We start from the raw sequence: 57,671 nt of genomic DNA, 5'->3' as shown, positions 1-57,671 counted from the left end.
TTATATCTGTTTATTAAAATATTGTATCATTGAAAATACCATCGGTAAATTAACACAATTTTTTAAAACCGTACCCAATTTATAACAAAACAAAACTTAACTTAAGTGTTTGTCCTAGCCCCTTTTAAAATCTAAGAATTACCGTTTCAAGTTCTTCCGTAATGAAGAGCAGGTAGATTAGAAATTTTGTTACACCAAGTATCCGCTACGTTTTTCCTGGGAGGCTTGTATTATTTCTGTATTCAAAGTAAAATAGTATTGAGAACTTATTTGGGAGGTTATTAATATGCCCCGAAAATATCGTAAAATTGTATTATATATTATGATTGCAACTATGCTTCTAGGAACTTTATTTACTGGAGCAGCTGCCCTTTTCTAAAAATTGAAGTAAAAAAGGCTGATAGAAATCAGCCTTTTTTATATTTCTATATTTTTTCACAATCAATTAATTGAGCTCTTTCTTTTATAATTATGATTTAGTCCTATTCACTAATAACACCTTTTTCTATTGCTATAGAATTAAAATCTGTACTAGCTTTTGTAATATACACTTTTGTCCCAAGTGGCACTTTTGTAAACAGTTCTTCAACATCCTCGTTATACATACGAACACATCCACCTGTTATATACCCACCGATTGTTGAAGAATCATTCGTTCCATGTATGCCGTATATACGTCCGTCAGTTTGTTCTGCATCAAACCCTATCCATCTGGTGCCTAATGGATTTTCTTTTGAACCACCAGCAATATCCTTCTTGCGATAATATGGATTGATGGCTTTTACCACAATATTATATTCACCCTCTGGAGTTAATGTTTCTAAACTACCAGTAGCTACTTCATACACCTTTACCACCTGACCATCAGCAATGAATGCCATCTCATTCGTGGACTTATTTACAATAATGTACGGATCTCCAAGCAATGGATTTTTACCCAATGGCCAAATCGGTGAGATTACCATCATACATACAACCAGAAGCTTCATAAACATAATTTCTACCCCCGGAGTTTTTTTAATCTTAGTATTTGTTTAATAAGGGAAAAATATGTTTTATTTACTTCCTTCATTACGAAAATGCCTTTTTATTATTAAATACTGTTCAATCTCTTTAACGAAAGAAAATAATGCTGATCTAATCTCAAATTCTTCACGATCCTTTGGTAACTCCATTTCTTTTAATTCATCTTGAAGTTCATATAATCGCTCTAAATAATCGACTGGGCCAAAGCCTGGTTTCACATTTTCACTTAATTCTCTTAAATAGTCAGCAATTTTCTTCCCTTGTACCACTGTATGATCTAATGAAGAAATCAATGGCAACATTCGTTCAATTACATCAAATTGTTTTTCTCTCATACTAAAATAATGATAATACTGATCATCGTACCGTAACAAGTGATTTTCAACATTTTGTAAAGCTATATTTTTTCCTCTTTTTAATAAATTTGCGGTTTCGGTAATCTCTCGTCCATCCCAATTACTATCTCCATCTTTTAAATAAATAGTAAATTGTTGAAAAATCTTTTTATAATTCTCCTCAATTTCTCTTTGAATTTTTTCAAGTTCACCTTCAACACTTGGAATGTAAACATTCATTAATAATGCAATCCCAATACCTATAGTAATTAGAGCAAGCTCATTAAGTACAATAGGAACTGTTATTTCTCCAAATATATATATATGAAAGATGATAACAGAGCTAGTCGCTATACCTTCATGGGCTTTTAAAAATACGACAGTTGGGATAAATATTATAAGCAATAAAGCAACTGACACCGGATTATAACCTAAGATTTCAAATATAATAACTGCAAAAGCCATTCCGATAGCACATGCCAAAAAACGTTGCCAAGATATTTGAAGAGAGCTACGTTTAGTTTTCTGAACACATAATATGGTAATAATTCCCGCTGAAGCGTAAAAAATTAAGTCAAACCACTGAGCAATAGCTATTGCTGCTGCAGCACCAATAGCTGTTTTTAACGTCCTGTAACCAATTTTAAACATAATACTTCCTTCCATTCTATGTTATAATTTCTATTTTACACGAAATTTAAATAAAATAAAAAAGGAATGACGAAGTCACTCCTTGAATTATAATATTTTATTTAAAAACTCTTTTGCTCTTTCAGTTTGTGGATTTGAGAAGAATTCTTCCGGTGGAGTATCTTCGAGTAACTTACCATCCTCTAAAAAGAAAACCCTATCAGCCACTTCTCTAGCAAAACCCATTTCATGAGTAACAATAACCATTGTCATACCACTAAGGGCTAAGGATTTCATTACGTCCAAAACCTCTTTTACCATTTCAGGATCTAACGCAGAGGTTGGTTCATCAAATAGCATTACTTCTGGCTCCATTGCCAGTGCTCGTGCAATTGCCACCCTTTGTTTTTGACCACCGGATAACCTAGAAGGAAATTCATTTGCTTTTTCCTCTAATCCAACTTTCCGTAAAAGGTCAATAGCATTTTGTTTAGCAGTTACAGAATCCAACCCTTTAACTTTCATAGGTGCATACGTAATATTATCTAGCGTACTCATATGCGGAAAAAGATGAAAATGCTGAAACACCATTCCAATTTTCTGACGAACTTTCATGATGTTCGTCTTTGGATCGGTAATTTCTTGATCATCTATCCAAATTTGCCCAGCTGAAGGTACTTCAAGTAAATTCAAACAACGTAAAAACGTTGATTTCCCACTCCCAGATGGACCAATAACAGCTACGACATCTCCCTTTGAAATTTCAGTACTGATATCTTTTAAAACGTCTAGTTTGCCAAATGACTTATAGAGATTATTTACTTTAATCACTGCGGCTTAACCTCCTCTCTAGAAGTCTACCTAACAGTGTAAGTGCCATAACCATAATATAATATATTAATGCCGCAAATATTAACGGTTCAAAAGGTCTATAGAGATTAGCTTGGACAATTTGAGCTCTCCTCATAATGTCTAGTACCCCAATAGTTGAGATAATTGCCGATTCTTTCGTTAATGTGATAAATTCATTCACTAGTGCTGGCAAAATATTTTTTATTGCTTGAGGCAAAATGATATTTAAAAGCATTGGCGTGTAAGGAACACCTAATGCTTGAGCTGCTTCTTTTTGCCCTTTATCCACTGCTTGGATACCCGCACGAATGATTTCAGAAACGTACGCGGCTGAATTTAAACCGAAAGTTAAAACTGCCGCCTGAAAGGCAGAAATATCATATCCTATAACCTGTGGGGTAGCAAAGTAGATTAAAAATAATTGCAAAATTAACGGCGTCCCACGAAAAACTGATGTATAAACATCTGCTATCAATCTAAGAGGTGCAAATTTACCAATTTTCATAATTGATAAAATAGTCCCTAGTATAAATCCAAATATAAGCGATACACTTACAATTTGTAACGTGACCCATATCCCTTTAATTATATAAGGGATAGAAGGCACGATTTGGGAGATATCCAAATTCATGCCTGTCTCATTCCTCTCTTAATTAAAAATTTCTTTACTCTTCACCATAAAACCATTTCATGATTAGTCTATCCATTTCACCATTTTCAACCATTTCTTGTAAAACTTTATTAAACTCATCCTTTAATTCGCTTCCTTTTGGAAACGCAATTGCTGAACCAGCTTCATTTTCCTCAACAATTACAAATGAAGTTAACTCAGGGTTTGCTTCAATATGCCCTTTACCAACAGTATCTTCTATAATGGCAGCGTCAATTCGACCAGTCTTTATTTCTTGAATTAAGTCAGTAATTCGATTACGTTCTAATATTTCTATCCCACCAATTTCTTCAGCAATCTCATTAGCCAATTCTACTTGAATAGAACCTAATTGAACGCCAAGCTTTTTACCCTCTAAATCCTCTAAGCTTGTATAACCTTTTTCAGCATTAAAAACGATTGTTTGTTCTGCTACATAGTAAATATCAGAAAAATCCACGTTTTCAAGTCGTTCTGGTGTGGGAGTCATTCCTGCTAATACAAAATCAATACGATTGTTTGTAAGTGCCGGAACTAATCCGTTAAAATCCATATCTTGTATTTCTAATTCAAAACCTAAATGATCAGCAATATAGTTCGCTATATCAATGTCAAAGCCAATGATTTCATCACTTACAGCAGTATCAATAAATTCATAAGGTGGATAATCTGCTGAAGTACCCATTACTAACGTTACTTTCTCTTCATCAGCCTGACCACCACATGCAGTTAATACTCCAATGGACAATACACAACTCAATGCAAATGATAATATCTTTTTCATTTCTATACCCCCATATTTTTCTAAAAAAATTTATTCTTTTTTATTAATGATTATTCACCCTTTTGTATAATAACACGCTCTAAAAAAATGTCAACAGTCTTTTATTACTTTTAACTTTTTTGTTGTAATTAGTATGTGTTAATTTTAATTATTTTTTCATGAATGAGTGAATTTTATAATCCCATTAATTCAGTCGCACCATAATTTAGTTCAAACGCCTAAACTAGATATAGTATCTTAATGACTTGAGATCTGTATTTGACATTCATTTATCATAGAAGTAATTAATAATATTTTAATGCAAAAAACTTTAGGAATTCTCCTAAAGTCTTAGATTATATGTATATGGCGCGCCCACCAGGATTCGAACCCAGAATCCGAGAGCCGAAATCTCGTGTGATATCCATTTCACTATAGGCGCTTATTGTGACGCTAAATAAATATAACATCCCTTTTTTGAAATGTCAATAAGAAAAACAGGTGGAAGGAGAAGTACTCCCATCCCACCATTTTTATGCTTCTTTTTTTTCATAATCGTCAAACATACTTTCAAAACGTTCGTTTAATTGTTCTTCTGTGTATCCTTTACTGTATAATTTACCAGCAAAATTTTGTGCCCATAACGAAGAACGCTCTGAAATCTTTTTATACTTTTTTTGCTTTGCACCTTTCACTTCTTTGGATCGGCTTTCTGCATTCGACATAACATTCTCAACAATAAATAGACCTTTCCAAATATCTTCTTCAGTAAAACTTTCTACATTTTCGCTATAGTATTTAATCACTTTTTTATAAAATTCATCAAATTCCTCAAAAGAAATTTCCTCATTCATATTCAAATAAAAATGAATTTTATCATATAATTCTTGCATCATGCTGCACTCTCCTTTTTAAGAGTAGATCGCTAACTAATTCCATGAATCTACATTATTATAAGAAAAGATTATAGCATTACAAAATCACCACTTCAAGTACTTATTGATAGAATGAATTATTTTTAATAGTCTTTTACGTTATTATATTAAAGCTTATCTTTAAATAAACAGAGGCCTTCACACTTTATTGTGAAAGCCTTCTTGCTTTTTATAGAAATTCATCAAAATATTTTTCAAGCTTCTGTACCACTTCAACTGGCTCATGACCTTCAATTTCATGTCTTTCAACCATTGCTTTAACTTCTCCATTTTTTATAATTGCAAATGATGGTGAAGACGGTGCATACCCTTTAAAATAAGTTCTTGCTCTTTCTGTTGCTTCTTTATCTTGACCCGCAAACACAGTAACAAAATGATTAGGTTTCTTCTCATAATTAGCCATATAAGCTGCAGAAGGTCTAGCAATACCACCTGCACAACCACAAACGGAATTAATGTAAACTAACGAAGTTCCCTCTTTTCCTAAAATTTCATCTACCTCTTCAGGAGTCTTCAATTCAGTATAACCGGCATCAACCATTTCTTTTCTTGCACCATTAATAACATCATTATAAAAACTAAATTGCAAAAGTCTCACCTCTTTTAAAATATTAACACTATGTTTATATTGTACACTTCTTAGATCATTTTACAAAATAAAAAGCATTATTAATATTAACTATTTTATCTTCTACATACCAGAAGTATAGAATAGGACCGTAACACACCAAAAATAATGTACCTAGACATACCGACTTTTTCACTTTCATAACTTCATTAATTGAGCGACATCTAACTAGACACACATATTCAACTAGTTTTACTCTTGTGAAATCTATATTATGAAATTCAGCAAGAAAAGCTCATCAATACGATGAGCTTTTCTATATTATTGTAAAGCTGTTGTTAGTACTTCAATGTTTCTTTCCATAAGACTAAAGTAATCTTCGTTTTTATCTACATCTTCTTGTACTAATACTTCTAAATTATGAATCCATAAAGCTTCTGCTCCTATTTGGGAACGAACAGTTTCAGCGATGTTAGTTGGTATGTTTTGTTCAAACAAAATAAAATCTATACCATTTTCCTCCGCATATTCAATAACATTTTGTACCTGGCGAATAGAAGGTTCATTCGTAGGTGAAATACCAGAAATCCCTACTTGCTTTATGCCGTAACGGTCCGTCCAGTAACCATAACCAGCATGAGATACAATGATAGTATCTTTTGATATTTCTGCTACCATGTCTTTAAACTTTTGATCTAATGTTTCTAATTGTTCTGTTAAAACCTTAAAGTTTTTTTCAAACTCCTCAGCTGCATCAGGCATTAATTCAACTAGAGCATTTTTTATATTTTCAGCTAATTGAATAGAACGAATTGGATCTAACCATACATGCGGATCCTCTTCACCATGCGAATGACCGTGATCGTCGTGTCCGTGATCATCTTCTTCATGACTATGGTCGTGATCGTATCCGTGATCACCTTCTTCATGACTATGATCGTGGTCGTGGCTGTGACCTTCTTCTTCGTGACTATGATCGTGGTCGTGTCCGTGATCATCTCCTTCATGACTATGATCGTGGTCGTGGCTGTGACCTTCTTCTTCATGACTATGATCGTGGTCGTGGCCGTGATCATCTTCTTCATGACTATGATCGTGGTCGTGTCCGTGATCATCTTCTTCATGACTATGATCGTGGTCGTGTCCGTGATCATCTTCTTCATGACTATGATCGTGGTCGTGTCCGTGATCATCTTCTTCATGACTATGATCGTGGTCGTGATCATGATTAAAATCAATAAGGTCGATGCCATCTACTGCTCTTAAAATCTTGACACTTCCAGTTTTTAAAACATCTGCTACTGCATCAGCAAACCCTTCAATACCTGCTCCATTATATATATATAAATCTGCGTTTGATACATCAACCATTGTTTTGGCTGTAGGTTCAAACGTATGAGCATCTGCACCAACTGGAACTATACTTTTTACCTCTACAAACTCTCCTCCAATTTTATTGACAAAATCCATAAGTGGAAAAATTGTTGTGTAGACTTGTAAAACCTCTCCTGCAACTTCTATACTTTCTTCTGCACTTTCTTCTGGTTGCTCTTGATTTGCACCACATGCTACCAAAAATGTAGACAACACTAACATAATTGCAAATAAGCTTGATTTAATTTTCATGTCAATCCCCTTTCGTAACGATTACGTTTTATTAACAAAAAGGATTATATCGTAAATGTTACGATTTGTAAAACATTTAAACCCTCATTAATAAAACTATAGCTTCATTGCAAAGCCTATAGTCTTATTTATACTTTCATTCTCTAAAATAGAACTTAATTTTTCAGGAAAAGCGCAAGGCGCCCGCTTATCGGCGAAAAACACTTGAAGACCTGCTCGTAGCGGTCGGTTATTGACCGAAAGAGAAGGTCTGAAGTGATCGAGCCGATGGCGCCTGGAGCTAGACAGTTTCCAAGTTAGAAATTAATAAATTCTGATTAAATAAAAACCAATGGAGACAATTTCTTTGTCTCCATTGGTTTTTATTTAATCTCTTTCAGTCGTTTCTTTAAAATAGAATTAAGCTGCTTTTGGTGATCTATAATTTGTGGAACAATTACTTTAAGGATTTCATCATCTCTTTTTTCAACTGCCTCTAAAAACTGTTGTTGAATTTCGTTATGTTCTTTCAACCATGTCTCGTCGTAAAAATTATCTAGTTCTTTTCCATCTTTCTTTAATTCTTTGAACTTTTTTATCAGAGCATCTCTATCCTTCATAACATTATTCCATACTTTTACATGCTTGGGAGCATATTTTTCTGCTAGAAGCTGATAATAAAAATTAAAATGCGCTCGGATCACTCGTTGTTCAAACCCTATTTTCCCTACTTGCGAACTAGCTTCTTCGTTTACGCCTTCTTTTGCATTAACAATAGAGAATGATGTAAATGAAAATAGTATGGATGTTATCATTAATATAAAAAGCAACTTCTTTGGACATCTCATTCAAAACATTCCTTTCTTCTTTACAAATCTAACAGTTACTATCTTTCCCATATCTATATAAACCATGTAAATAAAGTTTTTATTTTACCATCATAGTTTTCTTAACAAAAAAAGTTGCATCATACTAGAAATTTCACTAGTACAACACAACTCAGTGTTTTTATCGCCGAACTTCAGTGGGGGTTCCTTTATTGCCCACTGATTGTTAGTTTAACTAATACCACAAGCATAAGAATAACTAAGCATCAACTTTCACTGATGAAAATTATTCTGTATCGGACCTTTAGGTGCAGTTTATCCCCAACCTAAACTTTTCGGTTTTGTTAAGTTTTGAGTCAGGGGTATTACTGCACCTTAAGAGTGGGTTATATCGAACTATCTGGTTGAAAAACGGACCAGTTCACGTTAGGAGAACTCGTTCTAACTTCGCTTGAACATCGGAAATTCAGATGGAGTCTCAACTCCACCTGAACGGAAGTTCCCACCTACGCTACGCTTCGAGGTGGGGGTCCATGACCCTTAAGTACAAATCAGCTTGATTAAACTATACGGATCGTTAATATACGTTTATATTTTCCTTTGATATTTTTTCTAACTTTTCTTTTACACTGGCTAAGAACCGTCCACATATCAATCCATCTAAAACACGATGATCTAACGATAAGCATAAATTGACCATATGTCTAATAGCAATGGCATCATTATCCAAAATAACTGGTCGTTTAACAATGGCTTCGATAGATAATATCGCAGCCTGGGGATGATTGATAATGGGAGCTGAAAGTATTGAACCAAACGAACCTGTATTATTAATTGTAAACGTTCCACCTTGCATATCATTGCTCGTAACTGATTTGTTTCTAACCTTGCTTGCAAGTGCATTTATCTCCCCAGCTAGTCCTTTTATTGACTTTTCATCAGCATGTTTAATAACAGGTACATATAGAGCATTATCAGTAGCAACTGCTATCGAGATATTAACATCTTTCTTTTGGATAATTTTATTTCCGCCCCATAGTGAGTTTAATTGAGGAAATTCCTTTAACGCTTCTACCACTACTTTTATAAAGAATGGTAAATACGTTAAATTATACCCTTCCTTCTGTTTAAAAGATTCTTTAATTTCATTGCGAAAATTAACGAGGTTAGTTACATCCACTTCTACCATTGTCCATGCATGCGGTGCCTCATGCTTACTTTTCACCATATTTGCTGCAATAGCTTTACGAACACCTGTAACCGGGATTTCTATATCGCCTACCACAGTAGTTGCCCGTGGCTGTATATCGATTTTATCATCATTTACTTCATTATTTGTTATTTTTTCTTGTACTGGTTCAGTTATTTCTACGTGAGATAAATTCCCACTTTCTATTATTGATTGAATATCTTTTCTAGTTATCCGCCCTCCACGGCCTGTACCCGTTACCATTAGCAAATCAATATTATGCTCACTAGCAAGACGAAGAACAGCTGGGGAGTAACGACTCTTTACACTAATATTAGTACGATCTAAATTCGTTTTTTTATCTATCGAAGTAGTTTTTGCAATAGTTTCTACTACTTTATCTCCCTCTATTTGAATAGTACAAATAACACCACCAACTTCAATTGTCTCGTCTTCTTTTGCAATTAGCTCTTTAATCGTTCCTGAAAAAGTGGAAGGAATTTCTGCATTTACTTTATCAGTCATCACTTCAGCTAAAGGATCATACTTGTTTATTTTATCTCCTTTTTTCACAAGCCATTTACTAATTGTACCTTCCGTTACACTCTCACCTAGCTGAGGCATTTTTATTTCTGAGATCACTTTGTATACCTCCCTCATTAAAACTCTGCTAAATCACGCATTGCTTTTTCAATTTTTTCAGGATTAATCATAAAGAACTTTTCCATAGTAGGTGCATATGGCATCGCTGGCACATCCGGTCCTGCTAAACGCTTGATTGGTGCATCTAAGTCAAATAAGCAGTTTTCAGCAATAATTGCCGCTACTTCACTCATAACACTACCCTCTTTATTATCTTCTGTAATAAGAAGAACTTTCCCTGTCTTACTAGCAGCTTCTATGATCGCTTCTTTGTCTAAAGGATAAACCGTTCTTAAATCTATGATATGAACTGATATTCCATCTCTAGCTAATCTTTCAGCAGCTTGTAAAGAAAAGTGAACAGCTAATCCATACGTAATGACAGTAAGATCATCACCATTTCGCTTAACATCAGCTTTTCCGATTTGGAGAGTATAATCTTCACTTGGCACTTCACCTTTTATTAATCGATATGCACGTTTATGTTCAAAAAATAATACTGGGTCATTATCACGAATAGCCGATTTCAGCAAACCTTTTACATCATACGGTGTAGATGGCATTACAATTTTTAGCCCAGGTATGCCACTAAACATTGCCTCTACAGATTGAGAATGATATAGGGCCCCATGGACCCCACCGCCATAAGGGGCTCTAATAACAAGTGGACAACTCCAATCGTTATTAGAACGATAACGAATTCTCGCTGCTTCAGAAACGATTTGATTAACTGCAGGCATAATAAAATCAGCAAATTGTATCTCTGCTATTGGTCTCATCCCGTACATCGCAGCACCTATACTTACACCAACGATAGCAGATTCTGCTAGTGGTGTATCAATTACTCTTTGCTCACCAAACTGCTTGTATAGCCCATTTGTCGCTCTAAAAACTCCACCTCGAGCACCAACATCTTCACCAAGAACAAAAACCTTATCATCTCGTTCCATTTCCTCTTTTATGGCAAGTGTAACGGCATCGATATAAGATATGATAGGCATTGATTATTCCTCCTCAGCATAAACGTATTTCAGTGCGTCTTCAGCAAGTGCATAAGGTGCATTTTCGGCATACTCAGTTGCATCATTTACCAGATTGGTAATACGTTCATTAAGTTCTACTTCTTTTTCATCTGTTAATATATTTAACTTTTTCAAATAAAGTTTAAAAGTGATGATTGCATCTTTCTTTTTTGCTTCTTCAACCTCTTCTCTAGAGCGATAAACCAGGTCATCATCATCACTAGAATGAGGTGTTAGGCGATATGTTACTGCTTCAATCAAAGTTGGCCCTTCACCTCTTCTACCACGATCAGCTGCCTCTTTTACAGCCTGATAAACTTCCAAAGGATCATTACCGTCTACAGTTACTCCTGGCATTCCATAACCAATTGCACGATCAGACACCTTTTCACATGCTAACTGTTTATGAATCGGAACCGAGATAGCGTACTTATTATTTTCACACATTAATATAACTGGTAGTTTATGAACAGCAGCAAAGTTTGCTCCTTCATGAAAATCTCCTTGATTTGAAGAACCCTCCCCAAATGTTGTGAATGTTACAAAGTCTTTCTGCTGCATTTTTCCCGCTAAAGCTATACCGACAGCATGAGGAACTTGTGTTGTAACTGGTGAAGATCCAGTTACAATTCGATTCTTCTTTTGACCAAAATGCCCTGGCATTTGTCTTCCACCTGAATTAGGATCTTCAGCTTTAGCAAAAGCCGATAACATAAGGTCACGAGCAGTCATTCCAAAAGTCAGTACGACTCCCATGTCTCGATAATAAGGTAATATGTAATCTTTTTCCTTATTTAAGGCAAAAGCTGCCCCAACTTGAGCTGCTTCCTGTCCTTGACAAGAAACAACGAACGGAATTTTTCCTGCACGGTTTAACAACCACATTCTTTCATCTATTTTCCTTGCTAATAACATCTTTTCATAAATTTCACTTACATCAGTGTCTGTTAACCCCAATTGAGTGTGGCGGTTTTCTATCATTATAAGCCTCCCTTTTTATTGAATTAATGAAATACCACCTAAAATTTATATCATTTATCCATGTATGGCTTTACCATCAACAGCTAAGGCAGCTTCACCGATTGCTTCCGAGAGAGTCGGATGGGGATGTATAGTATTTGCAACTTCCCAATGAGTGGCATCTAATACTTTAGCTAAACTAGCTTCCGAAATCATGTCTGTGACATGCGGTCCAATCATATGAACCCCTAATAAATCTTCTGTACTTTCATCAACTACAAGTTTTACGAAACCATCAGTTTTTCCAAAGACCAACGCTTTTCCAATTGCTTTAAATAAGAACTTTCCGGTTTTCACTTTATACCCTTTATCTTTAGCTTCGTTTTCTGTTAAGCCAATACTTGCAACTTCAGGAGAACTATATACACACTTTGCTATAAGATCATAATCAATAACTAAAGGGTTTTGGTTTGCTATATGCTCTACTGCTTTAATACCTTCATGTGATGCTACATGAGCTAATTGCAAACCACCAATGACATCTCCAATAGCATATATGTGGGATTCTTTTGTTTGATAAAATTCATTTGTTTTAATAACACCATTTTCAATCTCTATATCAGTGTTTTCTATTCCTATTCCTTCAATATTCGCCTGTCTACCAACAGAAACAAGTAACTTTTCAGCTGTAAACAATTTTGTTTCCCCATTACGCTGTGCTTGTACGGAAATAGTATCACTTTTTTCGATCGTTTCAAAAAGAACCTTTGCTCCTGTAACTATTTTCACGCCTTTCTTCTTTAATGCTCGTGCTGCTTCTTTTGAGATTTCGTGGTCCTCTGTCGGTAATATTCGATCAGAATACTCAAGAATGACAACTTGAACTCCGAAATCATTTAACATCGAAGCCCATTCAACTCCAATAACACCGCCTCCAACAATGATCATTGATTTAGGAAGCTCATCCATTTGTAACGCCTCATTACTTGAAAGTACATACTTACCATCGATATCAACTCCGGGCATAGACTTAGGTCTTGATCCAGTAGCTATTATTACATTTTTAGGAATAAGCATTTCATTTTCTCTACCGTCATTCAACTCCACTGAAATTGTACCTGGTGTCGGCGAAAAAATTGACGGACCTAAAATACGCCCAATACCTTCATATACATCAATTTTTCCTTTCTTCATTAGATGTTGGACACCTTTATAAAGATTATCTATAATTTTTTCCTTTCTTTGTTGAACTTTATCAAAATGTAGTGTGATATCTTTAGCTGTAACTCCGAACTCTTCAGAATGTTTCATAGTTGAATATACTTCTGCACTTCTAAGGAGTGCCTTACTCGGTATACATCCATGGTGAAGACAAGTACCACCTAGTTTTCCTTTTTCTACAACAGCTACTCTCAATCCTAATTGAGATGCTTTAATAGCTGCTACATAACCACCTGTACCTGCTCCTAATATTACTAAATCATACTCTTTCGCCACTTTTTCTACCTCTCCTTTTTTCTTTTTATTAATGTTTCAGCAGGGTATACTTTTACCAATTCCTCTCCACGAAGAATTCTTAATCCCCCTTCTACTAATGCCTGCATTTCATTTTCGCCTGGTTGAACAATAACGTTTGCAATCCAGCTGACACGATTGGATATGTCTTTTACGAATTTCCTACTAAATGCTAAACCACCTGTTAATACAATATAATCAACTTCCCCTTTTAAAACAGCACTAGCAGCACCAATTTCTTTTGCTACTTGATAACTCATAGCTTCAAAAACTAGTTTTGCTCTCTTATTACCAGCTTGTATCATACTCTCTACTTGTGTAGCATCATTTGTACCCAAGTACCCAACTAGACCACCTTGCCCAACAATTTTCTTCATGATCTCATTTACCGTATATTGTCCAGAAAAACACAAAGAAACTAATTCACCTGCTGGTATCGTTCCGGACCGCTCCGGAGAAAATGGACCTTCTCCATTCAAACCATTATTCACATCAATTACTCGTCCACCTTTATGAACTCCTACGGTAATTCCACCACCCATATGGGCAACTATTAAATTAAGGTCTTTATAATCTTTACTTAAATCTTTGGAAATCCGTTTTGCTACAGCCTTCTGATTTAAGGCATGAAAAATACTTTTTCTTTCAAAAAGAGAAAATCCTGATACCTTAGCAATACTATCCATTTCATCCACAACAACTGGATCAACAATATATGATGGAATGTTAAACAGTGAAGCTATCTCATATGCTAAAATCCCACCTAAGTTTGAAGCATGCTCTCCTGAATAACCTAAACGTAGATCTTTTAACATTTCTTCGTTAACTTCATATGTCCCACTTTCAATCGGTCGGAGCAATCCACCTCTCCCTATAACAGCATTTAATTGTGACAGATCCAACTTTTCTTTTTCTATCGTTTCTAAAATAATCTCTTTTCGGAATAAAAATTGGTCGATAGCTTTGTTAAAGGACCTTAACAAAGCTGTATCATGCCTTATGTTCTTTTCAAAAATACAACAATCATTAGTATAAACCGCTATTTTGGTAGAGGTAGATCCTGGATTTATAGCTAAAATTCGATATTCTTCTAACACATAAACTGCCTCCAAAACAATTTATTTATCTTAATTTAATGGATTTCATAATTCATTATCCCTACCAATAGATTTAGATTATGTGGCTCAAATTGATAATTATGGAATTCACACTATTTTTGAATTCCTTTACCTGTTGCACTGTTAGTTACTTAATTTTTTATGTAAATTAGTATCTCGACTTGTGGTAGACGAGGAAAGCTTTTTGTAGTGGTTTATGACTAGAAACTTCTCTACCATTAAAATGATCTACGTTTAACTTTATCAAAACTAAAGCCTCTAATTTTCTACCTAACAGAACGAACTGCCAAGGCTAGTGAATATAACTTGCTTTCCGTAGAATCTGATCTCGATGTTAACACGATTGGAACTTTTGCTCCTAAAATAACAGCACCAACTTTTGCCTTTGAAAAGTATACTAATGACTTGTATAGCACATTGCCAACATCAACAGTTGGAACCATGATGATGTCAGCCTTACCAGCAACCTCCCCCTCTATACCTTTCAGTTTGGCTGCTTGTGGCGAGATCGCATTATCTAAAGCTAACGGTCCATCAACTATACAGTTTTTTATTTGTCCTCTTGTATTCATTTTTGAAAGTAGAGCACCGTCTACTGTTGCAGACATATTAGGATTAACTGTTTCAACCGATGAAATAACAGCGACCTTCGGGTTATCTATACCTAATTTCCTTACAAAGCGAACAGAGTTGTTGATGATCTCAACCTTTTGCTGTAGGTCTGGTACTATATTCATCGCAGCATCAGTAACAAAAATTAGTCTTTCAAAATTTTGGATCTGAAAAACTGCAATGTGAGACAGTAATCTCCCATCCCGTAAACCATAATCTTTATTTAAGACTTCTTTTAATATAATAGAGGTCGAGACCATCCCTTTCATCAATATATCGGCCTTACCTTCATTGACTGCTTGAACAGCAAATTTTGCCGCATCGTCAACACTTTCGGCATCGACAACTTGAATATTATTCATATATGTAGAAGCTAATTTTTTACCAGAAAGAAACGAATTAATCTTTTCTTTCTGTCCGTATAGTAAAAAGGTTGCTAACTTACCTTCAAGAGCTTTGACAACTGCTTCTATTACCTCTTCATTGTCAGCAGATGCTACAGCAACTACTTTCGATGGATACTCTGTTGCCTCTTGCATAAATGAATCTAAAAGCAATAAAAATCCTCCATTCTAACAATAAATATCCAAATTACAAACCTACCTTACATAATTCATGACCTATGAATAAATTCCCTTTATCGATGGGATAAAATAAAATTTGTTCACAATTTTATATTGCACTCCCTAAGTTTTAACATACCATTCATTTCGTCGCATGTCATTTAATTCAATTTTTCCCCTATCACAAATAATAGTTTTCACTAGTTACTATACACTATCTAGGTAGTAACAAACAAAAATGAAACACTATTTAGAAATTAATGAATTTCAATATAGAAATTTTAAGTGAATATGAAGCTATATCTACTTGGTCGTTGCGTTATCAAATACATATAGTTTGAAAAAGAACTCGTTCTAGCTTCGCTAGAACATCGGAAATTCAGATTGGGTCTATGACCCTTACGTACAAATCAGTTTGATTAATGGAATTATTAACCTCAAAGTAATAAAGAAACTCTTGACATACGAAAAAGGAAGACACCTATATTTTAGCGCTTCCTTTGTTACGACACACCCCATCGATCTATCCTACTCAAGATCGGATTACTCTCAATCCACTCAGTTAATGAAATTCTTTCAGTAATTAGTATAATAGAAAAATAAGCAAGTACTAGGATACATTGTAGAAAAAAAGATAAATGGTATATTAACCCCAACCCTATTCCCCCACCTAATAGAGTGGCACCATTATCACCTAACATTCCCCTCTTATTTCCTTCATAATATAGGAAGGAGGACAAAATAAGCAGAACTGAAACTTGAGTAGATACTGACAATCTGATTAACGTTGGTAGAAAAATAAATGAATGTATAAAAATTACTTTCCACACTCGCAATGGTCGAGTATCAAATAAATTCATAACGTGAGGCGTCATAATCAAGATTAAAAATATTATTATTTTTTCTAAAATAGCCCTATCACCTATAAAGGTTGCAAAAATGAACGAAATGATAATGGTTCCAACTAACTTTAATAACCCAGTTGACATTTTTCCTTTACTAATAAATAAACTAATATGACCTTTCAATCCTTTGGGGTACTTTGTTCCAAAACGATCATCAATAAACCCCGTCAACCAAAGAGTTGCTAAATATATTAAAGCAATCAAAGAAATGCTTTGCTTTAAGGCTAGAAGTAAAAACAATGAAATGAAAACACACAGTCCAATATTATATGGTACCTTGTCCCCTTTATAGTTAACAACTGTCCAACCTAATTTGACAAATAACCTAGCTGTAACAAACAAAATTATAAAGTTTAAAATAATTGCAATCACCATGTCATCTCATTTTCCTTAAAGTTTTTTCCATATCAATCCACTGTTTACCACGATGGATAAAACCTCGAACATCTTTACCAGTAGCTCTATGAGAAAAGTTAACCTCAACCTCTTCAACCTCAGCTCCTGCTTTTAATAAATCAATGGTCATTGCCATTTCTATTCCATATCCTACATAGCTTTTATCTAACAATAACGGAAGCCAACCTTTCCTTATAGCCCTTTGACCTGATAAAGGGGCATTAAACCATCTCCCAGTTTGTGAAAAAATCAGTTTTTGTGCACGATGTTTCATCATTCCAAACCCACTTTTTTGCTGTATCGGTAACCGGGCTATAACACAATCAAGTTTAGAAGACAGAAGTTTTTCTACGAGTTTCTCTCCTTCCCTTGCTGTTATTCCTAAATCTGCATCTAGAGATATAACAACATCGTTTAACGAAGCTTTCCACCCTTCTTTTAACGCACATGCTTTTCCTTTATTTTGTTTTAAACTAATAACTTGATCACAATAATTCTCAGCAATTAAAGCTGTTCTATCGTTACTACCATCATCTACAACTATTAACTGATTTACCCAAGAACAGCGATTCAATGTCGCTAACGTTATTTTTATCATATCCTCTTCGTTATAAGCCGGTACTACAACACTAGTTAACGATTTCATTAGATAACTCCTCTTTAAGGCGCAATAAAGATAAATACATAATTGTTAAATCCTCATGACTAGGTATTTTTTCAAGTGATAGATGAGGTAACCCATATGTTTCTTCAAGTTCTTCACCTAACGAAACTATAATTCCATTTTGCTGATAAACCCCAATGGTTTCTGGTAATTCTTCTAACTTTATACCTATATTAGAAAAAACGTTCATTAAATCTTGGAAATTCTCTTTATCAGCCTTAGCAAAAATTTTAATTTGATTAATTTCATCTTCTACATAATTAACCCAAGCCTCCTTTTCTTCTTGAAGAAGTGCATTTTCATTCTTCAATTGTTGAACATATGCCATTTGTTCTTCTTTTAACCAATCCTTATCAAATGCCAGTCCGATAGAAATGCCAATTACTAAATACACACAAATTGTAAACAGCTGCATGAAATGTACTTTTTTCATATTAATTACCTCCCGCTCCACCACTGAAAAACTAATGATAAAAACAACTCAAACCTTTGACTAATACTGAGCAAAACTAATGATAAAAAAGCAGGTAGCACCATCACACGATTTAATGTTTTATCTTCTTTAGTTTCTAATAAAGTATGAATTCCTTTTAAATCTACAAGTGCATGTCCAACTTTCATTCTTGTTAAAAGACTCGACCCCATACCTATCCTACCTTTTTCAAGAAACTCATTCATTCCCACTCTTGTACCAAGAGTATAAATCTTATTTGCACCAGAACAATACGCAAAAATAATTGCTATATCCTCACTCGTACCTATAAACGTCAATTTTTCATAAGGTATTTGTAACGATCTAACTCGCGCTTCTCCAGGAGCTCTTCCATCACAATAAGTATGTACAATTAGTACGGCACCACTTTTCAATGCTTTTTCAGAAACAGAGTCCATATCACCAATGATATAATCAGGTTTTTTACCATTTTTGAGTAAGCCATCGGCACCACCATCTACCGCAATTGTAGTAAGCTTTTTTCTTTTTAAAATAGGTTTTAGTACTTTTAAATCCCTTTCGTAATTTGCACCTCTAGCAACAACCAAAACTTCTTTATTAAATAATTGTCTTAATATAGGTAATTTCTTCACCTCCTGAACAAAAACTTCTAGCTCCTTCTCTCCATAGTATAAGGAATTACCAACAAAAGCTTTAAATTGCTCCGGAAAAAGTAAATTTGCTTTTTCTTTCAAGTATTTAACATCTAAGGAATTATATAACTTTAATGTGCATAGCTCTTCCCAAATTCCATTACTATCCACAAATAAACAATTTTCTTTAATTAATAAAAACTTCCCATCAACATTAATATCTAATAAGTCTTCCATAACGTCAAATACTGGTATTTTTGCATTTAATAAAACCTCAACACCATCATGAATAAAGATTCCAGTCATTGAATTGCTTAAATTCACTACTGCTTTAACCCCACAATCAATTAGCATTTGTGCAGCAGTAACATCAATATCTTGGTGATCAATAACAGCAATATTATTTCTTTTTAACCTTTTCACTAACCGTTTTGTTTTTTCATCTTGAAACGCAAGGCCTTTAATCTTCTCAAAAGGAAACATTCATTCCACTCCATTAAAGATACTATTCTAATTATAAAATTTTCCATTATTAGTATTGCTCATTTCCTGTTTTTTCATCCTTTTGTTACTATTATTTATAACTTTTATTATTTGAGGGAATTTTATCTCCTCACTAATCAAGTTACACAGATACTAAATCTAGATGAAAGTAACCCAACTAAATATAATATCTTAGTGGCTCAAAACCTGTGGTATGATATTTAGCAAGAAAAGCGCAAGCAGCTGCTCATGTGCCACTCCGTTCGCTCAAGAGCAATTGTTTTCCGTGCGACGTAATCGCAGGAGCAAAGCTGCTTCGTAGTAATCCAAGAAGACATTGAAGTCAGTAACTTGACTGAAGTGACCGAGCTCGTAGGCTGCTTGCGCTAGACAGTTTTCAAGTTAGAAATTTATAAATTCTGTAAATAAAGCAAATTAACATGAGAAAGAGCATAGCCTGAATGGCTATGCTCTTTCTCATGTTAATTTAAACTGATACTATTTTATTCGATTTTGTTAACAAGTTATATGCTTTATCAACGTCAGCTTGCTTTGGTGGCATAACATTTACAAGAGTATTTGTTAACCCAAGCTGTTCCCATTTATACTCTCCCATCTTATGATAAGGTAGTATATCGACCTTTTCAATATTTGAAAGAGTTCCTAAGAAGTCACCTAACTCACTTAAATCTTTGTCATCATTAGACAATCCAGGAACAAGAACGTATCTAATCCAAACTGGAATACCCTTTTGATCAAGAAGCTTTGCAAATTCTAGCGTATTCTTATTCGACAAACCTGTTATTTCTTTATGTTTTTCCTCTTTAATATGCTTAATATCAAGGAGTACAAGATCTGTCACTTTAAGAATTTCATCAATATTTTTAGGTTTAACGGAACCAGAAGTATCTAAAGTTGTATGAATACCCGCTTCTTTGCATTTTTTAAAAAACTCTAAAACAAAGTCAGGTTGCAATAAAGGTTCCCCACCACTTAAAGTAACACCACCGTTGGATGCTTTCATAAACGGTAAATACCCTTTTGCCTCTTCTAATAACTCGTCAACACTCTTTTCAGTTCCACCACTAAGCTTCCATGTATCAGGATTATGACAATATGCACAACGTAAACTGCAACCTTGGAGAAATACAATGAAACGTAAACCAGGTCCGTCAACAGTTCCGCAAGATTCAACTGAATGGATTCTTCCTATCATTTAGATCACATACTTTCGTGGAAAGTACGGTTAATAACATCAATTTGCTGTTCTCTCGTTAATTTAATAAAGTTTACAGCATAGCCAGACACACGAATAGTTAATTGAGGGTATTTCTCAGGATGCTCCATAGCATCTAATAATTGTTCACGATCAAACACGTTAACATTAATGTGATGGCCTGTTTGTGATGCATAACCGTCTAGTATTGCTGATAAATTCTTAACTTGAGATTCTTCATCTTTACCAAGAGCTTTCGGTACAATTGAGAATGTACAAGAAATTCCATCTTGACAATGTTCGAAAGGAATTTTTGCAACAGAGTTTAACGATGCTAATGCACCTTTTTGATCACGCCCGTGCATTGGATTTGCACCTGGTGCAAAAGGCTCACCAGATTTTCTTCCGTCTGGTGTATTACCAGTTTTCTTACCATAAACAACGTTAGAAGTAATTGTTAAAACTGATTGAGTTTGTAATGCACCACGGTAAGTTGGGTGCTGACGTAACTTTTCCATAAAGTTTTTCACAATATTAATAGCAATGTCATCAACAAGTGGATCGTTATTACCGTATTTAGGGAAATCTCCTTGGATTTCATAATCTACAGCAATTCCATCCTCATCACGGATTACTTTAACTTTTGCATGTTTCACTGCACTTAGTGCATCAGCTACTACTGATAATCCAGCGATACCACAAGCCATTGTACGTAGAATATTTTGGTCATGAAGAGCCATTTCAATTCTTTCATAACTATATTTGTCATGCATATAGTGAATAACGTTTAATGAATTAATATATAGCTCTGCTAACCAATCTTGAACTTTATCAAACTTTTCAACTAACTCATCATACTCAAGGTACTCAGAAGTAATTGGATCAAATTTCGGTCCAACTTGGGCTTTTGATTTTTCATCCACTCCACCATTAATTGTATAGAGTAAAGCTTTTGCTAAGTTTGCACGAGCACCAAAGAATTGCATTTGCTTACCGATACGCATTGGAGATACGCAGCAAGCAATACCGTAGTCATCACCATATTCTGGTCTCATAATGTCATCATTTTCGTACTGGATAGAACTTGTCATAATTGACATTTTCGAACAGAAATTTTTAAATCCTTCAGGTAATCCAGTTGACCAAAGTACAGTTAAGTTAGGTTCAGGTGCTGGTCCTAAGTTTACTAAAGTATATAAGAAACGGAATGAGTTTTTCGTTACTAACGGGCGTCCATCTGTAGACATACCACCTAAAGATTCTGTAACCCAAGTAGGATCTCCACTAAATAACTCATCATAGTCAGGCGTTCTTAAGAATTTTACTAAACGAAGCTTCATAACAAAATGATCAACAATTTCTTGAGCTTCTTCTTCAGTTAAAATTCCAGCTTTTATATCTCTTTCAATATAAACATCTAAGAAAGTCGATACACGCCCTAAACTCATTGCTGCACCATTTTGCTCTTTGATAGCAGCTAAGTAACCAAAATATAGCCATTGGAATGCTTCTTTAGCAGTTGCAGCAGGCTTTGAAATATCGAAACCGTAAGATGCTGCCATTTGTTTTAATTCTTGAAGTGAACGAATTTGTTCAGAAACCTCTTCACGATCACGAATAGTATCTGCAGTCATCGCACCTTTTTCAAAGCTTTTCTTCACTGCTTTTTTATCTTCAACTAAACGGTCTATACCGTAAAGTGCTACACGACGATAGTCACCAATAATTCTACCGCGTCCGTATGCATCTGGAAGGCCAGTAATGATCCCCGATTTACGAGCCGCTAACATTTCACTTGTATAAGCATCAAATACACCTTGATTGTGTGTTTTGCGATAGTCTGTATAAATTTTCTCGATTTCAGGATCTAATTTAAAACCATACGCCTCACAACCTGAAACCATCATACGAATTCCACCAGTTGGTTGAATAGAACGTTTTAAAGGAGCATCTGTTTGTAAACCTACAATTGTTTCTTTATCTTTATCAATGTATCCAGGAGCATGAGCAGTGATTGTAGAGATTGTTGATGTATCTACATCTAGTACTCCCCCATTTTCACGCTCTTTTTTCATTAATTCTAATACTTGATCCCAAAGCTCTTTTGTCGTTTGAGTTGGACCAACTAAAAAAGTATCATCACCAGTATAAGGATCCCAGTTTTTGTTAATAAAATCCCTTACATCAATTTTTTCTGTCCACTCGCCAACGTTAAAACCTTTCCAAGCTTCCACTTTTTCTTTCATAGCTTCCATTTCCATCTCCCTCTCTGTTCAAAAACTTCTTTTAAAAGTGTTGTGATTTTTTTCACATTCTCATCTAAAAAAAAAGTTAGATAACTAAAACTCTTTGTAGTAGACAACCGGTTAATACAGGCCCCCCATATCCTGTTCCATTGAAGGTCCAGTTGCTGTATCACCGTGTTCGTTAATTATATTATATACTGTTTTTATTCAAATGTATATGACAAAAACGTGAAATATTACTATTTTATAATTTTTTTTCACGAATTTAATTGGGGGATATTTCCTAAAAATCTCTCACTGTTATATATCTATCATTTATCTGTTATATAATTACCTAATACAGAATTTACTTAATTTTTACATAAAAATTAAAAAACAATAGTAAATGAAAAAACAATAATTATTATTACTTACATTTAACATTCGTTCTTTCAAAAAGTTTCGGAACTCAAATATAATAGTTCTGCTTTAACGACAAAAAAAGTATTATTTACGGAGCCTGTCGCAAATAATACTTTTTTATATCAGCTTACTTTATGTTCAATTCTTAATTTATCCGCAACCATTGCGATAAACTCGGAGTTGGTAGGTTTTGCTTTCGTATGACTTACAGTATAGCCAAACAAATTAGATATAGACTCTATATTACCACGGCTCCACGCAACCTCAATTGCATGACGAATGGCACGTTCAACTCGACTAGAAGTAGTATTAAATTTTTTCGCTATATCTGGATAAAGTACTTTTGTAATAGAACCTAATAATTCTATATCATTATAAACCATTGTAATCGCTTCACGTAGGTACATATAGCCTTTGATATGTGCTGGGACACCGATTTCATGAATAATACTCGTTATACTAGCATCTAAATTAAATTGTTTAGGTTCCTTTCTAGCAACATTAAATGAAGAGTTTTTTTGTGGTAAGATCGGTTGACCACTTCCGCAAACCTCTTTCACTTTATTAATTAAGGTATCCATGTCAAATGGTTTTAGAATATAGTAAGAAGCCCCTAATTCTACCGCTTTCTTAGTTACGTCCTCCTGACCAAAAGCTGTTAACATTATAATGTTTGGTTTCTTAGCTAAACCTTGTTGACTTAATCTTTCTAACACAGCTAATCCATCAAGATGCGGCATTATTATATCTAGAATAAGCACATCCGGTTGTTCTTGTTGTACTAACGTTAAACATTCTTGTCCATTATATGCCACACCTGCTACTTCCATGTCACTTTGGCTTGAAATATATTCTTCAAGTAAACCGACCAACTCACGATTATCATCCGCAATACAAACTTTTATTATTTGCACTGATTGTTCCTCCCTGATATATAAGTTTATTCTTTGTTATCATCCACTCAACCATTTCGACAACAAGGTAAAAATACCTTTAAATTTTTAAAAAAATATTAGAATTCTCATTATTTATAGAAAAATCCCTGTTTTTCTTACAATTTCGACCTCATTCGATACTTGACAATAATCAAAACACTAATTTGTCGAAAATTCTTTACTACTTACGTATATAATACCATGTTATTCATCAAAAATGGAATAAAAATTACAACTATTGTATATCAAGGGTGTTTCGATCGTTTTTCCACACAAAAAAAAGGCTTGGATCGAGTTGTATTCAACTCGCCTTAGCCTTTTCGTTATTATAAATGTCAATTCCTGCTTCTTGCAACATCCACTCAATATGACAAGCATAACCGCTAGTTGGATCATTAACAAACACATGTGTTACTGCTCCAATTACCTTACCGTCCTGAATAATAGGACTACCACTCATTCCTTGAATGATTCCACCTGTCGCTTCTAAAAGTTCTGGATCGGTTACTTTTATTACCATACCTTTAGTTGCAGGAAATTTTTGTGGAACTGAACTTACAATTTCTATATCGAATTCTCTAACTTCTTCACCTTCTACAACAGTTAAAATCTGCGCTGGACCTTCTTTTACTTGATGCGATAACGTTATTGGCATTGCTTGATCTAAAACATTATTTTTTATTGGATCATGTAACTCGCCAAATATTCCAAATGGACTATTCTTGGTAATGGTTCCCAATACTTTTCTGTCATTAGTAAAGCGCGCTAGCTTTTCTCCTGGATCACCATTACTTCCTTTTTCAATTGAAGTAACTAATGAACTAACAATTTGCCCATCGTTAACAATAATTGGCTTTTGGGTATCCATGTCAGAAATTACATGTCCCAATGCACCATATTTATTGGTATTAGGGTGAAAAAAAGTAAGCGTACCTACACCAGCCGCTGAATCTCTAATGTATAAACCAAGCCGATATGAGCTTTCTCCTTTAGCCTTTATTGGAGTAAGTTCTTTTTTTAGTATTTCGTTTTCACGCATTATCTCTAACTTTAATGGTTCTTTCTTTTCACCAGCTTCTTGAACAAGTGGAGTTACTTGCGTCATATTTTCTATTTTTTTTCCGTTAATTTTAGTGATAATATCGCCTACTTCAATCTCAGCAATTTCTCCTGGAGACTTTTCACCATCTTTACTGTCAACTAAATGGTGACCAACGACTAACACTCCTAATGTATTTAACTTGACACCTATAGATTGTCCACCCGGAATTACCCTTATATCTTTTAATACTTTTACATTTACGTTCTTTACAGGAGCCCCTCCCACTGTAACTATCACGTTAGCATCACCTTGCTTAGCACCTTCTACTGCAAATGTATCCTCATTTACTTTTACAAAATCACTTTTTGAGGAAAGATTAAATACAGGAAACGCTTTTTGCAAATCCTTTTGTTGGCCTTCAATAAGTACCAACTCCTTTGGGATACTGACGTACTTTTGGATCGGTTTGTAAAATCCGATACCTATAACGAAAACAAGGAGAATTACACCTATAATCTTTCTTTTTTCTACCATTTTTTCTCTTCACTCTCCTCGCTCCTAACCTACACCTCCATGATTGGCTGTAATATTAATGTTGCCTCTTAACACCACATTTATAACTAACAAACAATAAAAAAGCTAACCTTAATTGGTTAGCTTTTCAAGATATATTTCTTTTTTTTAGCTTGACTTAATAGTTCTTTAGCATTTTCTCTTGTTAAGTCGGTTGTTTTAACTCCAGATAACATTCGTGCAACTTCCTCAATTTGTTCCTTTTCTTGCAAGGAAGCAACTTTTGTCACTGTTTTATCATCTGATTGTTCTTTAGATATATATAAATGCGTATTTGCCATAGCAGCAACTTGTGGTAAGTGAGTAATACACAGTACTTGTGACTTTGTTGAAACATTATAGATTTTTTCAGCTATTGCCTGGGCTACACGCCCACTAACCCCAGTATCAACCTCATCAAAAATGAGTGAAGTTACACCATGCTGGTTAGAAAAAATTGATTTTAATGCTAGCATTATACGCGAAATTTCTCCTCCTGAAGCAATTTTTGCTAAAGGCTTTAATGGTTCTCCAGGATTCGTAGATAGTAAAAATTCAATCTTATCTAAGCCGTCCTCATTAAAATGAATATTTTTTCCATCTAATATCGGATCCTTTTCAGTGGCTGTCCTATACGTAAATTGTATGTTAAACTTTGTTTTTTCCATATACAGGTCTTTTAATTGACGAGATATTTGTTCAGTGAGGTCAATTGCTGCTTCTCTTCTTAATAGCGTCAAATTTTTAGCTTCAATAAAAAGATCTTGAATTATACTCTCTAATTGAATTTCAAGTTTTTCAATTTTCTCCTCTCTATGAAGTAGAGAGTCAATTTCTTCTTCAATTTTAGAAGCATATTCTAATATTTCTGATACACTTTCCCCATATTTACGTTTTAGCTGCAAAATTTCATTAAGTCTAGACTCAATAAAATTTAATCGATTAGGATCAAATTCAATTGACTCATAATAATCCCTTAATGAATAAGATGCTTCTTCTAATAAATAATAACAATTATCAACCGTTTCTTTGAGCGAAGTCAATTCCTTATCGATTGAAGCCGCTTCCTCAACATTATTCATTGCGAGCATTACCCAATCTAAACCTTTCCCATCACCATATAAACTATGGTAACTATCAAAAATGGTTTTATAAAGCTTTTCACCATTAGAAAGTTTCAACCGCTCTTCATAAAGCGTATTGTCTTCACCAGGAGTTAAGTTTGCTTTTTCAATTTCATTAAGTTGATATTTTAGTAAGTCCAAACGATGAGCTAGCTGTTGTTCGTTTTCTGAAAATTGCTTCACTTGGTTAGTTAACGAGACAAAAGTTTTATAAATTTTTTTATATTCTATAATAGCATTATTTATTTTTTCATCTGCAAATTGATCAAGTAATGATAGATGACGATCGACTTGCATTAAATGTTGATGTTCATGTTGGCCATGAATGTCAACCAATGTTTGTCCAATTTCACGCAAAATTGCGAGAGTTACCAGCTTACCATTAATCCTACAAATGGTCTTACCTTGAGCTGTTATGTCTCTTTGTAATATAACCATTTGATCCTCATTTATTTCAATCCCTAACTGTTGTGCCTTACTGTATATATAATGAGTTTGATCTTCAATAAAGAATAGACCCTGAATTTCCGAACGCTTTGCTCCATGACGTACAAATTCTGAAGATCCTCTTCCCCCGACAAGTAAACTAATAGCATCAATAATTATTGACTTTCCAGCCCCTGTCTCACCAGTTAATACAGTAAGACCTTTTTCAAAAGGAATTGTTAAATCTTCAATAATGGCAAAATTTTTAATCGATAGCTCAATTAACACATCATTCACTTCCTTGGTTACATCTCATCCTAGAGCATTTCTAAAAAACGCTCAACAAGTACAGGGCAGTCTTCATTTGTCCGACAAATAATCAAGATTGTATCGTCACCACAAATTGTTCCTAATATTTCATTCCAATCTAAATTATCAATTAAAGCCCCAACAGCATTAGCATTACCTGGTAAAGTTTTCATCACGATTAAATTATTAGTTTGATCTATACTCACAAAGCAGTCCATTAACGAACGCTTTAACTTTTGTAAAGGATTAAACCGTTGGTCTGCTGGCAAGCTGTATTTGTATCTACCATCCAACATCGGTACTTTTACAAGGTGCAATTCTTTAATATCTCTTGAAACAGTAGCCTGTGTAACGTTATAACCAGCATTTTTTAGATGATCCACTAAATCATCTTGAGTTTCAATTTCTTTATTAGCAATAATTTCTCTAATTTTAATATGACGTTGCCCTTTATTCATTACATCTCCTCCAAAAAGTGTAAACCATTTATTAACCTTATTCTATATATTAACTAATTGTATATTAACTTATTTTTATACATTATACAATGAAATAATCTAGGAAAACATTGTATAAAGCTGACTCCAATCCGTGGGGGTTCCTTCATTCCCTACGGATTGGAGTCAGCTTTATGGTTGGTTACCCACCCCTAAACTTTTTGATTTTTCTTAAGTTTTAAGAAGGGTTTCTTAATGCCCCTTAAGAGTGTGTATAAATATAATCTTACCAATTATCATCAGGCTTGTTCATTCAAGCACTGTTTCGGAGGATCGTGCACAACTCAGTGAACGTGCAAAAAAACAGAGAATCGAGCAGAAAATAGGAGGAGCATGTATAAATCCAAGAAAAGCGCAAGCGCCTTGGTCACGAGCAGCTGCTCCTGTGCCACTCCGTTTGCTCAAGAGCAATTGTTTTCCGTGCGACGAGTAACCGCAGAAGCTGCATGAAGCTATTCAGAGACGTTATACATGTAGTTATTAAGTCAGGAGCTTGACTGAAGTGATCGAGCTCGTAGGCTGTTTACGCTAGACAGTTTCCAAGTTAAACATTTATAAATTCTGATTATATCAAAAATCACGTACAAATCTGCATGCCCAAGAAACGGGCCGGGCATAAAATGAAAGTATTGTATAATGCCAAAAAGAATATACCGACTAACGCAGTATACCCTTTCATGTTTTATTCTTTCAACTTTTTATGTGCTGAAATCACAATATCCTCAATCGAAGGAATTTTATTTTCCCCTTGTTCTTTTTTTCCACTCCAATAAAGGTGCAACAAGAATTCTATATTTCCTTCACCACCCTTAATCGGCGAATAAGAAAGACCTAGTACATCATAACCAGTATTTAAAGAGAAGTTAATAGTCTCTTCCAATACTTGTTTATGAATGCGTTCATCTCTGACAATTCCCTTTTTTCCAACTTCATCACGACCTGCTTCAAATTGAGGTTTTACTAAAGCAGAGACATGACTACCTTCATTTATTACCGTCGTTAATGTAGGTAAAATTAATCTTAAAGAAATAAAAGAAACATCTATGGTTGCAAAATCCGGTAACCCTTTTAAAAATGTATCCTGAGTTACATAACGGAAATTTGTCCTTTCCATTACAACAACCCGGTCATCTTGCCTTAATTTCCATGCCAGTTGGTTATACCCAACATCTACAGCGTAGACGAGTTTCGCTCCATTTTGTAGTGCACAATCTGTAAAACCACCTGTTGATGATCCTATATCTAAAACAATTTTATCATTTAAATCAAATTCAAATTCATTTATTGCTTTTTCAAGCTTTAAACCACCTCTACTAACATACGGTATGAGTTTGCCTTTAACAGTTAACTCTGAATCAACATCAATTTTCGCACCCGGTTTATCGATTCTTTCGTTATTACAAAAGACAAGGCCAGCCATTACAGATCTCTTTGCTTTTTCCCTCGTCTCCAATAAGCCTTTTTCAACTAAGAGAACATCAATTCTTTCTTTTTTCCCCATCGTTATGCCCTCTGTTGTTTTCTAGGGAGCATATGTTTAACCTTATTTATAACACCTTTTGTTGTTAACCCGATTTCTTCCATTAATTCAGACACACTCCCATGTTCTATAAATCGATCAGGTATTCCCATTCTGTCAACTATCAAACCATGACAGTCGTTATCATGGAAAAATTCAATTATCGCACTACCAAACCCACCTTGCAGGGTCGCTTCTTCAATCGTTAAAATCGGATATTTTCTTTTTGCTAGATCTAACAACATATCTGAATCCACCGGTTTAATTGATCTAGCATTAATTACTTTTACAGATATACCTTCCTTCGCTAATAATTCAGCCGCCTCTTCAGCCATAGGAATTGTCGTACCAAATGTTAAAATTGTAATATCTGAACCTTCTCTAAGGACTTCCCACTTTCCAATTGGTATCTCTTTTAATACCTCATCCATTTTTATACCATAGCCGTTACCACGTGGATAACGAACAGCAATAGGTCCATCATTGTATTGAACTGCTGTATACACTAAGTGTTGTAATTCATTTTCATCTTTAGCAGATAAAATTGTCATGTTTGGAATATGCCTTAAAAACGAGATATCAAATACACCTTGATGAGTTTCACCATCAGCTCCCACCAAACCAGCGCGATCAATTGCAAAAAAGACATTTAAATTTTGACGACAAATATCATGTACAACTTGGTCATATCCTCTTTGTAAAAATGTTGAATATACAGCAAATACTGGCTTTAGCCCTTGGGTAGCCAAACCACCTGCCATCGTAGTAGCATGTTGCTCAGCAATACCAACATCAATCATACGATCAGGAAATTCTTTTGCAAATATATCTAACCTCGTTCCACCTGGCATTGCTGCAGTAATTGCAACAACCCTATTATCATTTTTAGCTGTTTTCACTAAAGTATTAGCAAATACAGCACTATAACTAGGAGGCCCAGGTTTTTTTACAACTTCTCCTGATTCAATTTTATAAGGGCCTAATCCATGCCAAGTTCCCAAAGCATCATTTTCTGCCGGCGCATAACCTTTACCTTTTTTTGTCAGTACATGTATAAGAACTGGTCCCTTTGTTTTTTTTGCATATTTTATGTTTTCAAGGAGATCTTCAAGATTATGTCCGTCTACTGGTCCTAAATACGTAAAGCCCATTTCTTCAAAAAACATTCCTGATACCAGTAAATACTTTAAGCTATCTTTAAGTCGTTCTGCTGTTGCAGCAATTTTCCCACCAAATGTAGGAATTTTTTTCAGTAATTGTTCTAACTCATCTTTTGCTTTTTGATATTTTCCAGCGGTACGAAGCCTTCCTAATACATTATGAAGAGCCCCAACATTTGGGGCAATAGACATCTCGTTATCATTTAACACAACAATCAGATCTTTTTGTTCATGCCCAATGTGGTTAAGGGCTTCTAGCGCCATTCCACCAGTTAATGCACCGTCACCGATTACTGCAATAATATTCTCATTTGTACCTTTTAAGTCCCTTGCAACAGCCATCCCCATTGCAGCAGATAGAGATGTTGAGCTATGACCTGTTTCCCAGACATCATGCTCACTTTCAGATCGTTTCGGAAACCCACAAAGCCCTTTATACTGGCGGAGTTCATCAAAGCGATTTGCTCGTCCAGTTAAAATCTTATGAACATAAGCTTGATGTCCAACATCCCAAATAATTTTATCAGTTGGGCTATTAAATTCTTTGTGTAAAGCAAGCGTTAACTCTACTACCCCTAGATTAGGGCCTAAATGCCCCCCTGTAACCGAAAGTTTTTCCACCAGAAAACCTCGTACATCCTCAGCTAGCGTTTCAAGTTGTTTTAAACTGTAATTTTTAAGAAATATTGGTTCATCTATTGATTTTACATCCAAGAAAAACCCTCACTTTCTTTTGGTTTTCTTTTTTTTCTTATCTTTGTTCTTGCCATTATTTAAAATATTTATTTTCAATTTTACCTGTAATAAATAAAATAATCTACCTACCTGGAAAATAATTGGAGTTGCGTACTCTAGGGCAATTGTTTTTCCTAATGATTTACCACCAACTGTAAGGCTTGCCACAATACTAGTGAAAAAAACAGAAATCCAAAATTGATAATTAGTATTCTCGCCCTGACCTAATGAGTTGGCTAATTGTAAAACTACAAAAGCTGCTGCTGTACCACTTATTATTCCAGCAATATCACCAATAACATCGTTACAAAAGTTTGCAAAGCGGTCGGCATTTCTTGTAATTAATACCGCTTCCTTTGCACCTAAAATACGTTCGGCTGCCATCGCATGAAAAGGAGATTCTTCAGCTGCAGTAGCTGCAACTCCTATTGTATCAAAAATAATACCTACAAGTACAATCAGAAATACAATGAACATTCCTACTCCCCAAGTAACTCCACTTAAAAAAAATGTTGATACAATGGAAAAAATAGCCGCTAACACAAGAGTGATAACGGCGATCGCTAAAGTCCAATTTAAAGAAGCTTTAATTTTATTCATAAAGGTTTAGTACACACCAATCTTTCATTTAATATAAAAAAAGCGCAAGAGCATATTTTTTTAACAATCTATAATTCTTTAAAGTGGGCTTTATGTATTTGTAAGTGGTCATTTAAAGAGTAAAGACTGCGTCTTAGGTCCAGTAGGTTTTCCCAAGTAGATACCGATGTGTCGCCACATTGGCGGTTTCCCTTTAAATCCACCTTAGCGCTGTCACCAAACGCTAGACTAGATTACCACTTAGAACGCACTATAATCCCCTTTAAATGTCTTTCGAACAGTCTAGGAGTTTTCCTCAGCAGCCCCTACACATTCTCTATCCTCTTTTGCAGAGCAGATTTCATGTGGATCACTAATTAATATAATAATAACAGTGTATACAATTTAGTATCCATAATCCCCTCTACTCCACTCAAGGCAGGCTACGCTGCAAACAAGGGGAAACTTGCTATGCAGGTTCATACCGTAATCCGTAAAATTATCATTCCCAGGAGAATTCCACGAATTAAGGCCTCCGCGGAAGGAGGGTCAACGCCCACATGCCATTGTGGATCGCCCTACTCCCTTTACTCCCAGCAATGACCCAAGGCTGGGCGCCTCAAGCCAAAACTAGGAACTTCATCGATGTGCCCTTTAGCGGATTTTTAGGCCCGCCTTCGAAAATGGAGGACCGACTAGAATACTGCACCACTTACTTTAAACAATTATAGCATGGTACAACCAAAATCAACAATACAGAAAACTTCGCAAAGTAAAGCCTTAAGGCTACCATTATACTTCTTTAGGAAATTAAGCTAAAATTATAGTTTAATGGTCACGATGTACAATATAATCAACAATTAGTTCTAATTTTTCATATTTCATGTTGACACTATAAAGATATTCTTTTGCAGCTGAAATATGATTAGCTAATTTTTTCTTTGCACCAGCCAAACCTAATAGTTTTGGATACGTGCTCTTTTCATTTGTAATATCACTACCGACAGGCTTACCAAGGTCTTCTTCATTTCCCTCTATATCTAAAATATCGTCTTTAATTTGAAATGCTAATCCTAAATGTTTCGTAAATTCCCTAAGGTTTTTTATGTCTTGTTTTTTGGCATTTGATAATATCGCTCCAGCAATAATGGAAAAACCTAAAAGGTCACCAGTTTTATGTAGGTGAATGTACTCTAGCTGATCTAACGATAAATCTTTATTTTCACCATCCATGTCTGCTATTTGGCCACCAACCATACCTTCTGGTCCCGATGCTTTAGCAAGTTCCGTTATTAAGCTTAACTTTTGCGTTGGGGCTATTTGATCCATAGTTGAAATGATCTGAAAGGCATAGGTAAGTAGCGCATCTCCTGCAAGAATAGCTGTCGCTTCACCATAAACCTTATGGTTTGTTGGCTTACCTCGCCGAAAATCATCATTATCCATTGCTGGAAGATCGTCATGGATTAATGAATATGTATGAATCATTTCAAGAGCACAAGCTACCGGCAGACTAGATTCATAGTTTTGCCCAAACCCTTCCAATGTTGCAAATAATAACAAAGGTCTGAGACGTTTCCCACCAGCCTTTAGTGAATATAGCATTGCATCTTTTAACTGGCAAGGCGCATCTAATCGCAGAACATATTCAGGAAGTTTAGTTTCTAAATGTGCTTTTTTTTCTTCAATGAACGACGATAAATTTACACTTGTCACTAGTTACTCCTCCTGAAATGTCGTAAATTCTAATTCTCCATCCTCACGTAAAATTCGATCCATACTTTTTTCAACATTTTTTAGTTTATCATGGCAAAATTTTGAGAGTGTCATTCCTTCTTGAAACATAGAGATTGCTTCCTCAAGCGGAACATCACCTTGTTCAAGTTTCCCAACAACTTCTTCAAGTTTCTCCATAGCTTCCTCAAAGGATATATCTTTTTTTTCACTCAATGTATTCACCTCACACTTCTCTAATGTTCTCAACTTGACAATAAACTGATCCATCTTTTAACTTTATTGTCAACTCTTCGCCTTTAGATACATCAGTCACACTTTTAATTAACTTATCTTCTTTAGTGTAAGCTAAGCTATATCCACGTGTCATTACTTTCAATGGACTCAATGATTCTAATTTGGTCAAAAGTTGATTAAAGGAAAACTCTTTTTCTTTTTGAACCCTAATTAAACTTTGTTGCAAAAGTTTTTCATTTTTAAGTAATTGTTCTTTTACTTTTAGCACCATCTCATGTGGATGATTTCTAACAACATCTTTTTGCAAATGAGCCAGAGCGCTTCTTTTTCTTTCAATTATATACAACATACTTCTTTGTAGATCTTCTATCTGACGATCTAGGTGTTGTTCTTTCTGTTTTATAAGTTGCTCTGGATAACGAAATGCATAAGATTTCTGAAGGTTTGTAAGTTTTCTTCGCTCTGTTTCAATCCTTTTTACAATAGCTCTTTGAAATCTAATCTTCCTTTGTATTACTTTTTCTAAAAGATCATCCGTGTTAGGAACAGCAAGTTCAGCTGCTGCAGTAGGGGTAGCTGCTCTAAGGTCAGCTATAAAGTCAGCTATCGTAACATCAGTTTCATGACCGACCGCTGAAATAACAGGAATATTTGACTCAAATATTGCTTCTGCAACGACTTCTTCATTAAAGGCCCATAACTCTTCAATTGAGCCTCCACCGCGCCCAACTATAAGAACATCTAAGTCACCTAAATTATTAGCTTTTTGAATAGCTTTTGCAATTGAAGCTGGCGCTTCCCCCCCTTGAACCAGAACAGGAAATAAAGTAATACTGGCAATAGGGAAGCGCCTTTTTAGAGTTGTGATAATATCTCTAATAGCAGCACCGGTAGGTGAGGTGACTACACCAATTTGTGTAGGTAAGCTTGGTATTTTCTTTTTGTACTTTTCATCAAAATATCCAGCTATTTCTAGCTTCTTTTTAAGTTGCTCAAAAGCAAGGTAAAGATTACCTACACCGTCAGGCTGCATTTCATTAACATACATTTGATATTGACCATTTGCTTCATAGACTGATACATAGCCCCGAATAAGAACTTTCATACCATCTTCAGGAATAAATTTCAAAAAACGGTTATTCCCAGCAAACATAACTGCTTGAATTCGTGATTGTGTGTCTTTAATCGTGAAGTACATGTGGCCCCGGCTGTGCTTTTTAAAATTTGAAAGTTCACCTTTCACCCAAATATTTTTTAACACTTCATCATTGTCAAATGTTCGCTTGATATATTTTGTTAAGGATGTAATCGTAAATATTTGATCATTTGACATTAAGACATCTCCTTACTTAACTGTTACGATTGATTTTTTGGCAGATAGTATTGTATTAAAGAGAAGCATAGTAATTGTCATTGGACCTACACCACCTGGTACAGGAGTAATATAAGATGCAACTTCTTTCGCATCTTCGAAAACGACATCTCCACAAAGTTTCCCGCTTTCTAAACGGTTAACTCCTACATCGATAACTACACATCCTTGTTTCATGAAACTCGCATCAATAAAGTTAGCCTTACCGACAGCAACAATCAAAATATCTGCTTGTTTTGTAATATTTTTCATATCTTTCGTACGTGAATGACAATAAGTTACGGTTGCATTTTCATTAAGAAGTAATTGTCCCACTGGCTTACCTACAATATTACTTCTGCCAATTACAACAACATGCTTACCTTCAATGGTAATTCCCTTTGATTTAATCATTTCTACAATTCCAAATGGTGTACAAGGTAAAAACGTATCTTCACCAATCATCATTTTACCGACACTAATTGGATGAAACCCGTCAACATCTTTGTTCGGACTAATACTTTCAATTACAGCCTTTTCCGAAATATGAGCAGGCAACGGTAATTGTACGAGTATCCCATGTATTTTAGGGTCATTATTCAAAGCCTCAATCTGATTTAATAATTCGGTTTCTGTAACATTATCTTCTAGTTTGTAAAGAACGGAATAAACTCCAATTTCCTCACAAGCTTTTTGTTTTGCTTTTACGTAGGATTGACTAGCTGGGTCTTCTCCTACTAAAATAACTGCTAGTCCAGGTTGTAACCCTTCTTTCCCAAGAAGTTCAACTTCTTTTTTCATACTTTCCCTTTTTTCTTTTGCTAATTCTTTCCCACTAATTATTAATGCTGACATATTTCTTTTACCCCTTACCTTTTTTATTAATTGTGTGATTTTTTTATTCAATAAATCCAGATTGAAAAATCCTTTATTTTAAACTCCTGTTTTTAACGTTTCTGCAACTTTGGACAGAACACCATTTACAAAACGTCCCGATTCTTCGCCACCAAAACTTTTCGCAACGTCAATTGCTTCATTCAATGAAACATTTATAGGTATTTCATCAATAAACATCATCTCAAAAATACCCATACGAATGACTGCACGATCAACATTACCAACTCTATCTATTTTCCAATTTTGGAGGTGCGCACTAAAAATTTTATCAATTGTTTCTAAATGATCTAACGTGCCTGTAACTAGTTGTTCTAAAAACTCATCTTTTTTTTCATTATTCTCTAATACGTTGCTTATTGCTTCATTTTTATCAGTTCCACTCATATCAACTTGAAAAAGGGACTGAACTGCTTTTACTCTCGCAAGCCTTCTTTTCATACGTAATTTCTCCTTTTAAATACAATACCATTTTCCTAAACATGATCATATCATAATCTTGTTTTTCAATACAGAATACAATTAGTTATTAGTATTAAAAAAATACATTATTTTTATCTACAATAACATAAAATTTTAAAAGCATGATATGACCTAATTCATTTTAGAAAAGTAGAAAAAGATGACTCGTGGACATACTTACTTCCTTATTATTGGAGAAAGTAAGCGCCTTGAGTCATCCTCAGTACTTCTTAATCGTGTTTAGCCTCTTGATCTACTTGTTGATGTTCAAGTTGAACACCGACCACATGAACATTTACAGCAGTTAAATCAATGGCAGTCATTGTTTTTAACGTTTGATGTATATTTTCTTGTATTTTCTTTGCTATCTCTGGAATAGATACACCATAGTTCATGATCACGTAAACATCAACTGATATCCCATCTTCCCCAAGGTCTACTTTTACACCTTTCCCATGGCTTTTTCTTCCAAGTTTCTCGACTACTCCTGTAGCAAAATTCCCCCTCATTGTTGCAACGCCTTCTACTTCTGCAGCCGCAATACTTGTTACAACTTCAATTACTTCAGGAGAAATTTCAACTTTCCCTAACCCCGTATGCTGTTCATCCATATCTATTACATGGTTTTTATCTGTCATATTATTAGCCTCCTATATGGATAATTGCTTAATATATTCAAGTATTACCAATGTTTATTTTTGAGATAAATCATGTATCTCAAGAAACTTAGTATTGAAATGGCCACTTACAAATGTCTCATTTTCAAGGAGTCGAAGATGAAATGGGATTGTAGTATCGATACCCTCGATTACAAATTCACTTAGCGCCCGTTTCATTTTTGCGATTGCTTCTTCTCTTGTCACCCCATAAGTTATTACTTTAGCGATCATTGAATCATAGTAAGGCGGTATAGTATAACCTGGATATGCAGCTGAATCTACTCTAACTCCTAGCCCACCAGGTGGCAAATACATAGTAATTTTACCAGGAGAAGGCATAAAATTTTTATCTGGATTTTCAGCATTAATTCGACACTCTATCGACCAACCACTAAAAGTTATATCTTCTTGAGAAATTTGCAACTTGTCTCCTTGAGCAACTAATAATTGTTGCTGAATTAAATCAATACCAGTAACCATTTCTGTTACCGGATGCTCTACTTGGATTCTTGTATTCATTTCCATAAAATAAAATTTGCCTGTATTATGGTCATAAATAAATTCAACTGTACCTGCACCTGAATAATTAACAGCTAGTGCTGCTGCAACTGCCGCATCGCCCATTTCTTTTCGTTTCTCTTCAGAAATGGCAGGTGAAGGTGTTTCCTCAAGTAGTTTTTGCAGTCGTCTTTGAATACTGCAATCCCTTTCGCCTAAATGAACAACATTTCCATAATTATCAGCTAAAACTTGAATTTCAACATGACGGAAATCCTCAATATATTTTTCAAGATAAACTCCCGGGTTACCAAATGCTGTTTGAGCTTCTTGTTGTGTAATCGTAACACCTTTTACTAATTCCTCTTCATTTCTAGCAACACGAATTCCTTTTCCGCCACCGCCTGCAGTTGCTTTTATGATGACAGGATAAGAAATCTGCCGCGCAATTCGAATAGCTTCTTCAATATCTTTAATAATTCCATTTGAACCTGGTACAATTGGGACACCAGCTTGTTTCATCGTGTCACGTGCAACATCCTTCGTCCCCATTTTACTAATAGCTTCCGGGCTCGGTCCAACAAAAGTAATATTACATGCTCCACATATTTCTGCAAAGTCGGCGTTTTCTGCTAAAAATCCATACCCTGGATGAATTGCATCGACCCCAGTTAATGTTGCTACGCTCATTATATTGGTGAAATTTAAATAGCTTTTTGAAGATGGTGTTGGACCGATACAATAAGCCTCATCAGCTAATCTCACGTGCAAAGAATCTTTATCTGCTTCCGAGAAAACGCTAACTGTTTCTATCCCCATCTCACGACAAGCGCGAATAATACGAACTGCAATTTCTCCTCGGTTTGCTACTAATAGTTTTTTTATCATCTAGCAATCTCTCCTATTCAGGTTTCACTAAAAATAGCTCTTGACCATACTCTACAAGTTGTCCATTTTCTACAAGGACTTCTACAATTTCTCCCTTTACCTCTGCTTCAATTTCGTTCATTAACTTCATCGCTTCAACGATACAAACAACAGTATCTGGCTTTATTTTATCTCCAACTTTACCATAAGGCGGTGAATCAGGTGATGGTGCAGAATAAAACGTCCCAACCATTGGAGATGTGATTTTATGTAAATGACTATTAGTTACTTGCACTTCTTGCTTAACATCTTTTTCAAACTCCGTCTCTTTATGTTGCTGTACTACTGTTGGTGTTTCAGTTATAGTCGCTGAAGGTACTTGTTGAATAATTGGTTGTGTTACTTGTCCAATAGCGTGTTCGCGCTCTTTTCTTAAGACTATTTTTGTTCCTTCTTGCTCGTACTTAAACTCTTCTATACTGGATTGATCAATTGCTTTTATTAATTCACGAATATCTTGAATATTTAACATGATTATTCACTCCTCATTATTTTCCATCATTTCTTTTTTAGCATTGTTTTATACTCAAATCAAGGTTAGTTAGAAAAGCGCAAGTGCCTTGATCCCGCGACAAGCACCAGACCCCCCCTACTTTTCAAGAAGCCTACTCTTTTGCTTTATGTAATGTGGCGAAGTAACCTAGAGCGGTAGGAACTGAAGCTAGACACTTTCCAACTCTAAAAAATGAAGTTTCTTAATCATTTTAGAAAAACTTGTTTTTCATTTATCCTTAACTGCAAAGCCTTAGTTTTTCTGAATATTATAAGAAAAATCTTCTGCCTTTGTCTTATGACTAAGTACTAATTTAATGCTACATTAAAATTTCCTAATTTAAAAGTTTTTTTTCAAAAATACTAAATAAAAAATTTACTAAGCACAGCTATTAGTGCGCTAATTTATTACGTATTACTCAACCTTTTTACAAATTAATATTAGAGAATTTTATTCCCCTTCAAAAAAAAAAGGTGACCCTTTTTAATTTGAGCCACCAACTTTACAAATATTATTCTTCAACTACGATATTATTATCATTTTTATATTGTTTAAAGACAGGAAATTCTGAAAGATTATCAGGGATTTTGCCATTTTCTAACAATATAATCTTAACAATATTTTTATTACGTGCCATGTGGAATTTATCACCATACTCATTTTCCTTTGTATACCTCTTGAGTGACTGATAATCTTCTTCTTTAATTGAAACACGATAAGCTTCATTATCTGATGTTTCAATCTCTTGTTCAAAACCTACTTCAAATTCTACAATTTGAATTTGATCATTTTTCATATTTCGCGTTTGTTCTAAAACCGCCTTTGCTCCTTCTGTTAAATCAGTCCACTGCATAATGATCTCTCCCTTATTTAAATAATTTTGCTCTTTCCTCTAACCCAAAGCGGAGCCATAGGTTTTATTATTTTATCCTCAAAAGTATTAAACATATGTAGGCTATACCATTTAAAAAGCATTAATTTGCCTTTCTATAACAAGGTCGTATTATATCATTAAAAAAATAGAAATGCATCCTTTTCATATAGTTTTTACAAAATTATTCTATATTATCATTTAAATTTAATTCGTTCATCATAAAGTTAAGGGCAAGCTGATACTGCACATTTAACTCAAATAAATAAAAGGATTGATCTACTGTAGATCAATCCTTTTATTTATTAGTTATTTGGCTGAAATGCTACAGCTACATCCTTAATGTTTAATTGCTCTTTTGCCATGTGCATAATTTTTATACCTTCTTCACTCGACAACTCGTCAGCCTTCACAATAATTTTCACTTCATTGTCTTCTGCAATCACTAATACATCTTCATAACCTTTAGTTTTAATTAGCGTTTCTAGCATTTCTTCTTTTTGTGCTAACACTCGTAAGCTTTCTATATTATCCCACGCTTGACTTTGAAGATCTGCCGAAGCATCAGATGATGCAATGACAGCCGTATAATCTTCACTTAATCGATCTCTCAACATTTGTCTTTCTAAGCGAATTGAATTAAATGCTTCATCATTTGTAAAGCCAGTCAGAATTTCCTCATCAAATAGACCATCCATCGTTGTTTCTGTTACTTCTTCGAATTCTACAAAAGAAGAATCTGTCTCACTCTCTTCAACAACCTCACCATTCTCACCCAAATAAGCTAATTGCTCATTTTGAGGTGGTGCCGTAATATAATACACCGATAATACAATAATTAAACTTAACATTGTTAATAACCAAACTGTTTGTCTTTTTAATACCATTATTTTATTCCCCCTTAGATTTCTTAGGTAATACAGAAACACGATGAGAAGGTACGTCTAGCACTCTACTCACTGCTTCTACTACCCAGGTCTTCACTTGAATATTTTCAACACCTCTAGCTACAACTAATACACCTCTAATTGTTGGTTTTTCTGTTTTAGCTACAAGCGGTTCTTCCCTATCACCACTTCGAATAATGACTACTTCATCATCTTTTGTAATATCCTCGACTTTTCTTTTTCCACCTTCACGATCAGTCTCATCTGTATGTTGTTGTTTAGTGCTTGTGTTTCTTTCAAAAACTTTGTTTTCAGTTTCTGCTAGGTTAATCATAACTGTAACATCTGAAATGCCAACAACCTGTTCTAATGCCTCGCGAAGTTGTTTCTCATAAGTAGATTCATAGTCTTGCATCGTGAGTGGTTCATCACTAGAATTCTTATTAGAAAATACAGCAACATCATCACTTATTTTATTTGATTGTTCATTAAATACTGGCATACTTTCTTGGATGTTACTAGTCTTTGTAAAGTTACTAAAAATCATTAAAGCCAGACCAACACACAGAAGGATGGCTACATATTGAATTGGACTGCTTCGTTTTTTCTTATCATCTTTGTTAGTGGGAATTATCTTACTTAGCCATGACTCCTTGTTATCGTTTTTGTCTGTCATTTATTTCAACTCCCTCCTTCCATAACAACCTCAATTTTTTCAAGCGGTATTGGCCATTTAGTACCTAAATAATTTATGATTTCTTGCTTGTTTGTTTCACCTTTTTCAGAAGTTACTAATTGTTTTGACGTATCAATCGTCACTAGTGAAACAACATCAATACTGCCCTTTTCCCCCAAGATTTGATCACTGTTTACGGCTTTAAGCTCCACAAGAACTTCTGCAACACTATTTAAGTAATCTTCTTCATCCAAAAAATTAGTTAAGTTAACGCTTACTGACTTTATTTCTTTTTCAAACTTGTCAATCATCTCCTCTTCTACTTGTCTCTTTAATTGGACAGCCACCTGTTCTGAAATATATGCAAGTTGTGCCGATTCTATTTCTTTTTTCTTATTTTCAATTGAAATTTCTAAATTTTTTTCATTAAATTGATTTGAAATCCCTATTGAAGAAACCCAGCTATCAGCTTCTCTTGTGAAAATTGTGAAAAGGGGATTTAAAATGATTACTAATAACAAAAGTCCAACAACCATCTTTACATAACGTTGTAAACTTGAATTGGGTAGGAGGAGTTCTAAAATCGTTGCTAAAAGTATTAATAAGATAATATTACTAATCCATTCTGTTAAAAATTGCATCGGCTCCCTCCTTTTTATGTAGACATAATACGTAGTATGATTTTGTTTTGAAGTTACTATCGCATCATTAATGATAAATTCCCCGCAGCGACCATTATGGTTATTGCTAGGAAAAACATCAAACAAACTGTTGCTAGTGCAGCGAAAATAAAAATAACAGCTTTACCAATAATTGAAAGACTATTAATGATCGCTCCACCTCCTAGCGGTTGCAAGACTGCTGCGGCTAGATTAAAAATAAGGGCTAATGTTAACACTTTAATTGCCGGAAAAGCACTGATTAATAAAAGAATAGCCAGTCCTACTACTCCAATCGTATTTTTTAAGAGAATTGATGCCCCCATGACCGTATCTGCAGCATCAGTAAATACTCTTCCTACCACTGGTACGAAATTACCTGTAACAAACTTTGCTGTTCGTATCGTTATACCATCAGCTACTGCCGTGACTGCCCCTTGTACGGAAATAACACCTAAAAATATTGTAAGAAATATTCCAAGTGTCCCTACACTAATGTTTCGAAGTAAATTTGCAAGCTTCGTTACCTTATAATGATCAGTCAAAGTACTAACTAGGCTCAATAACGCTGACAAAAAAAGTAAAGGTAAAACAAAGTGTTGAATTAACAGACCACTTGTATTAACTAGGAAAATAATTAAAGGATGAAATAAAGCAACTGATGTAATACTACCAATCGAAGCGAGTAAGGCTAAAAGCAAAGGAAGTAGGGCTATCATAAAATTTATCATCGAAGAAATCGCCGTCTGAGCATAAGTAATGGCAACATAAAAGCTATTTATGGCAATAATCATTAATACCATATAGACAATAGCATTCGCGACTTTACTTACTGTATTCTTTTCAAAAGCAGTTTGTAGCGTTTGAAGAATCATACTAAAAACTGTTAATAGAATTAAAGTTCCTAGTAATTTCCCATTCACAATTATTTCGTGAAAAAAATATCGGACAAAACCAAATAACCACTCTTTTAGAGAAAACTCTTTTTCACCGCGAACAAATTCCATAAATGAACCTTTTTGATTTTCCGGAAGGAAACCGCCATATTCATTTACAATTTCTTCCCAATACTCTCTAATTTCTTCGATTCCTAATTGAGAAAGCTGTTGTTCGACTAGATTTTCTTTTGGTGGTGGTTCAGCCATTGCTACAGTAGGTACAAGAAGGAAAGTAAAAATTAGTAGTGCAAATATTTTTTTCATGTTTAAAACCCCTATCCACCTTAGTACGGTAATAAACCAATCACAGTTTCTATAATTGCTGTAATGATAGGAATAGCCATTACTAATATAAATACTTTTCCTGCCAATTCAATTTTCGAAGCTATAGCCCCTTGACCAGCATCTTTTGCAATTTGTGCCCCAAACTCTGCAATGTAGGCGATGCCAATGATTTTTAAAATTGTTTGTACATAAACCATATTTATATTAGCGTTAATGGCGATTTTTTGAAGCATTGAAACAATTAGATATATTTGGTCTATAAGAAAAATAAAGATTAAGATCCCTACAAATACCGTTAATAGGAATGCAAAAATTGGTTTTTGTTCCTTTACTACCAAAGCTAAAAATGTTGTAATTAATCCTAACCCAACTATTTGAATAATCTCAATGGCAAAACACCTCCCTATTGAAACAGGAATACTCCTTTTATTTTTTGAAATAAATTATCAACAATTGTTGCAACCATATAAAGGACGACAACAAACCCTATTAATGTCACCCAATGAGCCCAGTCTTCCTTTCCCATCTGTTTCAATACTGTATGGATCATTGCCACAACAATACCGATACCTGCGATTTGAAATATTGTATTAACATCATAGCCCATGTAATCTCCTCCTTAGCTGTACCCCTACATCATTAATATGACAATTAATAGTCCAGTCAAAAACCCAAGACTTTTTAACATTTTTTCATAACGATTTTGCGCTTCAATTGCGTCCCCTTCTTCCCTTTCTAAATGGCTTAATGTTAATCGAATTTGTTTTTGCTGATGTTCTCTATCGTGTTGTCCTAATGTTGCTCCAAATTGACTCATTACTTCTAATTCCCCTTTACATAGAGCAGTCATGTGCCACGTATCATTTAAACTTTCTTCCCATGCCTTATGAACACTAACTTCACCCTTATTTAATCTCTCAGCAAAACTTTGAAAAAAGTATGAAATAGGTTTCGGCAACTGTTTAGCTATATGCTTACTCGCTTCTGATAATGGTGTTAGCCCATACATAATCTCTGATTCTAATGATTGTAGGGCAACTTTTAATTGTCTTAATTGTCTTGGCCGGTCACTTAATCTTCTAGCAAATTCAAATCCAACCCATGTCGTTGCAACAATGATTAATATAGCTCCAATTATTTTCAATGCAACCTCACCACATCTTTTCCATACTCATTTCGTATCCGATTGATTCTCCCAGGTTGAGTGCTTCTAGATAATTCAATCACTCTTTTAAACACGTGCATATTCATTAACGTTTTTAATGATGGGCGGTCAATAACATCTTCTAACGTCCTCCCATGTACAGTGGTTATAATTTTCACTCCTGAATGAATAGCTTCCATAATAGCTTCACTATCTTCATGTCTACCAATTTCATCTACTACCAACACTTGAGGACTCATTGATCGAATTAACATCATCATTCCCTCAGCTTTAGGGCAAGCATCTAACACATCAACTCGATTTCCAAGAGAGTGTTGGGGTATTCCTTTAACGGATCCAGCTATCTCTGAACGCTCATCCACTATACCAATTTTCATAGATGGAATTACCCCCTTACCTTCACTAATTATTCTTGCCAAGTCTCTTAACAATGTTGTTTTACCTGTTTGCGGTGGACCAATAATTAAAGTGTTATTCCATTCTTCACTGCTATATAAATATTGAACAAAAGGTTCTGCCACTCCAAGCTTTTGTCTAGCAATTCTAATATTAAAAGAACTTATATCCCGAATGGCCTTCACTTGTCCTTTTTCAGTAATCACCTTTCCTGCCAATCCAACTCTGTGCCCCCCCCGGATGGTAATATAACCTCGTTTTAATTCTTCTTCTAAGGCATATAGAGAATAATCGCTTAATTGGTTTAATAAATGAATGGCGTCACTAGGAGCAACAAGATACGGACAAGCATTATATTTAGGAAAGATCGCTTTCCCATCAATCACAATTTCAAGTGGTCGGTGGACACGAATACGGATCTCCTCAACTTTTTCTCTTGTAGGTAAAGGTAGCGAAACAACTAACTCCTTGATCTTCTCCGGTAGAACCGCTAAAATCTCCTTCAATCTTTTACCCACCTTCCAAATGTCGTTTGTGTAGTACTAGCCTTACTATTGAAAATGTATGCATACTTGACCATAATATGACTATTTTCATAACAATAGATTTTATCTACGTATTCCTATTAGAATTAATAACACCCCAAGACCAATGAGAAGTAATTTAGAATAAGATAGCTTGTCAGCTATACCAATCAGTCCAATACTCATTGTAGATATTAATATTATTGGTCCTACTATTGCTAATGCGGCGTTAACCATTAATGCCTTATCAATCGAATTAAATTTCAACATAATAGATGCAGCAGTTATTTCTATAAGGCCCGATATTATTCTTAAAATAACCATCCCCAAAACTGCAGTTTCTATTGTAGTTATCCAATTTTTCATATTTATTTCCACCTCGAATAAATAGACATATTTATAAGACTGTTTAGCATGTAGTACAACCTTATGTCTGAAACAATAATTTAGAACAGAAAAAAGCATCTATCTACAAAATGTAGATAGATGCTTAATCTTAATAACTTATTGAAATAATTCATAGTGAAAAACCAAACTTTGATTTAGGCTCTTGACATATAAGCTGCATTACGTGTATCAATAATAAGAACTTCACCTTCATTGATAAAAAACGGTACTTGTACAGTTAATCCAGTTTCTAAAGTAGCTGGTTTTGTACCACCTGAAGCAGTATCACCTTTTATTCCTGGCTCGGTTTCAGTTACCTTTAATTCAACTGTATTTGGTAATTCAACCCCTAAAGTTTCTCCTTGGAATGTCATTACTTGAACTACCATGTTTTCTTTCAAGAACTTCAATTCATACTCAAGCTGAGCCGACGATAATTCTAATTGCTCATATGACTCATTATCCATAAAAGTGTGTGTATCACCACTAGCATATAAATACGCCATGCGACGATTTTCAATATGTGCTTTTGAAACCTTTTCACCAGCACGGAAAGTTTTTTCTTGAATAGCCCCTGTTCGAAGGTTACGAAGCTTTGAACGAACGAAAGCAGCGCCCTTACCTGGTTTAACATGCTGAAACTCTACTACTTGCCAAAGCCCCCCATCTACTTCAATCGTTAATCCTGTTTTAAAATCATTTACTGAAATCATTGATTTTCCTCCTAATTAATCCTTATATGCAAATTTATTAATCGCCTAATATTAGTAGTTCCTTTGTAGAAAATGTTAATGTATCATTACCATCTTTAGTTATTACAGTATCATCTTCAATACGCGTCCCACCAACCCCTGAAATATAGATGCCAGGTTCTACAGTGACAACCATACCTGGTTGAAGTACTGTTTCAGATTTCTTAGAAAGGCCTGGTCCTTCATGAACTTCCATACCAAGACCGTGTCCAGTTGAGTGCCCAAAATATTCACCATAACCTTTTTGTGAAATAAAGTCCCTTATTATATCATCAGCTTCTTTTCCTGTTAATCCAGCCTTTATTTCTTTCATTCCTTTTATCTGAGCTTCTAAAACAGTATAATATATTTTTTCTAAATCACTCGAAGGTTTTCCAACTGCTACTGTACGGGTAATATCTGAACAGTAGCCCTTATAGTATGCACCAAAATCTAAAGTTACAAGCTCCCCTGTTTGTATCACTTTAGAACTTGCTACTCCATGTGGTAATGCAGATCTTAGACCTGAAGCTACAATAATATCAAATGAGGAGGATTCTGCTCCTTGTTTCCTCATAAAAAATTCTAACTCATTTGATACGTCTAACTCTGTTAAACCTGGTTTTATGTATTTAATTATATGATCAAATGCTGCATCAGCAATTTTTGCTGCTTCTTTTAGTATCTTAATCTCTTGTTCATCTTTAATCAAGCGTAAATTTTCAATAATTCCACTAGTAGGAACTAATGTAACATTTTCAAACCAATCTTTATACTCCTCGTACTGAGCAAAGGAAACGTGGCATTTTTCAAAACCTAACTTTTCGATCCCCATGTTTTTAATTTGAGTTGCCAATTCATCAACTAATAAAGCTTTGTGCTGTACAATTTCAAAGTCAACAGCTTGTTCTGATGCTTGTTCCACGTAACGAAAATCAGTAATAAATTTAGCTTCTGTTTCAGTTATTAGTGCTACACCAGCGGTTCCAGTAAACCCAGTTATGTAACGCCTGTTGTAATTACTAGCAATTAATATTCCTTCAATTTCATTTTTTTTTAGTGTTTCTCTAAGTTTAGTTAATCTTTCCACTATCCATCCTCCTTATAGCATTATAGAATTCATTAGCTAAGATATATGTAAACTTATACCTACATAAATTTTGTTAATTTTTCTTATTGTGAATTGTAAAACGAAAAGAATGTCCCTAATGGACATTCTATCACAAGCTATTATTATTTGAATAGGTAACCACCTTGTTATTTAAGCCTTTCACTATACTCATATGAGATGGAATATCCTATAAAAACACCATATAACACATACAAGCATATTCCTGTTATAATTGAATTAAGATCTAAATCAACTAATGGTTTTAATCCAGGGAAAATTGGATTCAAGAAATAAAAAACAATGAACCATAAGACGAAACCAAAACCAATACCTGGCCATATACTATTAAACCTAGCTAAAATATACCGATATAAAAATGAGATAGGAATTGAAATGAACGATATTAACGCTATTCCTACCAACTGTCCTAGATAACCATTTTTCCAATCCCCTAATGCAAAAGGCATTAATACTAAAGCTGGGCCTACTCGAATAAAATTAAAAAAGAAAGCAAAGTATCCTACTAGACTCCAGATTAATCCACCAAAAAATCCAATTGATGCAACAGTTCCGTTAAAACTCATTTGCTGTTCCCGTTTGTTTTGTTCTAAGTTTTCCATTTTTTTAATCACCTCAAAGTATAGTATGACCGTAATTCTTTAAACTATTGCAATTAGAATTTTCAGGAAAAGAGTGTAAAACATTATAAGTCTGGGAATATTATATATAGTAGAAAGCAAATTTTAGAGGAAAAATGTTTTACACGTAGAATATATTTAATTAAATATAATATTAATTTCTTAAGCATTTTAACTTTCATCTATTTTCTTCCCATTATAATATTCCTAGTTTTTCCCTATTTCTAAAACATGTTCCACTATTATAAAACAGAGCATAGAGTATAAAATACAAACGTCAGCATTATGGTGGGACCTTTATGAGGGAAGTTAGGAAGAATAAATCTGTTAATGTGTTAAAACATTTTAAGAATTTTTGGAGGTGAGCATATGACTCGTTATTCTTTTCATCCACTTATTTTATGTGTTTTAGGTTTATCAATTGTTGGCTTGTTTCACAGACTGTATAAAGATCCTATAGGACTATTTAGTCAGTTGTTATTTATGATTGTATTCGCAAGTATTATCTTCTTTTTAGTAAAGAAATTTTTAGCACATAAACATAGTAATAGTACTAATTATGGCTCACATCAACCTCAACCAAAGAGAATGAATTTCAAAACTTCCAATGGGAGTAAAATTGTTCCTCAGAAGAACAAGAAAGAGACCAAAAAAATTCCCCGTCCGCTAGTTAAAAAGCGAACTGAAGTAAATTTAACAGTAATTGAAGGAAAGAAAAACAAGAAAAAAAATCGAGCTCTTTTTTAAGAGTTCGATTTTTTCTTAACATGTCATTAATTTTGTTGATTTTCAGTCTCGTTTTTTTTCTGAACTTTTCTTAGTATTTCAACTCGATTTTTATCCTCTTCAAAGTATTGCACAAGATCACCTATTCGATCAATTGCATCCCAGCTTAAATGGTGCTCGATACCTTCTACATCTTGATAAATTTTTTCATTACTAACTCCAATTATCCTCATAAATTCCTCAAGCAAATCATGACGGTATACGAGTCGTTTTCCGACCTTCTTACCTTTAGGAGTTAATACAAAACCACGATACTTTTCATATATAACATACTCCGTTTGATCTAACTTTTGAACCATCTTCGTAACAGAGGAAGGATGTACATCTAAAGCTTCTGCAATGTCAGAAACCCTAGCATACCCTTTATCTTCTATTAATAAATAAATTCTTTCTAAATAATCTTCCATACTTGGTGTTGGCATCGTGTCCCCTCCGCTTTCCTCTCCAGCCATCCATACTACTTTTTTACATGCTTAAGATTATACTACAATCAAATTTGATGGACAACTCATCTAAAACAGTTAAAAACGCTTCAAGTATAATACTCTATTTTAGCGTTCGGGAAGAATTTTTGAATATATCCTTCGATAGTACCTTTTAATTCATCAGATTCGTCATTCTTATATACATATTTCCCTCTACCATATTTTCCCCATTTATATTTTCGATCCTCTTCATTCATTTCAAGTTTTGATTTTGGGTAACGTTTTAAGATTGTTCTTTTTGCTGTTTTCGTAAAGCGGTGCTGGATTAGTTCAAACGTTAAGTCTTTAGTTGCATATAAAGGTAGAGTAGATTCAAGTTTCTCAAACAGCTCTAAATAACCTTCTTCCCATCCTTCATGTCGATATAGCGGCGCTAAAATAAAACCTAACGGATAATGAGCCTTTGCAACTTTTCCTGCTGCTTCAATTCGTTTATCAAACGTGGATGTACCAGGTTCAAAATTTTTAATTACATAATTAGAATTTAAACTAAAACGAAACCGAGAATTTCCGTTGTGCCTTGCATCTAAAAGATGATCAACATGATGATATTTTGTTACAAACCTAAGTCGCCCTAAATCTGTTTGACCAAAAAATTCAATAGCCCTTTTCAAAGAATGAGTTAAATGATCAATACCTACAATATCAGAGGTACATGCCGCTTCAAAACGAGTAATTTCTGGTTCTCTTTCCTTAATATATTTTGTTGCAGCTTCAAATATCTCTTCCAAATTAACATAAGTACGAATATATGGCTTATCACCCATTGTCGTTTGTAAATAACAGTAGTGACAGTGACCCATGCACCCAGTAGCAAGCGGAATAGCATATTCTGCAGATGGCTTTGACGTGTCAAATTTCAATGTTTTCCTCACACCCACAACAAGTGTTGATTTTGCATTTCGGTATTTTTGGTTTTCATTTTCTCCTGGAATATTTCTGACTTGATTGTGTGAAGTTGTTTCCCTAATTTCTAACCCCATTTTTTCAAACTTTTCTTTTAACTCAAGTCCTAGTGTATAATCCAATGCTTTTGGTTCTATATAAACAAGTTGAGGTATAAAAGGCTCCATTTTATTTACCACCTTATTTTATTGTATCTTTATTCTTTATTAAGGTGTGCAGATTTATTATTTTATTTTGGTGTAATAGCTACCGAAAATGGAAAAGAGAGAACATACATAATGTTCTCTCCCTCCATTAAACTTATAGTCCACACTTTAACTGAGCATTACAATTTGTGCATGTATTACAGCCGCCTATATCCTCAACTGTACCTGTACGGCAAACTGGGCAAGTGTTCCCAACCTCTGACCCAATTGTTACTGATGTCGACCGTAGATCAGCAATTGTATCAAGAAGAACCACTTGTTGCTTCGCTGTCTTTTTCTCGTCAACATTTATATCCTCTAATTTATTTTCTTCTGCAGTTAAAGAAAGTACTTGAGCATCACGACTACCATCTACATAAACAGTACCACCTTTAGCACCACCTCGATATAAACGTTCATATACAGCTTGAACTTGATCAACTGTATATCCACGCGGAGCATTAACAGTTTTAGATAAGGAGCTATCTACCCAACGTTGAATAATGCATTGAACGTCCGCATGAGCCTCCGGAGATAAATCCATTGTTGAGATAAACCATTCAGGTAATTCATTAGGATCAGCATCTGGATTAGAGTTATAATATTCTTCTACAATTCCTGCTTTTACTTCAATAAACTTACCTAAACGGCCACTTCGATAATAAGAGAATGAGTAGTAAGGCTCAAGTCCTGTGCTAACTCCTACCATAGTTCCTGTACTTCCCGTAGGAGCAACAGTTAATAAGTGCGAATTTCTAATGCCACATTTTAGAATATCTTGACGGATATCTTCAGGCATTTTTCTCATATAACCACTATTAATAAATTTTTCACGTAGCAATTCTGTTTCTGCATCGCTTTCTCCAAGTAAAAATGGGAAACTACCTTTTTCTTTTGCAAGCTCGATGCTTGTTCGGTAAGCAGTCGTTGCAATTGTTTCGAAAATTTGATCGATTAACTGATTACCTTCTTGGGACCCATAAACAGTTTCAGTGTAGATTAATAAGTCATGTAAACCCATTACCCCTAAACCTACACGTCTCTCTCCCTTTGCCATTTTTGTATTAGCATCTAAGAAGTACGGAGTTGCGTCAATGACATTATCCTGCATTCTTACACCAACACTAACCGTACGTTTTAATTTCTCAAAATCAACCTGCTTCGTTTCTTTGTTTGCCATTTCAGCTAAATTTATCGCAGCCAAGTTACAAACACTATATGGCGCAAGGGGTTGTTCTCCACAAGGATTTGTTGCTACAACTTTTTGACCATATGCTACGGCATTAGTCATATCATTGGCATTATCAATAAAGAAAATCCCTGGCTCAGCTGAGTATGTTGCACAAATATTGACTAGCTTCCATAATTCACGTGCCTTAATTGTACGATATGTCCTAACATTGAAACCTAGTGCTTCCCACTCACGAACATCTCCATACTTATTCCAATCGCGATTATATGCTTCCATTTCTTCTGGTGAATAATTTTCAACATCAGGAAAACGTAGTGGGTAATCCTCATCGTGTTCTACAGCTTTCATAAATTCTTTTGTTAAACATATTGAGATATTTGCACCTGTTAAAAATTCAGGGTTATTCACACTATAAGTTCCACCTAAGCGAAGCTTTTCTTCAGCTTCTTTAAATACATCCTCATCAAACCCACCGAAGCCTGGTATTGCTTGGTAATTCAAAATTCCTTGATACATTGCTTTTTCAACTTCAGATAAAGGCGAAAATTTGAGCTTATCCTTAACAAGTTGCTTAATTTGAGAATCATTCGTATTTTCTAACAAAAATCTTAATATTTTTGGGTTTTGCATTTTAGAAATGATGAACTCTAAAATATCTGGATGCCAATCTGCAAGCATGATCATTTGAGCGCCACGACGCGAACCACCTTGTTCCACTAAATGTGTGAGTTTAGCAATATCATCTAACCAAGATACTGACCCAGAAGATTTACCATTAACTCCTCTAGCAAGTGTATTTCTCGGCCTTAAAGTTGAACCGTTCGTTCCAACGCCACCACCACGGCTCATAATTTCCATCACTTGAGTACGGTGTTCTGATATTCCACCTCTAGAGTCTTTTACGAAAGGCATAACGTAGCAATTAAAATAAGTAACGTCTGTACCTGAGCCAGCACCATATAGTACTCTTCCCGCTGGAATAAAATTGAGATTAACTAATTCTTCATAAAACTCTTGAAAAGACGATTGCTTACGTTCCTCTGAGGTTTCTACCGAAGCAAGTCCAGTTGCATTACGCATGGCAATTTGTTCATAGAATATTTCTAAGGGCTTTTCAATCGAATCAAGAGCTCTCGTTACAATTCCAGTAGCCATTTCTTCAGGATCATCAAGAACTCCTTGAAATTCCTCGTCAACTAAAATACTTGCTTCACTTTTATCCCAGTCAATGTTTCGAATAAAACCATATCCGCGAGCAGGAAATTTCGGATCTTGTTTTACTGTTAAGACGACAAAATCTCCTTCTTTTAACGTTTTTTTCTCCGTATCTTTAAAGGTATAACGATCTAACATTACGAGACGTGATACGCCTTTTTTACTGAGTCTCATGTCCGGTGTGATTGTGTGAACTTGCGGAAATTGTTTAATATCCTCGTTAAGACTCTCCACATTAATTCGCATCACTTTTGACATTGTCATCGCCACACGCATTCTCCCCTTTTATTAAATAATATACATTTTCATGATGTAAAAAATATACGTGAGTTTTTTTACCACTTTTGGTATTTGATACCAAAATATTTCTCATGATAGCTTGTCTAAGCTTACCATAGAAATAATAACTATTCAATATATAGTGTTCGATTATCACACTAAAATACTATATATTGTTATCAGTCGGAAAAATTTTGTTTTTGTCAACTTTAAAAGAGAATAAATATAAAAGAAAAATGTAGAAATTCTAACAAAATCCCTTAAAAAATAATAAATATGGACAATTTTCTTATTTGCATTAGAAAAATGTCTTCTAAGTCCTTATAATAAAAGCATTTGTTAGATTTAATCGCCAAAAAAATATTTTACAATAGAAACATAAATAAATTTTATCTATACTTACTTATACATAAACCCATTAATACATGTAGAATTTGTAATATACTGGAGGAATGAAAAAAATGAGCTATGTTCTACTTAACGATCAAATTATGGAACGAGAAAATGTAAAAATTGATATGGAAGACCGCGGATATAACTTCGGTGATGGAATATATGAAGTAATTCCCATCTATAACAGTAAACTCTTTACACTAGATGAGCACTTAGAGCGGTTTAAAGATAGTGCAAGAAAATTAGAAATAAAACTTCCTTACGACAAAAATAAGTTAGAAAAACTATTACATCAATTAAAGGATGCAAATAAAATCGTCAATGGGATTATTTATGTACAAATGACTAGAGGTGTTTCACCCCGATCTCACCTTTATGAACGTGATTTAAACGGCATAATTACAGGTTTTAGTAGAGAAATGTCTTTTCCCAAAAGAACCAAACAAGAAGGGATACATGTTTTTGTAACAGAAGATATTCGTTGGCTACGTTGTGATATTAAAACAATTAATTTATTAGGCAATACAATGATAAAAAGAAATGCCTTTGATAAACAATGTCAAGAAGGTGTTATGCATCGTAACGGGAACATCACTGAGGGATCCTCGTCAAACATCTTTATTGTTAAAAACAGAACATTATATACCCATCCTGTGACAAACTTGATATTAAATGGTATTACAAGACAACTTGTAATACAGCTTGCTCGTGAAAACAATATCCAGGTAATAGAAGAAGCTATTTCCTTACAGCAGCTAAAAGGTGCAGACGAAGCTTTTATTACTAGTACTACACAAGAAATAACCCCAATAAGAAATGCAATTGGTGATGTTGATGCTACTTTTCAAATTGGTGAGATTACAAAAACTTTACAACAGTCGTTTAATAAATATGTAGAAATACATTGTAAGTAATGGTACAAAAGGAAGCCTTCTAAGTTTTAGGCTTCCTTTTGTACCATTTGAATTTCGTATTACCTTCGGAAATTCCACTCATCATTTGCATAACGTTTTACAGCTAGTTCATGTACGTATGCTTCTTGCTCTTCAGACAGTTGATAAGGCACTAAATCAATTTGCAACCCTTTTTCAAAGCCTCTTTTGAAAGCAACCTCTGCATCATCAATTGTAACCTTATGTTTAATTAACTCATTAATAGGAACAGCTTTTTGACTAAATCCTTTTAATAAACGATCTCGAACTCGCTCATTTGGAAATTTAAATAATTCAAAAAGTTTAGTTTCATCGAGTTCTAATATAATAGACCCGTGCTGTAAAATGACATTTTTTTGCCTAGTTTGAGCACTTCCCGCTACTTTTCTACCTTCTACAACGAGTTCATACCAGGATGGTGCATCAAAACAAACTGCCGAACGTGGATTTTTTAAATTTTCCTGGTCCTCCTTTGTTTTTGGAATGGCAAAATAAGCATCAAGTCCCAATTGTTTAAATCCATCTAGTACGCCTTCTGAAATAACTCTATAAGATTCGGTAACTCCCTTTGGCATCTTCGGATGATTCTCTGAAACAATAACACTATATGTAAGCTCCTTATCATGTAGCACTCCTCTTCCGCCTGTTGGCCGCCTTATAAAACCCAGTTCATTCTTTTTTACCGCTTCTAAATTAATTTCTTTTTCAACTTTTTGAAAATAACCAATAGATAATGTAGCTGGCTCCCAACCATAAAAACGAATGGTTGGCCTTATCTTATCTTCACTATGCCATTCTAACAACGCCTCATCTAAGGCCATATTATAAGCTGGTGAACACTTACCTGAATTAATAAAATTCCATGTTTCTTTCATGATATTCCTCTTTCTATTCTTGAATTGTTATCATTAATCTATAGTAAATATGTAACGACTGTCAAACATCTTTATTTGTATTCCTTCTTGATTAAACGAATGGATTAATTTATATTTGATAATATATTAATATATAGATAAAAGTTCTAAGTTGTTATTTAAGATTACATACCTACTAGAACAAATTCCAAAAATTTTTTAGAAAGGTGTTGTCACAATAAGATGAATTGGATTTTAGCAATTATGACTGCCGTTTTAGTATATTTTATTGTACGAAGATTTATCAAACCAAAATACTTAACGGACCTTAATGAGGAAGAATTTCGTCAAGGTTATAGAAAAGCTCAATTAATTGATGTTAGAGAGCAAAATGAGTTTGAAACTGGTCATATCCTAGGGGCAAGAAACATACCATTATCACAATTACGTCAAAGATCTAATGAAATTAGACCTGACAAGCCCGTATACCTATATTGTCAGAATGGTACAAGAAGTTTGCGCGCTGCTGAATTTTTAAAAAAGAAGCGTAGTTGTGAAGAGTTAAGTCATTTAAAAGGCGGCTTTCGTAAATGGTCAGGAAAAGTCAAAAAATAGAAGGGTGACTCCAAGAGGGCACTGAAAAAGTCCCTTTCAAACTCAAAAGCACCCTTTCCTTCTATTTTATGAAGGAAAGGGTGCTTTTTTGTCGAATTATTTTATTAACAAATAAGAAGTGGGTGTTAACGATGATTCCAAATCAACAAGCAATGAGTTTAAGCCCTTATATGGCACTATATGATATAATCGTGCCCAAAGATAACATGCTTCGAAAAATTAATGAACTAATTGATTTTTCCTTTGTATATAATGAACTTAAGGGCAATTATTGTCACGACAATGGAAGAAATGCTGTTCACCCAATTCGTATGTTTAAATATTTATTTCTAAAATCTATCCACGATTTATCGGACGTCGACATAGTAGAACGTTCAAAGTACGATATGTCGTTTAAGTACTTTTTAGATATGTCCCCTGAGGATGAAGTCATTGATCCAAGTTCTTTGACTAAGTTCCGTAAACTGCGTTTAAAGGATGTAAATCTTTTAGACTTACTTATAAATAAAACCGTAGAAATTGCGATTGAGAAGGAAATCATCAAAAGTAATTCTGTTATCGTTGATGCGACCCACTCGAAGGCTCGATATAACCAAAAGTCTCCAAAAGAAATATTAATGGAAAAATCTAAGTTGCTTCGAAAAGCTATTTACCAAGTTNATGAAAATATGAAGGATCAATTTCCATCCAAATCTAATACAGATGTACTTGAGGATGAAATTGTATATTGTCAGAAGCTTATGGAGGTAGTTGAAAAAAATGAAGTAATCCGTGAGTATCCCAAAGTAAAAGAAAAGGTGAATCTATTAAAAGAAACACTCGAAGATATGAATGAACAACTCNAAACATCCAATGACCCTGATGCACGTGTCGGCCATAAGACAGCGGACTCTTCATTTTTTGGCTATAAAACACATCTTGCAATGAGTGAAGAAAGAATTATCACAGCTGCAGTTATTACAACGGGAGAAAAAAATGATGGGAAGCATTTAGAAACTTTAGTTGAAAAAAGTAAAGGGGCTGGATTCGAAGTAAAAGCAATAATTGGTGATGCAGCGTATTCGGAAAAAGGAAATATTGAATATGCTAATACGAATGAAATACATTTAGTAGCTAAATTAAACCCCTCTGTAACACAAGGATTTCGCAAAAAAGAGGATGAGTTTGAATTTAATAAAGATGCGGGTATGTATGTTTGTAAGGCAGGTCATCTTGCAAT

The 57,671-nt window shown here is 34.5% G+C and carries 58 protein-coding genes and 1 tRNA gene; 5 read left to right on the top strand and 54 right to left on the bottom strand.

The genetic code is table 11. The annotated features are described in order from the left end of the window. The first annotated feature begins 286 nt into the window (after positions 1 to 286). The gene (gene prli42, locus BKP37_RS19895; RefSeq protein WP_169823077.1) at positions 287 to 379 is read left to right on the top strand and encodes a stressosome-associated protein Prli42; all 93 of its coding nucleotides are present in this window, start codon (positions 287 to 289) and stop codon (positions 377 to 379) included. A 103-nt stretch (positions 380 to 482) separates the two neighbouring features. Here prli42 and BKP37_RS04365 read toward each other — a convergent pair whose 3' ends face one another. From BKP37_RS04365 to BKP37_RS04120, 50 genes are all read right to left on the bottom strand, one after another. Continuing rightward, positions 483 to 989, bottom strand: a complete 507-nt coding sequence (locus tag BKP37_RS04365) for a L,D-transpeptidase (protein ID WP_071308481.1) — start codon at positions 987 to 989, stop codon at positions 483 to 485. Positions 990 to 1,055: 66 nt separating this feature from the next. After that, positions 1,056 to 2,012, bottom strand: a complete 957-nt coding sequence (locus BKP37_RS04360; RefSeq protein ID WP_071308466.1) for an aromatic acid exporter family protein — start codon at positions 2,010 to 2,012, stop codon at positions 1,056 to 1,058. Positions 2,013 to 2,099: 87 nt separating this feature from the next. Beyond that, positions 2,100 to 2,822, bottom strand: coding sequence for an amino acid ABC transporter ATP-binding protein (locus BKP37_RS04355; protein WP_071308465.1), 723 nt, complete (start codon positions 2,820 to 2,822; stop codon positions 2,100 to 2,102). Beyond that, positions 2,815 to 3,474 carry an amino acid ABC transporter permease gene (locus BKP37_RS04350; RefSeq protein WP_071308464.1) on the bottom strand — a complete coding sequence of 220 codons (660 nt, stop codon included), beginning with the start codon at positions 3,472 to 3,474 and terminating at the stop codon, positions 2,815 to 2,817. The genes BKP37_RS04355 and BKP37_RS04350 overlap by 8 nt, the downstream gene beginning before the upstream one ends. Positions 3,475 to 3,508: 34 nt before the next feature. Beyond that, complete coding sequence (locus BKP37_RS04345; protein WP_071308463.1) at positions 3,509 to 4,276, bottom strand: transporter substrate-binding domain-containing protein; 768 nt, start codon at positions 4,274 to 4,276, stop codon at positions 3,509 to 3,511. 346 nt (positions 4,277 to 4,622) lie between these two features. Next, positions 4,623 to 4,697: transfer RNA gene (locus BKP37_RS04340), tRNA-Arg, on the bottom strand. 91 nt (positions 4,698 to 4,788) lie between these two features. After that, positions 4,789 to 5,151, bottom strand: coding sequence for a hypothetical protein (locus BKP37_RS04335; protein ID WP_342707759.1), 363 nt, complete (start codon positions 5,149 to 5,151; stop codon positions 4,789 to 4,791). 208 nt (positions 5,152 to 5,359) lie between these two features. Next, positions 5,360 to 5,779, bottom strand: a complete 420-nt coding sequence (locus BKP37_RS04330) for a BrxA/BrxB family bacilliredoxin (RefSeq protein WP_169823076.1) — start codon at positions 5,777 to 5,779, stop codon at positions 5,360 to 5,362. A 300-nt stretch (positions 5,780 to 6,079) separates the two neighbouring features. Then, positions 6,080 to 7,384: a metal ABC transporter solute-binding protein, Zn/Mn family gene (locus tag BKP37_RS04325; protein WP_071308462.1), complete on the bottom strand. Its 1,305-nt coding sequence runs from the start codon at positions 7,382 to 7,384 to the stop codon at positions 6,080 to 6,082. A gap of 362 nt (positions 7,385 to 7,746) precedes the next feature. Further along, on the bottom strand, positions 7,747 to 8,211 hold the full coding sequence (locus BKP37_RS04320) for a hypothetical protein (protein WP_071308461.1): 465 nt from the start codon (positions 8,209 to 8,211) through the stop codon (positions 7,747 to 7,749). Between the two features lie 556 nt (positions 8,212 to 8,767). After that, the gene (locus BKP37_RS04315; protein ID WP_071308460.1) at positions 8,768 to 10,039 is read right to left on the bottom strand and encodes a dihydrolipoamide acetyltransferase family protein; all 1,272 of its coding nucleotides are present in this window, start codon (positions 10,037 to 10,039) and stop codon (positions 8,768 to 8,770) included. After that, the gene (locus BKP37_RS04310; protein ID WP_071308459.1) at positions 10,039 to 11,022 is read right to left on the bottom strand and encodes an alpha-ketoacid dehydrogenase subunit beta; all 984 of its coding nucleotides are present in this window, start codon (positions 11,020 to 11,022) and stop codon (positions 10,039 to 10,041) included. Before BKP37_RS04310 ends, BKP37_RS04315 begins: the two co-directional genes overlap by 1 nt. Positions 11,023 to 11,025: 3 nt before the next feature. Further along, complete coding sequence (locus BKP37_RS04305; protein WP_071308458.1) at positions 11,026 to 12,024, bottom strand: thiamine pyrophosphate-dependent dehydrogenase E1 component subunit alpha; 999 nt, start codon at positions 12,022 to 12,024, stop codon at positions 11,026 to 11,028. A 54-nt stretch (positions 12,025 to 12,078) separates the two neighbouring features. Next, positions 12,079 to 13,500 carry a dihydrolipoyl dehydrogenase gene (gene lpdA / locus BKP37_RS04300; protein ID WP_071308457.1) on the bottom strand — a complete coding sequence of 474 codons (1,422 nt, stop codon included), beginning with the start codon at positions 13,498 to 13,500 and terminating at the stop codon, positions 12,079 to 12,081. A 5-nt stretch (positions 13,501 to 13,505) separates the two neighbouring features. Further along, positions 13,506 to 14,615 carry a butyrate kinase gene (gene buk, locus BKP37_RS04295; protein ID WP_139193059.1) on the bottom strand — a complete coding sequence of 370 codons (1,110 nt, stop codon included), beginning with the start codon at positions 14,613 to 14,615 and terminating at the stop codon, positions 13,506 to 13,508. Between the two features lie 287 nt (positions 14,616 to 14,902). Then, a complete protein-coding gene (yqiS, locus tag BKP37_RS04290; RefSeq protein ID WP_071308455.1) occupies positions 14,903 to 15,805 on the bottom strand; it encodes a phosphate butyryltransferase in 903 nt (300 codons plus the stop codon). Positions 15,806 to 16,314: 509 nt separating this feature from the next. Next, positions 16,315 to 17,091 carry a hypothetical protein gene (locus BKP37_RS04285; protein WP_071308454.1) on the bottom strand — a complete coding sequence of 259 codons (777 nt, stop codon included), beginning with the start codon at positions 17,089 to 17,091 and terminating at the stop codon, positions 16,315 to 16,317. A 1-nt stretch (position 17,092) separates the two neighbouring features. After that, positions 17,093 to 17,758, bottom strand: a complete 666-nt coding sequence (locus BKP37_RS04280) for a glycosyltransferase family 2 protein (RefSeq protein ID WP_071308453.1) — start codon at positions 17,756 to 17,758, stop codon at positions 17,093 to 17,095. Beyond that, on the bottom strand, positions 17,742 to 18,209 hold the full coding sequence (locus BKP37_RS04275) for a hypothetical protein (RefSeq protein ID WP_071308452.1): 468 nt from the start codon (positions 18,207 to 18,209) through the stop codon (positions 17,742 to 17,744). The genes BKP37_RS04280 and BKP37_RS04275 overlap by 17 nt, the downstream gene beginning before the upstream one ends. A gap of 5 nt (positions 18,210 to 18,214) precedes the next feature. After that, positions 18,215 to 19,345 (bottom strand): putative cytokinetic ring protein SteA, encoded by a 1,131-nt coding sequence (steA, locus tag BKP37_RS04270; RefSeq protein ID WP_071308451.1) that lies wholly within the window; start codon positions 19,343 to 19,345, stop codon positions 18,215 to 18,217. 487 nt (positions 19,346 to 19,832) lie between these two features. Next, positions 19,833 to 20,561, bottom strand: a complete 729-nt coding sequence (gene pflA / locus BKP37_RS04265) for a pyruvate formate-lyase-activating protein (protein WP_071308450.1) — start codon at positions 20,559 to 20,561, stop codon at positions 19,833 to 19,835. A 5-nt stretch (positions 20,562 to 20,566) separates the two neighbouring features. Beyond that, positions 20,567 to 22,816, bottom strand: coding sequence for a formate C-acetyltransferase (pflB, locus tag BKP37_RS04260; RefSeq protein WP_071308449.1), 2,250 nt, complete (start codon positions 22,814 to 22,816; stop codon positions 20,567 to 20,569). A gap of 515 nt (positions 22,817 to 23,331) precedes the next feature. Next, the gene (gene spo0A, locus BKP37_RS04255) at positions 23,332 to 24,123 is read right to left on the bottom strand and encodes a sporulation transcription factor Spo0A (protein WP_071308448.1); all 792 of its coding nucleotides are present in this window, start codon (positions 24,121 to 24,123) and stop codon (positions 23,332 to 23,334) included. A gap of 322 nt (positions 24,124 to 24,445) precedes the next feature. After that, positions 24,446 to 25,720, bottom strand: coding sequence for a SpoIVB peptidase (gene spoIVB / locus BKP37_RS04250; RefSeq protein ID WP_071308447.1), 1,275 nt, complete (start codon positions 25,718 to 25,720; stop codon positions 24,446 to 24,448). 119 nt (positions 25,721 to 25,839) lie between these two features. Next, complete coding sequence (recN, locus tag BKP37_RS04245; RefSeq protein ID WP_071308446.1) at positions 25,840 to 27,576, bottom strand: DNA repair protein RecN; 1,737 nt, start codon at positions 27,574 to 27,576, stop codon at positions 25,840 to 25,842. Positions 27,577 to 27,605: 29 nt separating this feature from the next. Continuing rightward, positions 27,606 to 28,055, bottom strand: coding sequence for a transcriptional regulator AhrC/ArgR (gene ahrC, locus BKP37_RS04240; RefSeq protein WP_071308445.1), 450 nt, complete (start codon positions 28,053 to 28,055; stop codon positions 27,606 to 27,608). Between the two features lie 721 nt (positions 28,056 to 28,776). After that, the gene (locus BKP37_RS04235; RefSeq protein ID WP_071308444.1) at positions 28,777 to 29,595 is read right to left on the bottom strand and encodes a TlyA family RNA methyltransferase; all 819 of its coding nucleotides are present in this window, start codon (positions 29,593 to 29,595) and stop codon (positions 28,777 to 28,779) included. Positions 29,596 to 29,597: 2 nt separating this feature from the next. Next, complete coding sequence (gene dxs / locus BKP37_RS04230) at positions 29,598 to 31,487, bottom strand: 1-deoxy-D-xylulose-5-phosphate synthase (RefSeq protein ID WP_071308443.1); 1,890 nt, start codon at positions 31,485 to 31,487, stop codon at positions 29,598 to 29,600. A gap of 9 nt (positions 31,488 to 31,496) precedes the next feature. Then, positions 31,497 to 32,108, bottom strand: a complete 612-nt coding sequence (locus BKP37_RS04225) for a hypothetical protein (protein WP_071308442.1) — start codon at positions 32,106 to 32,108, stop codon at positions 31,497 to 31,499. Positions 32,109 to 32,915: 807 nt separating this feature from the next. Continuing rightward, positions 32,916 to 33,803, bottom strand: coding sequence for a polyprenyl synthetase family protein (locus tag BKP37_RS04220; protein ID WP_071308441.1), 888 nt, complete (start codon positions 33,801 to 33,803; stop codon positions 32,916 to 32,918). 3 nt (positions 33,804 to 33,806) lie between these two features. After that, positions 33,807 to 34,037 carry an exodeoxyribonuclease VII small subunit gene (locus tag BKP37_RS04215; protein WP_071308440.1) on the bottom strand — a complete coding sequence of 77 codons (231 nt, stop codon included), beginning with the start codon at positions 34,035 to 34,037 and terminating at the stop codon, positions 33,807 to 33,809. Between the two features lie 10 nt (positions 34,038 to 34,047). Continuing rightward, positions 34,048 to 35,391, bottom strand: coding sequence for an exodeoxyribonuclease VII large subunit (gene xseA, locus BKP37_RS04210; RefSeq protein WP_071308439.1), 1,344 nt, complete (start codon positions 35,389 to 35,391; stop codon positions 34,048 to 34,050). A gap of 12 nt (positions 35,392 to 35,403) precedes the next feature. After that, the gene (gene folD, locus BKP37_RS04205) at positions 35,404 to 36,264 is read right to left on the bottom strand and encodes a bifunctional methylenetetrahydrofolate dehydrogenase/methenyltetrahydrofolate cyclohydrolase FolD (RefSeq protein WP_071308438.1); all 861 of its coding nucleotides are present in this window, start codon (positions 36,262 to 36,264) and stop codon (positions 35,404 to 35,406) included. A 78-nt stretch (positions 36,265 to 36,342) separates the two neighbouring features. Then, complete coding sequence (nusB, locus tag BKP37_RS04200; RefSeq protein ID WP_071308437.1) at positions 36,343 to 36,744, bottom strand: transcription antitermination factor NusB; 402 nt, start codon at positions 36,742 to 36,744, stop codon at positions 36,343 to 36,345. Positions 36,745 to 36,995: 251 nt separating this feature from the next. Beyond that, a complete protein-coding gene (locus BKP37_RS04195) occupies positions 36,996 to 37,403 on the bottom strand; it encodes an Asp23/Gls24 family envelope stress response protein (protein ID WP_071308436.1) in 408 nt (135 codons plus the stop codon). A 54-nt stretch (positions 37,404 to 37,457) separates the two neighbouring features. Further along, positions 37,458 to 38,810: an acetyl-CoA carboxylase biotin carboxylase subunit gene (gene accC, locus BKP37_RS04190; protein WP_071308435.1), complete on the bottom strand. Its 1,353-nt coding sequence runs from the start codon at positions 38,808 to 38,810 to the stop codon at positions 37,458 to 37,460. A gap of 13 nt (positions 38,811 to 38,823) precedes the next feature. After that, positions 38,824 to 39,321: an acetyl-CoA carboxylase biotin carboxyl carrier protein gene (gene accB / locus BKP37_RS04185; RefSeq protein WP_071308434.1), complete on the bottom strand. Its 498-nt coding sequence runs from the start codon at positions 39,319 to 39,321 to the stop codon at positions 38,824 to 38,826. Between the two features lie 532 nt (positions 39,322 to 39,853). Then, complete coding sequence (locus BKP37_RS04180) at positions 39,854 to 40,195, bottom strand: hypothetical protein (RefSeq protein WP_071308433.1); 342 nt, start codon at positions 40,193 to 40,195, stop codon at positions 39,854 to 39,856. Positions 40,196 to 40,518: 323 nt separating this feature from the next. Further along, positions 40,519 to 41,100 (bottom strand): SpoIIIAH-like family protein, encoded by a 582-nt coding sequence (locus BKP37_RS04175; RefSeq protein WP_071308432.1) that lies wholly within the window; start codon positions 41,098 to 41,100, stop codon positions 40,519 to 40,521. A 4-nt stretch (positions 41,101 to 41,104) separates the two neighbouring features. Continuing rightward, positions 41,105 to 41,776, bottom strand: coding sequence for a stage III sporulation protein AG (gene spoIIIAG, locus BKP37_RS04170; RefSeq protein WP_071308431.1), 672 nt, complete (start codon positions 41,774 to 41,776; stop codon positions 41,105 to 41,107). 5 nt (positions 41,777 to 41,781) lie between these two features. Beyond that, positions 41,782 to 42,417 (bottom strand): stage III sporulation protein AF, encoded by a 636-nt coding sequence (spoIIIAF, locus tag BKP37_RS04165; protein ID WP_071308430.1) that lies wholly within the window; start codon positions 42,415 to 42,417, stop codon positions 41,782 to 41,784. Between the two features lie 56 nt (positions 42,418 to 42,473). Next, on the bottom strand, positions 42,474 to 43,637 hold the full coding sequence (spoIIIAE, locus tag BKP37_RS04160; RefSeq protein ID WP_071308429.1) for a stage III sporulation protein AE: 1,164 nt from the start codon (positions 43,635 to 43,637) through the stop codon (positions 42,474 to 42,476). Between the two features lie 20 nt (positions 43,638 to 43,657). Beyond that, a complete protein-coding gene (spoIIIAD, locus tag BKP37_RS04155; protein WP_071308428.1) occupies positions 43,658 to 44,047 on the bottom strand; it encodes a stage III sporulation protein AD in 390 nt (129 codons plus the stop codon). A 14-nt stretch (positions 44,048 to 44,061) separates the two neighbouring features. Further along, complete coding sequence (gene spoIIIAC, locus BKP37_RS04150) at positions 44,062 to 44,265, bottom strand: stage III sporulation protein AC (protein WP_071308427.1); 204 nt, start codon at positions 44,263 to 44,265, stop codon at positions 44,062 to 44,064. A gap of 24 nt (positions 44,266 to 44,289) precedes the next feature. After that, positions 44,290 to 44,802, bottom strand: coding sequence for a stage III sporulation protein SpoIIIAB (gene spoIIIAB, locus BKP37_RS04145; protein WP_071308426.1), 513 nt, complete (start codon positions 44,800 to 44,802; stop codon positions 44,290 to 44,292). Further along, a complete protein-coding gene (spoIIIAA, locus tag BKP37_RS04140; protein ID WP_071308425.1) occupies positions 44,799 to 45,725 on the bottom strand; it encodes a stage III sporulation protein AA in 927 nt (308 codons plus the stop codon). Before spoIIIAA ends, spoIIIAB begins: the two co-directional genes overlap by 4 nt. A gap of 102 nt (positions 45,726 to 45,827) precedes the next feature. Next, a complete protein-coding gene (locus BKP37_RS04135) occupies positions 45,828 to 46,109 on the bottom strand; it encodes a YqhV family protein (protein ID WP_071308424.1) in 282 nt (93 codons plus the stop codon). 176 nt (positions 46,110 to 46,285) lie between these two features. Next, positions 46,286 to 46,843, bottom strand: coding sequence for an elongation factor P (gene efp, locus BKP37_RS04130; protein WP_071308423.1), 558 nt, complete (start codon positions 46,841 to 46,843; stop codon positions 46,286 to 46,288). Between the two features lie 37 nt (positions 46,844 to 46,880). After that, a complete protein-coding gene (locus BKP37_RS04125) occupies positions 46,881 to 47,951 on the bottom strand; it encodes a M24 family metallopeptidase (protein WP_071308422.1) in 1,071 nt (356 codons plus the stop codon). Positions 47,952 to 48,118: 167 nt separating this feature from the next. Further along, the gene (locus BKP37_RS04120; protein WP_071308421.1) at positions 48,119 to 48,592 is read right to left on the bottom strand and encodes a YqhR family membrane protein; all 474 of its coding nucleotides are present in this window, start codon (positions 48,590 to 48,592) and stop codon (positions 48,119 to 48,121) included. Between the two features lie 387 nt (positions 48,593 to 48,979). On the opposite strand from BKP37_RS04120, the gene BKP37_RS04115 reads away from it, so the two are divergent. Beyond that, on the top strand, positions 48,980 to 49,357 hold the full coding sequence (locus BKP37_RS04115; RefSeq protein ID WP_071308420.1) for an SA1362 family protein: 378 nt from the start codon (positions 48,980 to 48,982) through the stop codon (positions 49,355 to 49,357). A 26-nt stretch (positions 49,358 to 49,383) separates the two neighbouring features. Here BKP37_RS04115 and mntR read toward each other — a convergent pair whose 3' ends face one another. The 3 genes from mntR to BKP37_RS04100 form a co-directional block, all read right to left on the bottom strand. Next, positions 49,384 to 49,818, bottom strand: a complete 435-nt coding sequence (gene mntR / locus BKP37_RS04110; RefSeq protein WP_071308419.1) for a transcriptional regulator MntR — start codon at positions 49,816 to 49,818, stop codon at positions 49,384 to 49,386. A gap of 110 nt (positions 49,819 to 49,928) precedes the next feature. Continuing rightward, the gene (gene splB / locus BKP37_RS04105; RefSeq protein ID WP_071308418.1) at positions 49,929 to 50,954 is read right to left on the bottom strand and encodes a spore photoproduct lyase; all 1,026 of its coding nucleotides are present in this window, start codon (positions 50,952 to 50,954) and stop codon (positions 49,929 to 49,931) included. 133 nt (positions 50,955 to 51,087) lie between these two features. Next, the gene (locus BKP37_RS04100; protein WP_425424972.1) at positions 51,088 to 53,655 is read right to left on the bottom strand and encodes a vitamin B12-dependent ribonucleotide reductase; all 2,568 of its coding nucleotides are present in this window, start codon (positions 53,653 to 53,655) and stop codon (positions 51,088 to 51,090) included. Between the two features lie 464 nt (positions 53,656 to 54,119). Here BKP37_RS04100 and dat point away from each other — a divergent pair, with 464 nt between their 5' ends. Beyond that, entirely contained in the window at positions 54,120 to 54,965 is an 846-nt protein-coding gene (dat, locus tag BKP37_RS04095; protein ID WP_071308416.1) for a D-amino-acid transaminase, read from the top strand. Between the two features lie 59 nt (positions 54,966 to 55,024). Here dat and BKP37_RS04090 read toward each other — a convergent pair whose 3' ends face one another. Next, the gene (locus BKP37_RS04090; protein WP_071308415.1) at positions 55,025 to 55,861 is read right to left on the bottom strand and encodes a lipoate--protein ligase family protein; all 837 of its coding nucleotides are present in this window, start codon (positions 55,859 to 55,861) and stop codon (positions 55,025 to 55,027) included. Between the two features lie 219 nt (positions 55,862 to 56,080). Here BKP37_RS04090 and BKP37_RS04085 point away from each other — a divergent pair, with 219 nt between their 5' ends. Both BKP37_RS04085 and BKP37_RS04080 read left to right on the top strand, forming a co-directional pair. Beyond that, positions 56,081 to 56,452 (top strand): rhodanese-like domain-containing protein, encoded by a 372-nt coding sequence (locus tag BKP37_RS04085; RefSeq protein ID WP_071308414.1) that lies wholly within the window; start codon positions 56,081 to 56,083, stop codon positions 56,450 to 56,452. Between the two features lie 131 nt (positions 56,453 to 56,583). Beyond that, positions 56,584 to 57,671: IS5/IS1182 family transposase (locus BKP37_RS04080; protein ID WP_071308413.1), on the top strand; the 1,088-nt coding region annotated here is incomplete at its 3' end.

Source organism: Anaerobacillus alkalilacustris (assembly GCF_001866005.1).
Lineage (GTDB): Bacteria > Bacillota > Bacilli > Bacillales > Anaerobacillaceae > Anaerobacillus > Anaerobacillus alkalilacustris.
The sequence above is the reverse complement of the archived record's forward strand: the minus strand, read 5'-3'. Positions and strand labels throughout refer to the sequence as shown.

Coding starts and splice junctions, on each gene's coding strand:
- prli42 (WP_169823077.1), top strand. CDS start 287: ATGCCCCGAAAATATCGTAAAATTGTATTATATATTATGATTGCAACT.
- BKP37_RS04365 (WP_071308481.1), bottom strand. CDS start 989: ATGAAGCTTCTGGTTGTATGTATGATGGTAATCTCACCGATTTGGCCA.
- BKP37_RS04360 (WP_071308466.1), bottom strand. CDS start 2,012: ATGTTTAAAATTGGTTACAGGACGTTAAAAACAGCTATTGGTGCTGCA.
- BKP37_RS04350 (WP_071308464.1), bottom strand. CDS start 3,474: ATGAATTTGGATATCTCCCAAATCGTGCCTTCTATCCCTTATATAATT.
- BKP37_RS04345 (WP_071308463.1), bottom strand. CDS start 4,276: ATGAAAAAGATATTATCATTTGCATTGAGTTGTGTATTGTCCATTGGA.
- BKP37_RS04335 (WP_342707759.1), bottom strand. CDS start 5,151: ATGATGCAAGAATTATATGATAAAATTCATTTTTATTTGAATATGAAT.
- BKP37_RS04325 (WP_071308462.1), bottom strand. CDS start 7,384: ATGAAAATTAAATCAAGCTTATTTGCAATTATGTTAGTGTTGTCTACA.
- BKP37_RS04320 (WP_071308461.1), bottom strand. CDS start 8,211: ATGAGATGTCCAAAGAAGTTGCTTTTTATATTAATGATAACATCCATA.
- BKP37_RS04315 (WP_071308460.1), bottom strand. CDS start 10,039: ATGAGGGAGGTATACAAAGTGATCTCAGAAATAAAAATGCCTCAGCTA.
- BKP37_RS04310 (WP_071308459.1), bottom strand. CDS start 11,022: ATGCCTATCATATCTTATATCGATGCCGTTACACTTGCCATAAAAGAG.
- BKP37_RS04305 (WP_071308458.1), bottom strand. CDS start 12,024: ATGATAGAAAACCGCCACACTCAATTGGGGTTAACAGACACTGATGTA.
- BKP37_RS04285 (WP_071308454.1), bottom strand. CDS start 17,091: ATGGTGATTGCAATTATTTTAAACTTTATAATTTTGTTTGTTACAGCT.
- BKP37_RS04280 (WP_071308453.1), bottom strand. CDS start 17,758: ATGAAATCGTTAACTAGTGTTGTAGTACCGGCTTATAACGAAGAGGAT.
- BKP37_RS04275 (WP_071308452.1), bottom strand. CDS start 18,209: ATGAAAAAAGTACATTTCATGCAGCTGTTTACAATTTGTGTGTATTTA.
- steA (WP_071308451.1), bottom strand. CDS start 19,345: ATGTTTCCTTTTGAGAAGATTAAAGGCCTTGCGTTTCAAGATGAAAAA.
- pflA (WP_071308450.1), bottom strand. CDS start 20,561: ATGATAGGAAGAATCCATTCAGTTGAATCTTGCGGAACTGTTGACGGA.
- pflB (WP_071308449.1), bottom strand. CDS start 22,816: ATGGAAGCTATGAAAGAAAAAGTGGAAGCTTGGAAAGGTTTTAACGTT.
- spoIVB (WP_071308447.1), bottom strand. CDS start 25,720: ATGGTAGAAAAAAGAAAGATTATAGGTGTAATTCTCCTTGTTTTCGTT.
- ahrC (WP_071308445.1), bottom strand. CDS start 28,055: ATGAATAAAGGGCAACGTCATATTAAAATTAGAGAAATTATTGCTAAT.
- BKP37_RS04235 (WP_071308444.1), bottom strand. CDS start 29,595: ATGGGGAAAAAAGAAAGAATTGATGTTCTCTTAGTTGAAAAAGGCTTA.
- BKP37_RS04225 (WP_071308442.1), bottom strand. CDS start 32,108: ATGAATAAAATTAAAGCTTCTTTAAATTGGACTTTAGCGATCGCCGTT.
- xseA (WP_071308439.1), bottom strand. CDS start 35,391: ATGTCAAATGATCAAATATTTACGATTACATCCTTAACAAAATATATC.
- folD (WP_071308438.1), bottom strand. CDS start 36,264: ATGTCAGCATTAATAATTAGTGGGAAAGAATTAGCAAAAGAAAAAAGG.
- nusB (WP_071308437.1), bottom strand. CDS start 36,744: ATGAAAAGAAGGCTTGCGAGAGTAAAAGCAGTTCAGTCCCTTTTTCAA.
- BKP37_RS04195 (WP_071308436.1), bottom strand. CDS start 37,403: ATGACAGATAAAAACCATGTAATAGATATGGATGAACAGCATACGGGG.
- accC (WP_071308435.1), bottom strand. CDS start 38,810: ATGATAAAAAAACTATTAGTAGCAAACCGAGGAGAAATTGCAGTTCGT.
- accB (WP_071308434.1), bottom strand. CDS start 39,321: ATGTTAAATATTCAAGATATTCGTGAATTAATAAAAGCAATTGATCAA.
- BKP37_RS04180 (WP_071308433.1), bottom strand. CDS start 40,195: ATGCAGTGGACTGATTTAACAGAAGGAGCAAAGGCGGTTTTAGAACAA.
- BKP37_RS04175 (WP_071308432.1), bottom strand. CDS start 41,100: ATGGTATTAAAAAGACAAACAGTTTGGTTATTAACAATGTTAAGTTTA.
- spoIIIAG (WP_071308431.1), bottom strand. CDS start 41,776: ATGACAGACAAAAACGATAACAAGGAGTCATGGCTAAGTAAGATAATT.
- spoIIIAF (WP_071308430.1), bottom strand. CDS start 42,417: ATGCAATTTTTAACAGAATGGATTAGTAATATTATCTTATTAATACTT.
- spoIIIAE (WP_071308429.1), bottom strand. CDS start 43,637: ATGAAAAAAATATTTGCACTACTAATTTTTACTTTCCTTCTTGTACCT.
- spoIIIAC (WP_071308427.1), bottom strand. CDS start 44,265: ATGGGCTATGATGTTAATACAATATTTCAAATCGCAGGTATCGGTATT.
- BKP37_RS04135 (WP_071308424.1), bottom strand. CDS start 46,109: ATGAAAAATTGGATAACTACAATAGAAACTGCAGTTTTGGGGATGGTT.
- efp (WP_071308423.1), bottom strand. CDS start 46,843: ATGATTTCAGTAAATGATTTTAAAACAGGATTAACGATTGAAGTAGAT.
- BKP37_RS04120 (WP_071308421.1), bottom strand. CDS start 48,592: ATGGAAAACTTAGAACAAAACAAACGGGAACAGCAAATGAGTTTTAAC.
- BKP37_RS04115 (WP_071308420.1), top strand. CDS start 48,980: ATGACTCGTTATTCTTTTCATCCACTTATTTTATGTGTTTTAGGTTTA.
- mntR (WP_071308419.1), bottom strand. CDS start 49,818: ATGCCAACACCAAGTATGGAAGATTATTTAGAAAGAATTTATTTATTA.
- splB (WP_071308418.1), bottom strand. CDS start 50,954: ATGGAGCCTTTTATACCTCAACTTGTTTATATAGAACCAAAAGCATTG.
- BKP37_RS04100 (WP_425424972.1), bottom strand. CDS start 53,655: ATGCGTGTGGCGATGACAATGTCAAAAGTGATGCGAATTAATGTGGAG.
- dat (WP_071308416.1), top strand. CDS start 54,120: ATGAGCTATGTTCTACTTAACGATCAAATTATGGAACGAGAAAATGTA.
- BKP37_RS04085 (WP_071308414.1), top strand. CDS start 56,081: ATGAATTGGATTTTAGCAATTATGACTGCCGTTTTAGTATATTTTATT.